Annotated in this window: 40 protein-coding genes and 1 pseudogene (1 of these 41 only partly in view); 34 read left to right on the top strand and 7 right to left on the bottom strand. The window is 52.1% G+C overall.

Going from position 1 to position 40,619, the window contains the following annotated elements:
* The first annotated feature begins 253 nt into the window (after positions 1–253).
* The 9 genes from KNP02_RS09290 (at position 254) to nhaC (ending at position 9,775) form a co-directional block, all read left to right on the top strand.
* Complete coding sequence (locus tag KNP02_RS09290; RefSeq protein WP_214708563.1) at positions 254–913, top strand: 50S ribosomal protein L25/general stress protein Ctc; 660 nt, start codon at positions 254–256, stop codon at positions 911–913.
* A gap of 210 nt (positions 914–1,123) precedes the next feature.
* Entirely contained in the window at positions 1,124–1,966 is an 843-nt protein-coding gene (locus KNP02_RS09285; protein WP_128122774.1) for a formate/nitrite transporter family protein, read from the top strand.
* 191 nt (positions 1,967–2,157) lie between these two features.
* On the top strand, positions 2,158–4,002 hold the full coding sequence (locus KNP02_RS09280) for an anaerobic ribonucleoside triphosphate reductase (protein ID WP_214708565.1): 1,845 nt from the start codon (positions 2,158–2,160) through the stop codon (positions 4,000–4,002).
* On the top strand, positions 3,980–4,435 hold the full coding sequence (gene nrdG, locus KNP02_RS09275) for an anaerobic ribonucleoside-triphosphate reductase activating protein (protein WP_214708567.1): 456 nt from the start codon (positions 3,980–3,982) through the stop codon (positions 4,433–4,435). Before KNP02_RS09280 ends, nrdG begins: the two co-directional genes overlap by 23 nt.
* A gap of 54 nt (positions 4,436–4,489) precedes the next feature.
* Positions 4,490–5,308, top strand: a complete 819-nt coding sequence (locus KNP02_RS09270) for a fumarylacetoacetate hydrolase family protein (RefSeq protein ID WP_214708569.1) — start codon at positions 4,490–4,492, stop codon at positions 5,306–5,308.
* A 121-nt stretch (positions 5,309–5,429) separates the two neighbouring features.
* Positions 5,430–6,692: a S1C family serine protease gene (locus tag KNP02_RS09265; protein ID WP_214708571.1), complete on the top strand. Its 1,263-nt coding sequence runs from the start codon at positions 5,430–5,432 to the stop codon at positions 6,690–6,692.
* A gap of 55 nt (positions 6,693–6,747) precedes the next feature.
* Positions 6,748–7,092 (top strand): DoxX family protein, encoded by a 345-nt coding sequence (locus KNP02_RS09260; RefSeq protein WP_214708573.1) that lies wholly within the window; start codon positions 6,748–6,750, stop codon positions 7,090–7,092.
* Between the two features lie 20 nt (positions 7,093–7,112).
* Entirely contained in the window at positions 7,113–8,210 is a 1,098-nt protein-coding gene (locus KNP02_RS09255; protein WP_214708575.1) for an amidohydrolase, read from the top strand.
* Positions 8,211–8,374: 164 nt separating this feature from the next.
* Positions 8,375–9,775, top strand: a complete 1,401-nt coding sequence (nhaC, locus tag KNP02_RS09250; RefSeq protein ID WP_214708577.1) for a Na+/H+ antiporter NhaC — start codon at positions 8,375–8,377, stop codon at positions 9,773–9,775.
* Positions 9,776–9,792: 17 nt separating this feature from the next.
* On the opposite strand, the gene KNP02_RS09245 is transcribed toward nhaC, so the two are convergent.
* A complete protein-coding gene (locus KNP02_RS09245) occupies positions 9,793–10,983 on the bottom strand; it encodes an HTH domain-containing protein (protein WP_214708579.1) in 1,191 nt (396 codons plus the stop codon).
* Positions 10,984–11,061: 78 nt separating this feature from the next.
* Here KNP02_RS09245 and KNP02_RS09240 point away from each other — a divergent pair, with 78 nt between their 5' ends.
* Both KNP02_RS09240 and KNP02_RS09235 read left to right on the top strand, forming a co-directional pair.
* Positions 11,062–12,192, top strand: coding sequence for a mandelate racemase/muconate lactonizing enzyme family protein (locus tag KNP02_RS09240; protein WP_214708581.1), 1,131 nt, complete (start codon positions 11,062–11,064; stop codon positions 12,190–12,192).
* A complete protein-coding gene (locus KNP02_RS09235) occupies positions 12,179–12,850 on the top strand; it encodes a hypothetical protein (protein ID WP_214708583.1) in 672 nt (223 codons plus the stop codon). Before KNP02_RS09240 ends, KNP02_RS09235 begins: the two co-directional genes overlap by 14 nt.
* A gap of 36 nt (positions 12,851–12,886) precedes the next feature.
* Here KNP02_RS09235 and KNP02_RS09230 read toward each other — a convergent pair whose 3' ends face one another.
* On the bottom strand, positions 12,887–13,636 hold the full coding sequence (locus KNP02_RS09230) for a GDSL-type esterase/lipase family protein (RefSeq protein ID WP_214708585.1): 750 nt from the start codon (positions 13,634–13,636) through the stop codon (positions 12,887–12,889).
* 117 nt (positions 13,637–13,753) lie between these two features.
* On the opposite strand from KNP02_RS09230, the gene KNP02_RS09225 reads away from it, so the two are divergent.
* From KNP02_RS09225 to hfq, 7 genes are all read left to right on the top strand, one after another.
* Positions 13,754–14,674: an ABC transporter ATP-binding protein gene (locus tag KNP02_RS09225; protein WP_034779847.1), complete on the top strand. Its 921-nt coding sequence runs from the start codon at positions 13,754–13,756 to the stop codon at positions 14,672–14,674.
* Positions 14,667–15,665: an ABC transporter permease gene (locus tag KNP02_RS09220; RefSeq protein WP_034777418.1), complete on the top strand. Its 999-nt coding sequence runs from the start codon at positions 14,667–14,669 to the stop codon at positions 15,663–15,665. Before KNP02_RS09225 ends, KNP02_RS09220 begins: the two co-directional genes overlap by 8 nt.
* Positions 15,666–15,844: 179 nt before the next feature.
* On the top strand, positions 15,845–17,374 hold the full coding sequence (locus tag KNP02_RS09215; RefSeq protein ID WP_214708587.1) for a M4 family metallopeptidase: 1,530 nt from the start codon (positions 15,845–15,847) through the stop codon (positions 17,372–17,374).
* Between the two features lie 113 nt (positions 17,375–17,487).
* On the top strand, positions 17,488–18,348 hold the full coding sequence (locus tag KNP02_RS09210) for a PPK2 family polyphosphate kinase (protein ID WP_034777421.1): 861 nt from the start codon (positions 17,488–17,490) through the stop codon (positions 18,346–18,348).
* A gap of 113 nt (positions 18,349–18,461) precedes the next feature.
* Positions 18,462–19,055 (top strand): AmiS/UreI family transporter, encoded by a 594-nt coding sequence (locus tag KNP02_RS09205; RefSeq protein ID WP_214708589.1) that lies wholly within the window; start codon positions 18,462–18,464, stop codon positions 19,053–19,055.
* Positions 19,056–19,291: 236 nt separating this feature from the next.
* Positions 19,292–20,242 carry a tRNA (adenosine(37)-N6)-dimethylallyltransferase MiaA gene (gene miaA, locus KNP02_RS09200; protein WP_214708591.1) on the top strand — a complete coding sequence of 317 codons (951 nt, stop codon included), beginning with the start codon at positions 19,292–19,294 and terminating at the stop codon, positions 20,240–20,242.
* 12 nt (positions 20,243–20,254) lie between these two features.
* Positions 20,255–20,503 (top strand): RNA chaperone Hfq, encoded by a 249-nt coding sequence (gene hfq / locus KNP02_RS09195; protein ID WP_021067304.1) that lies wholly within the window; start codon positions 20,255–20,257, stop codon positions 20,501–20,503.
* 41 nt (positions 20,504–20,544) lie between these two features.
* Here the strand turns inward: hfq and KNP02_RS09190 are convergent, their stop codons facing one another.
* Positions 20,545–21,057 carry a hypothetical protein gene (locus tag KNP02_RS09190; RefSeq protein ID WP_214708593.1) on the bottom strand — a complete coding sequence of 171 codons (513 nt, stop codon included), beginning with the start codon at positions 21,055–21,057 and terminating at the stop codon, positions 20,545–20,547.
* Positions 21,058–21,213: 156 nt separating this feature from the next.
* Between KNP02_RS09190 and KNP02_RS09185 the strand changes: the two genes are divergently transcribed.
* The 6 genes from KNP02_RS09185 (at position 21,214) to KNP02_RS09160 (ending at position 27,657) form a co-directional block, all read left to right on the top strand.
* Positions 21,214–22,392 carry a DNA-binding protein gene (locus tag KNP02_RS09185; RefSeq protein ID WP_214708595.1) on the top strand — a complete coding sequence of 393 codons (1,179 nt, stop codon included), beginning with the start codon at positions 21,214–21,216 and terminating at the stop codon, positions 22,390–22,392.
* Positions 22,393–22,407: 15 nt separating this feature from the next.
* Positions 22,408–23,337 carry a CobW family GTP-binding protein gene (locus tag KNP02_RS09180; RefSeq protein WP_214708692.1) on the top strand — a complete coding sequence of 310 codons (930 nt, stop codon included), beginning with the start codon at positions 22,408–22,410 and terminating at the stop codon, positions 23,335–23,337.
* Positions 23,337–24,119: a 5'-3' exonuclease gene (locus KNP02_RS09175; RefSeq protein ID WP_214708597.1), complete on the top strand. Its 783-nt coding sequence runs from the start codon at positions 23,337–23,339 to the stop codon at positions 24,117–24,119. The genes KNP02_RS09180 and KNP02_RS09175 overlap by 1 nt, the downstream gene beginning before the upstream one ends.
* Positions 24,100–24,489, top strand: coding sequence for a reverse transcriptase-like protein (locus KNP02_RS09170; protein WP_214708599.1), 390 nt, complete (start codon positions 24,100–24,102; stop codon positions 24,487–24,489). Before KNP02_RS09175 ends, KNP02_RS09170 begins: the two co-directional genes overlap by 20 nt.
* Positions 24,490–24,595: 106 nt before the next feature.
* Positions 24,596–25,996 (top strand): class II fumarate hydratase, encoded by a 1,401-nt coding sequence (gene fumC / locus KNP02_RS09165; RefSeq protein ID WP_034777433.1) that lies wholly within the window; start codon positions 24,596–24,598, stop codon positions 25,994–25,996.
* Between the two features lie 170 nt (positions 25,997–26,166).
* Positions 26,167–27,657 (top strand): GGDEF domain-containing protein, encoded by a 1,491-nt coding sequence (locus KNP02_RS09160; protein WP_214708600.1) that lies wholly within the window; start codon positions 26,167–26,169, stop codon positions 27,655–27,657.
* A 15-nt stretch (positions 27,658–27,672) separates the two neighbouring features.
* Here KNP02_RS09160 and KNP02_RS09155 read toward each other — a convergent pair whose 3' ends face one another.
* The 3 genes from KNP02_RS09155 to KNP02_RS09145 all read right to left on the bottom strand — a co-directional run bounded on the left by KNP02_RS09155 (position 27,673) and on the right by KNP02_RS09145 (position 29,769).
* Entirely contained in the window at positions 27,673–28,152 is a 480-nt protein-coding gene (locus tag KNP02_RS09155; protein WP_214708602.1) for a dihydrofolate reductase, read from the bottom strand.
* The gene (locus KNP02_RS09150) at positions 28,149–28,943 is read right to left on the bottom strand and encodes a thymidylate synthase (RefSeq protein ID WP_214708604.1); all 795 of its coding nucleotides are present in this window, start codon (positions 28,941–28,943) and stop codon (positions 28,149–28,151) included. The genes KNP02_RS09155 and KNP02_RS09150 overlap by 4 nt, the downstream gene beginning before the upstream one ends.
* A gap of 154 nt (positions 28,944–29,097) precedes the next feature.
* Entirely contained in the window at positions 29,098–29,769 is a 672-nt protein-coding gene (locus KNP02_RS09145; protein ID WP_214708606.1) for a Type 1 glutamine amidotransferase-like domain-containing protein, read from the bottom strand.
* A gap of 172 nt (positions 29,770–29,941) precedes the next feature.
* On the opposite strand from KNP02_RS09145, the gene KNP02_RS09140 reads away from it, so the two are divergent.
* The 5 genes and pseudogenes from KNP02_RS09140 to KNP02_RS09120 all read left to right on the top strand — a co-directional run bounded on the left by KNP02_RS09140 (position 29,942) and on the right by KNP02_RS09120 (position 33,820).
* A complete protein-coding gene (locus KNP02_RS09140; protein ID WP_214708608.1) occupies positions 29,942–30,223 on the top strand; it encodes a hypothetical protein in 282 nt (93 codons plus the stop codon).
* Positions 30,224–30,327: 104 nt separating this feature from the next.
* Positions 30,328–31,248: pseudogene (locus KNP02_RS09135) on the top strand (NAD(P)-dependent alcohol dehydrogenase).
* A gap of 96 nt (positions 31,249–31,344) precedes the next feature.
* Positions 31,345–31,869, top strand: a complete 525-nt coding sequence (locus KNP02_RS09130; RefSeq protein ID WP_214708610.1) for a type 1 glutamine amidotransferase domain-containing protein — start codon at positions 31,345–31,347, stop codon at positions 31,867–31,869.
* A 26-nt stretch (positions 31,870–31,895) separates the two neighbouring features.
* A complete protein-coding gene (locus KNP02_RS09125; protein WP_138859490.1) occupies positions 31,896–32,630 on the top strand; it encodes a Bax inhibitor-1/YccA family protein in 735 nt (244 codons plus the stop codon).
* A gap of 80 nt (positions 32,631–32,710) precedes the next feature.
* Positions 32,711–33,820, top strand: a complete 1,110-nt coding sequence (locus KNP02_RS09120) for an NAD(P)/FAD-dependent oxidoreductase (RefSeq protein WP_214708612.1) — start codon at positions 32,711–32,713, stop codon at positions 33,818–33,820.
* 42 nt (positions 33,821–33,862) lie between these two features.
* Here KNP02_RS09120 and KNP02_RS09115 read toward each other — a convergent pair whose 3' ends face one another.
* Positions 33,863–34,426, bottom strand: a complete 564-nt coding sequence (locus tag KNP02_RS09115) for a TetR/AcrR family transcriptional regulator (protein ID WP_214708614.1) — start codon at positions 34,424–34,426, stop codon at positions 33,863–33,865.
* A gap of 121 nt (positions 34,427–34,547) precedes the next feature.
* Between KNP02_RS09115 and KNP02_RS09110 the strand changes: the two genes are divergently transcribed.
* The 5 genes from KNP02_RS09110 to gltB form a co-directional block, all read left to right on the top strand.
* On the top strand, positions 34,548–35,420 hold the full coding sequence (locus KNP02_RS09110; protein WP_214708616.1) for an ABC transporter ATP-binding protein: 873 nt from the start codon (positions 34,548–34,550) through the stop codon (positions 35,418–35,420).
* Positions 35,421–36,218 (top strand): ABC transporter permease subunit, encoded by a 798-nt coding sequence (locus tag KNP02_RS09105; RefSeq protein WP_214708618.1) that lies wholly within the window; start codon positions 35,421–35,423, stop codon positions 36,216–36,218.
* 66 nt (positions 36,219–36,284) lie between these two features.
* The gene (locus tag KNP02_RS09100) at positions 36,285–37,097 is read left to right on the top strand and encodes an aldo/keto reductase (RefSeq protein ID WP_214708620.1); all 813 of its coding nucleotides are present in this window, start codon (positions 36,285–36,287) and stop codon (positions 37,095–37,097) included.
* Positions 37,098–37,314: 217 nt separating this feature from the next.
* The gene (locus KNP02_RS09095) at positions 37,315–38,064 is read left to right on the top strand and encodes a TspO/MBR family protein (RefSeq protein WP_034777451.1); all 750 of its coding nucleotides are present in this window, start codon (positions 37,315–37,317) and stop codon (positions 38,062–38,064) included.
* Between the two features lie 278 nt (positions 38,065–38,342).
* Positions 38,343–40,619, top strand: the 5' portion of a protein-coding gene (gltB, locus tag KNP02_RS09090) for a glutamate synthase large subunit (RefSeq protein ID WP_214708622.1). 2,163 nt of this gene lie beyond the right edge of the window; only the first 2,277 of its 4,440 coding nucleotides appear in the window; its start codon is at positions 38,343–38,345; its stop codon lies beyond the right edge, outside the window.

The raw sequence follows: 40,619 nt of genomic DNA, 5'->3' as shown, positions 1-40,619 counted from the left end.
AAAAAGATGACTCCCGTACAGTACAGGAATCATCTCCTTGAATCAGCATAAGTTTTTTTATTAATGTCCTTTACAAGGGGTACAGATTAACACGCCTGTAATCTTTTTTTAACCTCCTGTTACGTTTATGGATAGGTGGCTATGGGAACAATATACACATGTCACTCAACGCATCGAGGTTGAGAGGTGGCTTTTTCACTGCCTCACCCTCAAGATGTAGACATGATCGATAAACCAGTAGGGGGAAAAGATTATGGCAGACACGCTTAAAGTAACGAAACGAGAATTACGACCACGTTCGGTCCGCGCTAACTTGCGTAAAGAAGGAAAAGTGTTAGGTGTCGTTTACGGCTACAAAGTTGAAAGCACACCGGTCGCATTCGAAGAGATGGCACTTCGTAAGATTCTTCGTGAACACGGCGACAACGCTTTGATCGAACTCAATATCGATGGTAAGAAAGTGAATACACTCGTTCACGGGACAGAAGTCGACCCATTCACGAACGAATACAAGCACGTCGAATTTATGGCAGTGAAGATGGACGAAGCGACAGAAGTCGAAGCGGACGTCACACTTGTCGGCGACGCGAAAGGCGTCAAAGAAGGCAGCTACTTGGCACAGACGATCTATAAAGTAACGGTCTCGGCAACACCAGCCAACATTCCGGAGCGTATCGAGCTTGATGTTTCTGAACTCGGCATCGGTGACTCGCTCACTGTCGCTGATATTCCAGAGAACAAAGATTACGAAATCGTATCTGAGGGTGATCTTCAAATCGCATCGGTGAATGAACCGGTGGCGGTCGAAGACCTTGAAGCTGATACAGCGACAGAAGGCGAAGTTGAAGCGACTGAAGAGGCGTCAGAAACTTCAACGGAAGAGTCGGAAGAGACTTCTGAAAACAAAGAATAATCATTTCGAACGGCCCTTTGCGAAGGGTCGTTTTTTTCTAGTCACAAATCCGACAAATGTAAACGATTACGATGTGAAAAATGTGTCAACATGTGGAAGGGGCGATTGCAATTTATTCGTTTCGGGCTTATATTGTTAATGATTTCACATGTTCGTTCTTATTATAATGGTTTCATTCAAACAGAAAGAAGGGTTTGTGACATGGCATCAATGGAAATCCATGCACTCGAATCGTTGCGGAAGAAAGCACAGGCATCTTCGCAAATGATTCATTATCGGCCAATGGAGTACTTTTTACGAGCAATGCTCGCGGGGATCTTTATCGGATTCGCTTCAATTTTCACACTGAAAGTCGTCAATGGAATGTATTTGATCGATTCTCCGTTCACAACGCTCATCGGAGGATTCTCATTCGGAATCGCCCTCGTCATGATCATCTATGGCGGAGCCGAACTGTTCACCGGGAATACGATGTACTTCACAACCTCGACGATGCGGGGGTACACGACGCTCAGCGACACGATGCTCGTCTGGTTGCTCTGCTTTGTCGGGAATGCGCTCGGTGGCGTTTTGTTCGCCTTGCTGCTCGCGCCGACTGGGGTCATCCAAGAACTTGGGATGGACAACTGGCTGTTCGCGGTCGTCGAGAGTAAGATGCATCACACGACAGTCGAGATTTTCTTCCGTGCTATTTTCTGCAACTGGATGGTCTGTCTCGCGATCTTCCTACCAAAACAAATGAAAAATGAGTTCGCTCAAATCTTCTCGATGATTTTCCTCGTCGCCGTCTTCTTCGCGTCAGGGTTTGATCACGTCATTGCCAACTTCGTCTTGTTCGCGCTTACTCTTGTCGTCCCACATCCTGAGGCGATAAGCTTTGCCGGTGCCATCCACAATTTGATTCCGGCGACGTTCGGTAACATTATTGGTGGTGCCTTGTTCATGGGTGCGATTTATACATGGTTGAACGCGAAAGGCTTGCGTGAAGCCCAAGAGTCAGAAGAAAAAGAAGAAGTCGAATTTAAAATCGTAAAGCCTGCTAAAGAGTTGTGATATGGTTCACATTAAGGTATGGTCGAGTCCAGATGAGGGCTCGGCTATTTTTTTGCGAATACGTCACACTTAATGCTCACAATTTAGACTTCACTACTTCCCAGAAAAACATGACATAATCTATATATGGAACTTAAGCGAGTAATTAACTCGCTTGTAATCAATATATAGTGAGGTGATGCGGAGTGAATATGCTCCAGCTTTATGAAGATGTCTGTGTTCTCCCAGATCAGGACCTCGTACAAGAGAACGCCAACGTCGACGGGAAATCACCACTTGGAAAATTGGCACGATTATCCTCAGAAGTATCAAAACAATTGTCGACGACATATCTATTATCAGAACGGTCACGTCAAGCCGTCGAGGATAATTTTTTGTATATCCATGACGCCGACTACTACGTGACAGGATCGACGACGTGTTGTCAAATCCCGCTCGGCCACTTGCTCACGAACGGATTTCATACCGGGCACGGGACGATTCGACCGCCCCAGGATATCCGCTCGGCGATGGCGCTCGCTTCGATTATTCTTCAAGCGAACCAAAACATGCAACACGGCGGTCAAGCTTTCCCGATGTTTGATGTCGACCTCGCACCGTATGTCGAAAAGACGTATGAACGTCAGCTCGAGCGGCTCAAAAAGCTACCAGTCGAATGGACGACCGAGCAACTCTTTGAAACTGCCGAGTCTGAAACAATCGCGGCGACGTATCAAGCGTGTGAGGCGTTCATCCACAACGCCAACTCGATGCACTCACGTGGTGGCGGACAAGTACCGTTCGTTTCCATCAATTACGGCACCGACACGAGCCGGTGGGGACGCATATTCATTCGAGAGTTGCTGCGCGCGACCGAGCGAGGGCTCGGTAACGGGGAGACGCCGATTTTCCCGATTCAAATCTTTAAAGTGAAAGAAGGGGTCAACTTCCATGAGGACGATCCGAACGTCGACTTGTTCCGTCTCGCCTGTCGTGTGACGGGCAAGCGGTTATTCCCGAACTTCTCGTTCGTCGATGCTCCGTTCAACCTTCAATACTACGACGGGACGCACGGCTCGGAAGTCGCCTACATGGGTTGTCGGACAAGGGTGATGGGGAATCGGCATGGTGCCGAGACGTCGATTGGACGCGGCAACTTATCGTTCTCGACGTTAAATTTGGTCAAGATGGCGCTTGTCGCTTCGAACATCCATTCGTTTTATGAGACGCTCGACGCCTATGTCGACGTCGCCATCGATCAATTGCTCGAACGATTCGACTATCAAGCGAAGCGTCACGCCGACGAATTTCGGTTTCTCTATGCCCAACACGTCTGGCGGGGTGGAGAGAGACTCGGGCCAGAAGACGATCTTCGCGAGGTACTGAAGCAAGGGACGCTCTCGGTCGGATTTATCGGTCTCGCCGAAGCGCTTCGTGTGCTCACAGGTGGCACGCATGCCGAGTCGCGAGAGGCGGAACGGCTTGGGCTCGATATCGTCACTCATTTACGTGATCGAATGAAGCAGGCATCGGAACGATACGATTTGAACTTTTCTCTCTTGGCGACCCCGGCCGAAGGATTGTCGGGTAAATTTGTGACGAGAGATCAGCAATCGTTTGGGATGATCGAAGGTGTGACCGACCGCGCCTTTTATACGAACTCGTTTCATGTGCCCGTGTATCAATCGGTCTCGATTCGCGATAAAGTCCGTCTCGAAGCGCCTTACCACGCGCTCTGTGATGCGGGTCATATCACGTATGTCGAAGTCGACGGATCGCTCGCCCATAATGCGGAAGCGGTCGAAGCGATCGTCCGGCTCATGCGGACCGAGAACGTCGGCTACGGGTCGATCAACCATCCGGTCGACCGTTGTGGCAACTGCGGCCTTGAAGGAATTATCGACGAAGCGTGCCCGACATGTGGCGAGCATGAACGAATTGAACGGATCCGTCGCATCACCGGCTACTTGGTCGGGACGATGGACCGGTGGAATTCGGCAAAACGAGAAGAAGAACGAGCGAGGGTGAAGCATCATGCGCGTCCTATCCGTACTTGAAGAATCGGTCGTCGACGGTCCAGGCATTCGCACGGTCATCTTTACGGCGGGCTGCCCGCACCGTTGCCCTGGGTGTCATAATCCAGAATCTTGGAATCCACGTGGGGGACAAGACGTCTCGGTCGCGGACTTACTCGCTCAAATCGAACAATCAGGCTGGGACGGGGTGACGATTTCAGGCGGGGAACCATTTCTGCAACCGGAAGAATTGGCACGGCTCGTCGACGGATGTAAGGTCCTTCAGAAAAACGTTTGGGTGTATACGGGCTATACGCTCGAACAGTTACAAGCCATGCACGACGAATTCGTCACAAGCGTGCTCGACCGTGCCGATGTGCTCGTCGATGGGCGTTTTGAACAGCCGCTCATGGACCGGTCGCTCCGGTTTCGGGGATCGAGCAACCAGCGGATTATTTTCTTAAACAAAGCGTAATCGGGGCCGTCGCGTCCCGATTTTTTGTATACTAGCAAAAAAGGGGGAATTTTGATGAAATGGTGTAGTTTTCAAGTTGAAGGAGAGCAAAGGGTCGGCGTCGTGGCAGGAGAGTTCGTCTATGACGTCAGTGACCAATTACATACGACTTCGCTGTTAGAAGTCATCGCGCGTGAGTTTGAACCGGATGTCGATCTAGATGTCGCGCCAAGGCTGGCGCTTCAAGACGTCACGTTCGTCGCACCGTATCGTCCGCTCAAAAATGTCATCTGTATCGGGAAAAATTACGAAGAACATGTGAAAGAGATGGATACGGCGGGGGCCGGTAAGCTCGTCATCTTCACGAAAGCGCCAACCTCGGTCGTCGGCCCAGAGGCTGTCGTCGAACGTCACCCCGAATTGACCGATCAGCTCGACTATGAAGGCGAACTCGCCGTCATCATCGGAAAATCAGGCCGGGATATTGACGACGTCGATGCCCATATTTTTGGCTACACGATTCTGAACGACATCACGGCCAGGGATGTGCAAAAACAACACGTCCAGTTTTTCCGCGGCAAATCGTTCGATACGTTCTGTCCGATGGGGCCGTATATCGTCACACCGGATGAGCTCTCGTTCCCACTCATGATTCAAACGGTCGTCAATGGCGAGACACGTCAAGATGGGTCGACGGCGGATATGATTCGCCCGATCGAAGAGTTAATTCGGACTTTGTCAAAGGGCATGACACTTGAAGCAGGAGACATCATCGCGACCGGCACACCGGCCGGGGTCGGCCACGGCATGAAGCCGCCCGTCTATCTCCAATCAGGAGACACGGTCGAAGTGAGCATCACGGGACTCGGGACGCTCCGTAACGTCATCGTCTGACCCAATTGACGCAAATTGTGAAGAATCTTGTAATCGATGCTTCATTTCCGCAAAACGATGACTATGCCTCTTATACTAAGGGTAGAACAAAGAGGAAACATCATATAGGAGATGATTACACATGGAACGCAATGATCGTCCAACAGAATCAAATGAACAAAATCACCGCGAGGATTGGCTCGATACCGAGCTCGGCTCGTCAGAACAACGACAAGAACCGTCGCGCGCAGAGCAACCGGCCCGACCATCGTTCGTCGGCCGGATGTTCCCTGGGTTTGTCGGCGGCGTGATTGGTGCCGTCTTGACTGGCGCCATCGCTTTTCCGTTCATCGATCAAGTGCCGAAAAATGTGTCTGATACGAACGTGACGTCGGAAGGGTCGCCGGTCCAGACGACGTCTACGACAACGGACAGCTCGGTCACCGATGCGGTCGCGACCGCACAGCCTGCTGTCGTGACGGTGAACAATTTCGCGTCAAACGGTTTTTCAAGTGAAGCTGTCGAAGCCGGGGTCGGCTCGGGTGTCATCTATAAAAAAGACGGCGACTCGGCTTACATCGTCACGAACCATCACGTCGTCAACGGTGCTGACCGTTTGACCGTGACATTCAATGACGGATCGACAGCGGACGCCAAATTGATGGGTAGCGACGCCACGTATGACTTGGCCGTGCTCGAAGTCGATGCGGACAAAGTCTCGTCCGTCATCTCGATTGGAAAGTCGAGCGAGTTGAAACCGGGGCAAACTGTAATCGCGATCGGGAACCCGCTCGGGCAGTTTGAGAACTCGGTCACACGCGGCGTCGTCTCGTCGACGTCACGTCTCGTCCCGGTCGATACGGATGAGAACGGACAAGCCGACTTCAACGCCGAAGTCATTCAGACGGACGCGGCCATCAACCCGGGTAACTCCGGTGGCGCGTTAATCAACGAATCAGGACAATTGATTGGGATCAACTCGATGAAAATCGCGACCGACTCGGTCGAAGGGGTCGGCTTCTCCATCCCGGTCGATATCGCTTTGCCGCTCATCAATCAAATCGAGCAGACGGGCGAAGTGAATCATCCGTCGCTCGGCGTCTCGCTTCGGGACGTGTCTGAGTTCCCACCGGGGTACTTGACCGAGCAAATCAATTTGCCGGAGTCGGTGACGTCGGGCACGATCATCGTTGAAGTGCAAGCGAACAGTTCGGCCGCACGGGCAGGACTTGAGGCACGCGATGTCATCGTGAAAATCAACGACCAGGCTGTCTCATCGTTCATCGACCTGCGGAGTGAACTGATTCGAGACACGGACGGGACCGTCACAATCGAATACGTTCGTGACGGTAAGACCGAAACGGTCGATGTCGAGATTCAAAACGCAAATGGAGACGCACTGTAAAGATGGGCACGCAGCCCATCTTTTTTGTTATGCTTAGAAAAAAGGAGGGGTTCAGTTGATTCGTAAACTATACGGGATTTTATTTCTAGGGGCCGGCATCATGCACTTCATTCAGGAGCGGGCGTTCATGTCGATTATTCCGAAATCATGGCCGTTCAAACGATTCATGGTCCAGGCAAGCGGGGTCATCGAGGTCGTCTATGGTGTGTTGTTGCTCATGAACAAAGGGACGCGCTTCGTGAAAGGGACATTACCCGCTTTCTTAATCGCGGTGTTCCCAGCCAATATCAACATGGTGCTCAAACCGTCGAAACTAGGCAAGATACCGCTCCCAAAATGGGTCACGTGGGCCCGATTGCCACTGCAGTGGCTCTTAATCAAAGGGGTCAAAAAAATATAAGTACATTGGGGGAATTGATCATGACGACGAACGTATTGAACTGGTTTGAGCATTTTCATGCTCATCCGGAAGTGAGCTGGAAAGAGGTTGAGACGACGAAGACGATTGCCGACATCTTGACGTCATGGCAAGTCCGTCACGAGACGTTTGCGGACGTGACCGGGGTCATCGCAGAGATTGGGCAAGGTGATGACGTCATCGCTGTCCGGGCCGATATCGATGCCTTATGGCAACAAGTCGACGGGACGTTTCAAGCCAATCACTCATGCGGGCACGACGCCAACATCAGCATGGTGCTCGGCGCGCTCGACCTGTTGAGACATGAGATGCTATCGAAGCGGATTCGCTTCATTTTCCAACCGGCAGAAGAACAAGGGAACGGCTCGCTCGCGATGATTCAAAAAGGGGCACTCGAAGGAGTGAGTCAGCTGTATGGCATCCACTTGCGACCGCTCGAGGAATTGCAGCGCGGACAATATGCGGCTGCGATTCAACACGGAGCCGCATTCTTTCTAAGAGGAAGCGTTATCGGGGACGATGCCCATGGCGCGCGACCGCATCAAGGTCAAAACGCGTTAGATGTCATCTTTACGATTCAACAGATGCTCAAAAGCATCTACTTGTCGCCGTTCGAGCCCCATTCGATCAAGTTGACGGGCGTCCAGGCCGGTAGCGATAATTTGAATATCATCCCCGGGAACGCGACGTTCTCACTCGACGTCCGGGCTCAACAGAACAAGGAGCTGCTGGCGTTACGTGACCGCGTCGAGACGCTGTTGCAGCAAATCGCCGTCCTTCATGATGTCACCATCCACTGGGACTGGCAAGACTTCACACCGGGTGCGGAGATCGGCGAACGCTCGAGCCGACATGCGGCCGAAGCGATTGTCGACCGCTTCGGGGAAAGCGCGCTCGTCGACCGGATCATTACATCAGGTAGTGACGACTTTCATTTCTATACGGTCGAACAGCCGGGACTCGATGCGACGATGATTGGAATCGGCGCGAACTTGACACCGGGGCTCCATCATCCTCATATGTCGTTCGATCGGGACGTCTTACCAGAAGCGGCTGCCTTACTCGCCGATACGTTGCGCCGGGCCGCAAACGATAATTGAAGCGATTGACTAGATGGACGGGCCGGACGAGCTCGTTCATTTTTTTATTGCCAACTTTAAATGTAAGCGTTATCATCTGCTTATTAGCGACAATATAACGACAATTCTGAATTTTTCGCTATCGGGGAGGAAGACACATGGAACAACAGGGGAACAGGGTAGACATGAAGCTTCGCTGGGCGGTATTGCCGCTACTTGTCATGATCGGGGTCATGCTCGTAGCCATCGTCAAATTGGAACAAGGGCCGCACATCCCACTCATCGTCGGGACAGCGGTCGCGTCGCTCGTCGCATGGCGACACGGGTACAAGTGGAAAGAGATCGAGGAGATGATGTACAAAGGGATTCGGCTCGCACTACCGGCCGTCGTCATCATCATCTTGGTCGGTTTAACGATCGGTGCCTGGATCGGGGGAGGCGTCGTCGCTACGATGATTTATTACGGATTGACGATTATTTCACCGGCCTATTTCTTGGTGACGATTTGTATCACCTGCTCGGTCGTCGCGCTCTCGATTGGCAGCTCATGGTCGACGATGGGAACAATCGGCGTCGCCGGGATGGGCATCGGACTGAGTATGGGGATACCAGCACCGATGGTCGCCGGAGCTGTCATCTCAGGGGCATACTTCGGGGATAAGATGTCCCCGTTGTCGGATACGACAAACCTCGCGGCGGGTTTGACGCACACGAACTTGTTCGAACATATTCGGCATATGCTCTACACGACGATTCCAGGGCTCGTCATCGCGCTCGGCGCCTATTGGTGGCTTGGCAGACGGTTCAGTGAGACGACGACGGACTCTTCAGAAATCGTCCAAACACTCCGTATTTTACAGGACAGCTTCGTCATCTCGCCTTGGCTCCTATTGATTCCACTTGCTGTCATCGTCCTCGTCGCGAGAAAAGTACCGGCCATTCCGGCACTCGTCGTCGGGATCACGCTCGGTTTTCTCGCCCAAGTCATCGTCCAAGGCGGTTCGTTCGCCGACAGCGTCGGGGCGTTGCAGAGCGGGTATGTGATCGACACCGGTAATGAACTCGTCGACAACTTGTTCAGTCGGGGCGGTCTCGACGCGATGATGTACACCGTCTCGATGACGATCGTCGCGATGACGTTCGGAGGGATTTTAGAATACTCGGGGATGCTGCAATCGATCATGAATCAAATCGTCAAACTGGCGAAGACGGCAGGTTCGATGATTGCGTCGACGATTCTCGCCGGGGTAGCAATGAACGCCACGTGTTCCGAACAATACATCTCGATCGTCGTTCCATCTCGTATGTTTGCAGGTGCTTATGAGAAAATGGGGCTTCAGTCGAAAAACTTATCCCGGGCACTCGAGGACGGCGGGACACTGACGTCGGTCTTCATCCCATGGAACACGTGCGGTGTGTTCATTCTCGGGACGCTCGGCGTCGGGGCGTTCGAATATGCGCCATACGCGATCTTGAACTTCATCGTTCCGGTCATCTCGATTATCTATATGTTCACAGGCTTCACGATTGCACGGATTGCTGTGCAGAGTGTGGAACTACCACTCGAAAAACAAGCAGCACAATGAAAAATTTCCCGGCCTATTCAGGTCGGGAAATTGAATTTATAGACGGCACGAGGTCGTCCTTGGTTGTAACTCATCTCTTCACCAATCACTTCGATCAGTTGCGCGTCATGTAATTTTTTGATGAGTCGCTCCGTCGTTCGTCTTGAGACGGCGAGATGGTCAGTCAACTCTTTTGCCGTGAATTCGAGACGGTGCTTTGAGAACTGCATAATTTTACCGATGTTGACCGGACTGATTCCGGCTTGCTTGATGACGTTAAAGACCGCTACTTCGGTCACTCGATAGGGGATGCGGTCCTCACGGTTCGGGAAGGACAAGCGTTTTGAATCGTCGACGATTCGAATGCGCTCCTTGCTCGCGGCCGATAATGCGATCTCAGCATGTTCGTATGCTTGTTGATATTGTGTGCCATAGCCGATTCCGATTCGATAATCACCTGTTGGGCTGAGCGTACTTGTATCGAGGGCGTTGTTCGTCTCGCCTCGTGTCGTAAGTAGCGTGATACGACCATCGTCGGTCGATTCGATGTGTCCGCCAAGGTAGCGGACCACTTTCAAATGTTCGAGTAATGCCTTGTCGTCGGTCTCGAAACGAATGATGGCGAACTGGGCGTCGTCCGCGAACTGGCGTCGAATTCGTTGAATTAACATATCGAGATGGCGCTCGACCGTGGTCCGCGGCTCGATCATCAATAGACTATGATACCCATCACGGACGAGTTGACGATGAACTTGTTCGATGCTCGTCACGGCCAGTTTCGCCTGCTTGGCCCGGTGCTCCGTGTGAAAAGTAATCACGTCTTCGAAAGCGATATTCGGTTCGATTTTCATAACAACAGGAGTCGAGGCATGATTCGGGAACGACTCGAGGATTGACGTCAAGCGCTCCGGCTCGACCAAATCGATGGACAGTTGATCAAGAGGGACTGAGTGGGTGAGCGTCGCATAGAGAAGTGTCGTTAATAGGACAGTCTCGTCTTGGACGACGTGATGGGTCGCCACATTTTGAAGGTAGGGGGCCGCATAAGTGAACGGGAACGACCCGGAAAAAAAGACACCATCGAACGAGCCGAGCGTTTTGGCGATAACGGCTGCTTCATGGGGATGCTCATAAGGGTGATACGCGAACCGAACACCTTCTGGGGCACCGAGGGTACGGATGGTCGCCACGAATTCGTGCGACCCGACGATGGCGATATGGATGGACATCAAAACTCCTCCTTGCAATTTAACGACTATTTAACGACAATATAGCTAACGATATGTGAAAAGTAAAGGGGAATGGATATGAGAATAAAGAAAATCGAGCTGTTTGCGATACGTCTACCACTAAAAGTACCGTTCATCGTCAGTTATCACCGCTACGACGACATGCCGTCGGTGATTGTGAAACTGACGACCGAGTGCGGACATGTCGGTTACGGCGAGGCCGTTGCTGATGAGCACGTCACGGGTGAGTCGCTCGACAGTACGATTAGCGTCATCCGACATGTGCTAGGACCTCTTTTGATCGGGCAAAACCCGATGCATATGGAACGAATCCATGACGTGATGGACCGAGCCATCCGGGACGTGCCGGCAGCGAAGGCGGCGCTTGATATTGCCTGCCACGACGTTGTTGGGAAAAAACTTGGCTTGCCTGTGTATGAGTTGCTTGGCGGCCGTTATCACGATGCCTTCCCGGTCACGCACGTGTTAAGCATCGGAGATCCGGAAGCGATGGCGGCCGAGGCGCTCGAACAAATCGAACAAGGCTATACAGCCGTCAAGATGAAAGTCGGCGTCGATGTCGCCTCGGACGTACGACGTGTCGAGGCGGTTCGGCGAGCCGTCGGACCGGACGTTCCGATTCGGGTCGATGTCAATCAAGGTTGGGTCAATGCTGCCAAGACGCTCCAAGCGATGAAGTTGCTCGAACCATTCCATATCGATTGGGTCGAACAGCCGGTCAAAGCCGACGATTTTGAAGGCATGGTCGAAGTGAAAGGGAAAATCTCGGTCCCGCTCATGATTGATGAAGGCGTGCGGGGTGTAACCGAAATGCGGCGTCTGACGATGATGCAGGCCGCCCACAAAGTGAACATTAAGCTGATGAAGTGCGGCGGCATCTACCCGGCGAAAAAACTTGTCCATATGGCCGAGATGTCAGGTATTGAGTGCCAAATCGGGTCGATGGTCGAGTCGTCGGTCGCCTCGAGTGCAGGTTTCCACGTCGCGTTCTCGAGCAAAATCGTCCAATCGGTCGAATTGACAGGGCCGCTCCGTTTCGCAGAAGACATCGGCAATTTGACGTACGACCTTCCGTTCATTCGATTGTCTGAACGACCAGGACTCGGTGTCGACGTCGATGAATCTGTCTTATTACGTCTGACGACCGCGACGTACGTCGTCGGAGGGACCGATCATGTGGCGCGGTGATTGTAACGGCCTCGACATCGAGGTCACCTATTTGGCGATGACCGACCTGGGACAAATCGAGGCGGTGCAACAGGATGTCATGGATACACTGACGGAAGGGAGCCAGTATCAGTCCCTGTCGACAGAGGAGTTCGTCAAGTTGTTGACGGACCGGACGCTCATCGGGGCATATCACAAGGGAACGTTGATCGCGTTCCGCGCGCTCCTCATCCCACCGCTCGATGACGAGCATCTCGGCTATGATATCGGATATCCATCAGAGGGACTGGAACGCATCATTTATCAAGAAGTGACGAACGTCCATCCGGACTACCGCGGCTACGGCCTGCAACAGCATCTCGGCAGGCTTCTGATGAAAGAGCTGGAACATGGTAGCCGATTCGACCTCGTCTGTGCGACCGTGGCACCATTCAACATCCCGAGCTTGAAAGACAAGTTTGCCCTCGGGCTTCGCATCGGTGCCCTTAAACCGAAGTATGGCGGGAAGTTGCGCTACATCTTTATGAAGGAACTGCACAGCGACTGGCGACCGGCCGGAGAAGCGACATGGCTCGAGATGGGCGAGACGGAGCAACAGGGCGCCTTGTTGAAGGCGGGTTGGTACGGAACGTCCATGACGCGCGACGGGGAGAGCTGGCTCGTCAAATATGAACGATGAAAAAATGGCCTGATCGCGATGATCAGGCCATCTTACTTATTCGAGGATGAACAGGACGTCCTCGGCTAACTTTTCGTACGTCCGATCGCTCGGATGGAACTGGTCGGTCGCGAGGTCACGCGAGACGTCAGAGACGTATGCGAACGGGTCGATCACGTCGATGCGTTGCGCGTTTCCGAACGTGGCCGCCGAGGCGTTCCAATCGAGAATCAGTTGATTGAACGCCTCACCGTTTTCGTTCTCTTGGAATGGATTATAGAGCGCGATATAAACGATTTGTGCCGTATCGTTCAATCCGCGAACTTGTTCAAAGATGTCATTCAAATTCGTCTTGGCATCGGTCACGACTTGTTCGATATCGACCGATTCAAAGTTATCGACGTTCTCGCCGCGATTGAACAGGTCGTTGCCGCCAATCGTGAGTGTGATGTAGCGGGCGTTCTCAATCGTTCGCCGTACTTCCGGTTGTTCGAGTTGGGCCAACAAATCCTCAGTCCGGGCACCAGAGACGGCCAAGTTCTGCGTACGAATGCCGTCTTCGTCGAGCGTTTCACCGACCGGCTGAACGTAGCCAGCACCTGACGTCGACCCGACGCCGCGTGTCAGGGAGTCACCTAAAGCGACGTAAACGTCACCGACCGGTTCGGGTCTCGAATCTTCACTAATCGAGAGTGTGCGTTCCGGTGGGTTGACGATATCTTGATAGCCGATCCATAAACCGTATAAGGCGATGCCCGTCAAGAAGACCGAACCGATTAAAAACGAATACCATTTCCCATTTTTCATGTGATTCCCTCACTTTCTATGAGACTATCATATCAAATAAGTTTGAACCTGCCCTATGTGAATGTTCGAATAGGACAGATGCGGTTGAGTCCGATAGAATGTAGGAGAGGTGAGATGATGCAACCAACATTGAAAATAGACCATTTGACAAAAGTAATCGGTAAGAAAACAATCATCGATGACATCTCGTTCGATGTATTCCCAGGTGAGGTGTTCGGATTTTTAGGTCCGAACGGGGCCGGCAAAACGACGACAATCCGGATGATTGTCGGGTTGATTAAGCCGACGAAAGGGACCGTCTCGATTTGTGGATTCAGCGTCGAACGACAATTCGTTCAGGCGATGAACCAAATCGGGGCCATCGTCGAGAATCCGGAGCTGTATAAATTCATGAGCGGGCGTGAGAACTTGAACGCCTTTGCCCGGATGTTGCCCGGTGTCGATGAGGCCCGGATTCAAGAAGTGATCGACCTCGTCGACTTGACGGCGCGGATCGATGATAAAGTGAAGACCTACTCGCTCGGAATGCGGCAACGGCTCGGTATCGCCCAGGCGATGTTGAACAATCCCCGCGTCTTGATTCTTGATGAACCGACGAACGGGCTCGACCCGATGGGGATTCGCGATCTTCGACTCTTCATCCGCCGTCTCGTCGAAGAGACTGGACTGAGCGTCCTCGTCTCGAGCCACATTTTGGCTGAGATTGAACTGCTCGCGGACCGCGTCGCCATCATGTCGCGCGGGAAAATCGTCAAAGTCGGAACGGTAGACGAATTGATTCATGAGTTGGCGTCGACGGTCGATGTTCATGTGGCCGACAGTTTTGAAGTCTTGCCGATTGTGCGCGGTTTCGAATCGATTGAGCACGCCGACGTCGTCGACGAACGCACGATTCGCGTGTCGATGAATCTTGAAGAGACGGCCCGCTTGAACCGCTATTTGCTTGACCGGGGAGTCGACGTATTCGGGCTTGAACGACGCGTCCAGACACTCGAAGAATTATTCATCTCATTGACCGGGGGTGACCATATTGTCTAATCCGTCAATACTTGGCCTTATTCGGAACGAAGTCTTAAAAATCCATAAGAAGCGACGACTCCTCGTCGTCTCGATCATCTTGATTGTGCTCGTTTCGATGTTCACGTATGCGAACTATCGGCAAATCGAGAAACAGCGCGAAGAACAAGGGACGATCGATTGGCGCGTCGATTTGCAACAAGAGATTGTCGATACGCAAAACCGGCTCGCCTCGGCGAACGTTCAGGACGAGTTCCGTCAAATCTTGGAGTTCCAGGTCCAACAGAATCAATACTACTTAGATAATGATATCAACCCGAACTATCCCGGGGCTCCGACGTTCATGCGAGTCTTCTTCTCGCAAGGGACGACGCTCGTGCTGCCGCTCTTCATCATCGTCTTGATGGCGGATATCGTCAGCGGTGAACACAATGACGGGACGATCAAGACATTGTTGTCACGGCCCGTAAGACGATTCAAAATCTTGCTCGCCAAATGGATGACGACGCTGCTATATACGTCGATTCTCATCTTCATCACGGCGTTCGTTAGTTACGCCATCTCCGGCATCGTGCTCGGTTGGGACGGATGGACCGCCCCGATTTTGACCGGCTTCCAGGCCTCGTCGACGGGGACGTTCTCGACCGACTTCGTTCATACGCTGCCGATGTGGCAATACTTGCTCATGTCGGTCGGACTATCTTGGTTTGTCGTCGCAGCCGTCGGGACGATTGCGCTCATGATCTCGGTCATCGTCAAAAACACGGCGACAGGGATTGGGATCATGATGGCCGTCCTGATTTCAGGACCGCTCCTCACGTCGCTCGGGTCGAATTGGGACAGCTCGAAATATTTGGTCAACGTCAACTTCGGTCTTCATACCTATCTCGAGGGGCAAGCCCCACCAATCGAGGGGATGACGTTGCCGTTCTCGCTCATCGTCATATTCGTCTGGTCGCTAGCGGCTCTCGCGTATGCGTTCTACCATTTCACACAAAAAGATGTCTATTGATGACTGGCGTCACCTTCCATGGTGACGCTTTTTTTGTTACGGCTGATACGACTAGAGAAGAGGACGGGTTAGTCCAAATGTCTTAATAATTTGAATTGTCAAAATAATTAAAAAGTTGGATACATTAGATGTGGGAAACTATGTAAAGTAGGAGACACCACATAAGGAGGGAAACACACATGAAAAAAGTTTTATCTACATCACTCATCGCAGGAGTCTTGCTCGTGCCACAACTCGTCGGCGCGGCGGAGCTCAAGTCGGGCACGTTGACGAAACCATCGAACGAAGCCCCGACGACGATCGTCAAAGAGTATGCGAAAGCGAAAGGCGAATTCAAAACGCTCGAATCGAAGCGTGACAAAGTCGGACAAGTTGTCAAATTACAACAGACGGTCGACGGAGTGCCAGTCTTCGGTGGAATTGTCGTCGGTGTCGTCGATAATGATGGTCAATTGAAAACGGTCGTCGACGATACGAAACAACTTAAAGGATTACATAAATCAATCAAGCTGAATGAGCAAAAAGCGGTCGCTCGTTATAAAGAGCTTGTCGGCCACAAAGGCGCATACGAGCTTGAGCCGGCAGCGGAACTCGTCGTTTATCCGAATGGTGAAGAGGCGGTCTATGCGTATGAAGTGACCGGGACGATCCTTGATGCGGATGAGCCGTCACGCTGGACATACTTCATCGATGCGGCAAGCGGGAAAGTATTGAACAAATACAACCAATTGGCGCACGCCAAACCGACGAACGGCGTCACGGGTACGACATTTACGGGAACGGGAATCGACGTCCTTGGTCAGAGCCAAACGTTCAAGACGACGAAGAGCGGTTCATATTACTATCTCCAAGACTCGACGCGCGGTAAAGGCATCTATACGTATGACGCCGGAAACCGGACGCGCCTTCCTGGATCTCTCTGGGCCGACGCTGACAACGTCTTGAACACGACGTACGACCGGGCCGCGGTCAGTGCCCATGTCAACGCGACGAAGACGTATGACTTCTTCAAAAACACTTATGGACGCAACAGTTACGATAATAACGGTGCGGCCCTCAACTCGACGGTCCACTATAGCCGTAGCTACAACAATGCGTTCTGGGATGGCAGCAAGATGGTGTACGGTGACGGGGACGGCCAAACGTTCACGTACCTCTCTGGTGCACTCGACGTTGTCGCTCACGAATTGTCACACGCCGTTACAGAATACACGGCCGGTTTGATCTATCAAAATGAATCGGGTGCGATCAACGAGGCGGTATCGGATATCTTCGGTACGGTCGCGGAGTATAGCGTCGGCTCGAACTTCGACTGGTTGGTCGGGGAAGACATCTATACGCCTGGCGTGGCTGGGGACGGACTCCGTTCGATGTCGAATCCGGCAGCATATGGTGACCCGGACCACTACTCGGTCCGTTACACGGGGACGCAGGACAACGGTGGCGTCCACATCAACTCAGGTATCGTCAACAAAGCGGCTTATCTCTTAGCGAGCGGCGGTTCGCACTACGGCGTCTCGGTCCAAGGCATCGGCGTCATGGAGATGGGGGACATCTACTACCGTGCCCTCACGGTCTACTTGACACCGACTTCGAACTTCTCAAGCCTACGTCAAGCCGTCGTTCAATCGGCCAAAGACTTGCACGGTGCGACGAGCACGCAAGCAGTCGCAGCGGCGAAATCGTTCGATGCGGTCGGCATCAACTAAACTTGATTCAGTCCTTTTCGCTTCGGCGTAAAGGATTTTTTTGTCGCTATTTTTTTGAAAGAATAGGGTAAATAGATGTTGTACTTAGAATTCAATCGAGTCAAGGAGGACACATGGATATTCAAACTTTTCGCATTGACCATAAAAATGGGATTCGTCTCAGCGATTTCCCGACCACGATACAAGATCGCCCATCTGACGAGACGTTACAAAACGAGTTGATTCCAAAGAGCGTGGAGCGATTGAAAGAGTTGCATTGGAAGCTGTACGCCGAATCGAAGAAAGGGATCGTTGTCGTCTTGCAGGCGCTCGATGCCGGCGGCAAAGATGAGGCGATCAGTTATATCTTTTCGAACTTGAACGCGCAAGGGTTGAAGACGAACGCGTTCCAAAAACCGTCGGACACGGAAAAGAAACACGATTACTTGTGGCGAATGCATGACCTCATGCCAGAGCGGGGGCAGGTAGGCATCTTGAACCGGTCGCATTATGAAGAAGTGATCGCTCCGCGCGTCCATGACCTGCTCGGGGAAGAGGTCATCCCTGATGAAGAGGACAAAGAGTCGGTATGGAAGGTCCGTTATCGCCAAATCAATGACTTTGAACAATATCTAGATGAGAACGGATTCAAAGTCATCAAATTTTTCTTTAACGTGTCAAAAGAAGTCCAGCGTGACCGCTTGCTTGAACGACTGAAAGATCCAAGTAAGAACTGGGAGTTTTCATTCAATGACGTCGAAGAGCGAAAGCATTGGGATGATTACCAGGATATCTTTGAGGATATGTTATCGAACACGGCGTCGAAACATGCACCCTGGTTTGTGCTCCCGGCAGATGATGACTGGTACGCCAGATATATCGTCTCCACGATTATGATTGACGTCCTTGAAGACATCGATCCTAAATTCCCGACATTTACGGAGGACGAACAGGACCGGATTGATGAAGCGATTGAAACGCTCGAGAATGAGTGACCTTTGTCGACTCCGTGAACATCCATTTCCTCACTTGCACTGAAAGCGAATTCACGTTACAGTGGACGTAGATAAAATTAGACGTCAGACATCTGTATGAAGGAGCAATGAGTGTGGGAAATATTAGTTTGTTATTTGGAGGCGTGGCCCTATTCATCAACAGCCTCGTTTTGTTTGGAAAAGTGGACGTCAAGAGCGCGGGTGTGTTTAGTCTGTTTACTGGTCTGTTACAGACGTTCATCGCGACGTGGCTCGTCGTCGGGGCGAGTTCGGCCGAGATGTTCGGGTATGCCAGCATCTACTTGTTCGCGTTCACGTACTTGTACGTCGGCGTGACGTTCTTGTTCGATTTGGACGGCCGTGGCGTCGGCTGGTTCTCCCTCTTCGTCTCGGTGTCAGCCGTCTTCTATGCGGTGATCGCATTCACGTCGGGCGATATGATGGGAGCGGTCACGTGGTTGTTCTGGTCGTTCTTGTGGGGGCTGTTCTTTATGGGCATGGGCCTCGGTCGCCAAATTGACGAGTTGACGGCCCGGGTCGCATTCGTGCTCGCCTGGTTGACGTTGATCATTCCGGCACTGTTCGGTCTCGCGAATTTGATGACGCCGCTCTATGGCGTTATGTGGTGGGCCGCGAGCGGCACCGCGATCCTTTATTTTGGATTGACGATGTGGCGCCAGCGCCGTTTAGTAGAAGTGACACAATGAATGACGCTCTTCGTGAGCGTCTTTTTTTACGTATTCAATTGTGTCTAAAGTGTGAAAAGTGGAAATGAGGTACGTAAAGGAGGCACCCACGGATGAGTGATGGCTTAATTTTATTGATGGGACTATTATTGTGCGGATGGATGCTGTTTGCGGTCGTGTTTGATGATACAATTAAAAGAAGAATTTAACGGACCGTTTCCTTTTTGGAACGGTCTTTCGTTTGAGGAGTGACAAGGATGGAACAAACACCAGTCATCGTCCTCGTCGGACCGACCGCTGTCGGGAAGACGAAGACAGGAATCGAGCTCGCGAAAGCGTTCAACGGTGAAATCGTATCGGGCGACTCGGTCCAAGTGTACCGCGGGATGGATATCGGTTCGGCAAAAGTGACGGTCGAGGAGGCGGAAGGGGTTCCGCATCATTTAATCGATATCTGTGACCCGGACGAGGCGATGAGCGTCGCCAAATTCCAGACGTTGGCCCGAGCGGCGATCGATGACATCTACGCGCGCGGGAAATTGCCGATTTTAGTCGGTGGGACCGGTCTCTACATCAGAGCAATCTTATATGACTATGAGTTTACGGAGCGACCGGTCGACCATGAATTGCGCGAATCGCTCGAGTTAGAGGCGGAGACAAATGGTCCTGAAGCGCTGCACGCCCGCCTGCAGTCGCTCGACCCAAAACGGGGCGAGAGCATTCATCCAAATAACGTCCGCCGCGTCATCCGTGCTCTTGAAGTCGCGCTCCAAGGCGACGCCCAGGCGATGGATAGCCTCCCCTCCCAGCATTACGCCTATAAATTGTTCGTCTTGCATGCGGACCGGGACGTACTCTATGAGCGTATCAACCTTCGTGTCGATTTGATGCTCGAAGCAGGTCTCATCGAAGAAGTCGAACGTTTGCTCGCAGCTGGTTATCGGGATACGCAGGCAATGCGGGCCATCGGTTATAAAGAAGTCGTTCCGTACCTTGATGGATTGATGACCCGAGAGCAGATGACCGAGACGCTCAAACAGCACACGCGAAAATTCGCGAAGCGTCAATTAACATGGTTCCGTCATCAATTTGATGGGATTTGGGTTGATATGGGACGAAAATCATTTGAACTATCGTATCAAAATATTTATGATGAAGTTGAGGAGTTTTTTCGAAAATTCCGATTATTTAAAAGAGACATAGACTAGGGGGAATGCAACATGAAGGCTAGCTATAACATCCAAGACCATTTTTTGAATCAATTACGTAAAGAAATGGTGCCGACGACCGTCTTTTTAGTCAGCGGATTTCAAATTCGGGGAGTCATCAAATCGTTTGACAACTTCACGGTCATCGTCGAATCAGAAGGGCGCCAACAGTTGATCTATAAACATGCGATTTCAACGTTCTCACCAGCGCGGAACGTCACGTTGTTCGAACCGGAAGCGGTCGAAGTGACAGAAGGATAATTTAAGGCATAAAAAAGAGCGGCCCGGGGACCGCTCTTTTTTTATGCCGTTTTGACGTTCGGGTCGAGATCGAGTGCTTCAATCACACGATGGATGGCGCAACCGCCGAGCAGTGAGTCGAGCTGGTCACAGAGCTGTGTCGGTGCCGACCGATACAAGTGGGTATATGTCCGCTTCCAAGATCGTTCTGCCGATTGAATCCGCACGAGCAAGTCAGCATGACCGAGTTCTTTCAGTTTCTCGATGTTCATCCGGTTCGTGCGTGCGAATGCCGATAAGACGACGGCTTTGGCGAGCGGTGTTTGGATCGGATAACCGGCGACGAGCAGGACGGCCATCGCCCCTTTCATTTCATGCTCGATGACCGAGTCGACGAGTTGGTCTGGCGTATATGGGTTACCTCCATGCCCCGAGACCGCTGTGACGAGCTCTTGATGCGAGACCGGGCAAGTCGATGCCTGTAAAATGCTTGCGATTGTCGAATGCGTAGTAGCGTAACGTGTCGCTTCCCCTGTTGCGATCAACCGTTCATACGTATCTACCAATGAAATCATGTGAGTTCCCCCTTTATCTAACTGCCTTTATCGTAACAATTCTAGTAAGCGCTTTCAATATAATTCAGGAAACTTCTGGCCCTATAACGAAAGTATGTTCGCCTCGAAGCGGAAAACACGATACAATGGGCAAAGAGAAGAAGGAGGGCATTGCACATGAACTATTACCAACAGATTGATCCAATTGCAGGGGGCGGATTCGACCGAACACGGTTCCAACTTCCGACCGTAGAGAAGTCGGCGACACGGCTATCGGACCTGACAGACGGAACACCGGTTCAGACGAAAGCGCTCGTCAGTATGGTCGAAGTTCGAGAAGGCAAATCCGGGGCGAAATGGTTACAGCTCAATTTGACGACCTCGAGTGGACTCATCCGTGCCAAGCAGTGGTTGCGCGGCAATGAAGATCAATTGTTGCCGATTTACGAGTCAGGCGTCATCGAGCTCGAAGGGAAAATCGACGTCTACCCAAAACCGGACGGCGCCAAATCGATCACGATCGACCGGGCCAAACCGATTGCCCGGGACGAGGCGGTATCGTTGTTGCCAGGTCTTCCTGGAGACGAGACGATGGAACAATACGCCGACGAGCTGTTCGCGATTCTCTCGACGCTCTCGCCAGACTATCAAGCGATCGCGATGTCACTGCTCGACCGCTATTGGGACGATTTCGTTCTCGCACCGGCCGCACTGTATCATCATCATAACTATGTCGGCGGCCTCTTGAAGCACACGGTCTGTATGCTTCGACTCGGTTATCGGTTCCAAGAACAAGACGACCATTTGGCGATGGCGTTCCGGGTCATCAAAGAAGCCGAGCAGTTGCACAAAGTAGACGTATGGAATACGATGAACGGTGTAAAAGTTGAACAGGCGTTCCGCGGCACGTTCGAGTCGCTTTACGCGGCCTGTGAGGCCATCGCCGAGTTGAAAGAGCCACTCCGTTGGGACGAGCTCGCGCTCGGGATTTTGTTCCATGATATCGGTAAGTTGTTCGAGTACAGTCACTTGCTGTCGTCCCCGAACCGGTTCGAGCAACTGTTCTCGGTCAGCGGCACGAGTGAGACGACCGGGATCTCCATCAACCCGATGGGAAGCTTAATCGGACACATGCCGTACGGCGGACTTTTGTTCGAGAGAAGTCAACAAGCTGCCGGCGTCACACTTCCGCTCGACGTCCATCATCGGATTTGGCATATGATTTTGTCCCACCACGGCAAGCGCGAGTGGGGCTCGAGCGTGTTACCGGTCACGACGGAAGGATGGATGCTCCATCTGATTGACTTGTTGGATGCCCGTTATGAGAAGTGGGCGCGGGTCCACGAAAATTTATAAGGTGAGGTGCAGTACATGATTCCCGTGCAATTGGTGACCGGTTTTTTAGGCGCCGGAAAAACGACCTATATGAATCGCTTGCTAGAAGCGACAGACGAGCGATTGCTCGTCATCGTCAACGAGCTTGGCTCAGTCAATATCGACGAACAGTTGATCGTCAAGATGGACCAAGAACAGATCGAGTTATCGAACGGTTGCATCTGTTGCTCGATTCAAAGCGATTTGAGTAAGACGTTCTATCAGCTTGCGTCCAAAGATACATTTGACCGCATCGTCATCGAGACAACTGGTGTCGCCGATCCGGCACCGATCATCCAGACGATCTATTACGATGATTACTTACGGACACGGTTCAAGCTGACGGCGATTTTAACGGTCGTCGACGCTAGTCAAATGGACCGCGAATTGTTCATAGAAGGAATCCATCAAATCGCCTATGCAGATGTGATTCTGATGAATAAAGTCGACCTCGTCGATGACGTCACGCTCGAACAAGCGCATGAACGGATTAAAGCACTAAATCCGACCGTTCGGGTCATCGAGACGGTCCAGACGGTAGGGGACTATGACTTGACGGAAAATACGTTCCAGCTTTCACGAGTCGACGAGCAACTCCTCGGTCGACTGACAGCAGGGCACACGTCCGTCTCTTCACTACGGGCCGTGACGCTCACGACCGACGTCCCACTACGTCGGGAACGTGCCACGCAATACGTACGCGAAGTGCTCATGCACTATGAGGACGATGTCTATCGCTTGAAGGCGATTGTCCGTTTAGACGGAGAAACATCAAAATTCGTCGTCCAAGCGACAAATCAACTGATGGGGGCGACGTTCGCCAACGAACCGAGCGACGACTCGCGTTCCGTCTTCGTCTGGATCGGGAAGAATCTCGATCGAGACGCGCTAGCGCGCGGATTACAAGCTTGTGAGGTGGATGCATGATGAAATTGATGTTGGTCGATGGGTTTAATCTCCTGTCGCGATATTATTTTGCCACAGAGCGTCGTCGGGCGCTCGACCCCGATGTGACGTTGAAAGGACTGCTCCGTAAAGTTGACGGGTGGACGAACGACTTCACGCATATCGCCTTCTTTTGGGACGGACCACGCGAGACGACGCATCGTTACGCCCTGTTTTCGGACTATAAAGCGACTCGTACCGGCTTACCGGAACCGTTGTTCCACGATTACGTCAAGTTGCGGGCAGCGTTGAGCGAGCGCGGCATTTTTCAGTCCGAGCTCGCCGGATATGAGGCCGACGATTTGATCGGGGCCGTCGCGACCGCGTTCCCGGGTGAATCGTATATGTATTCGTCAGACCGTGATTTGCATCAGCTGCTTTCCCCGAACGTGTTTCAAATCGTCCCGAAAAAAGGGGAAGAGATGATGATGAACCAGGACATATTCGAGACGACTTATGGAATACGGCCCGGACAGTTCGTCGATGTGAAAGCGCTCCAAGGTGATGCCTCAGACAATATTCCAGGTGTCCGCGGCATCGGACCAAAGACGGCGACGATTCTTGTCCAGTCATACGACACGGTCGAAGCGCTGTATGACATCTTGAGACAAGAAGCACTCCAAGAGACGCATCGGAAGTTTGCGAAGAAACTCGAGGGGCAAGAAGAAGTGGCGCTCTTGTCGAAACGTCTCTCGCTCATTGATATCCATGCACCGATCGAAACGGATTGGGAGGCGTATCGCTTTGGTTCACATTTATTTTGATGCGGCGACGAACCAAGAGGCGGGTGAGAACGGTCTTGGTGTCTGGATTAAGACAACGGACGGCACCGTATCCACGTACATCGCCAAACGTGTCGGGCTGACGAGCGTTCAGGCCGAACTCGCCGCGCTCGCGTTCGCCCTCGAAAAAGCGCATACGCTCACGGACGAATCGACGTTCATGTTCTATTCGGACGCCGAGACGGTCGTGCGGGCGCTCGAGCAGAGGTTCTTAAAAGACCAAGCGGTGCGTCCTTTGTTCGTCAAGGCGCTGACGCTGTATGACGAATTGCCAAACAAGTTCATCAAATGGATCCCGCGGGCAGAGAACCGGGCCCATGACGTGGCGAAACAGGCATTGTTGATCGGATGAGAGTCGGGCTTTGGCCCGACTTTTTGTCAATTGCAGGGGAATGATTTCTTTTTTGCAAAAGTTTCGCTAAAATGAAAGCGTAGTCAAAAAAAGAGGGGGAATTTTCATGGAATATCGGATCGAACGGGACACGATGGGGGAAATCAACGTTCCGGCTTCAGCCAAATGGGGAGCCCAAACACAGCGCAGTCTAGAGAACTTTAAAATCGGCACGGAAAAGATGCCGCTCGAGGTCGTGCATGCCTTCGCGATTTTGAAAAAAGGTGCCGCACTCGCCAACGCCGAGCTCGGTGTGTTGGAGCAAGCGAAAGCCGACGTCATCGCCGAAGTCGCCGATGAAATCGTCGCCGGGAAACATGACGCCGAGTTTCCACTCGTCGTCTGGCAAACGGGTTCAGGTACACAGTCGAACATGAACGTCAACGAAGTCATCGCCCATTTGGCGAATGATAAGTTGAAAGAGCGTGGTCAAACGCTCACGATTCATCCGAACGACGACGTCAACAAGTCGCAGAGCTCGAACGACACATATCCGACGGCGATGCACATCGCCGCCATCCTCGCGGTTGAGGACCATGTGTTGCCGTCAATCGAGGCGCTCCACGCGACGCTCGCGAAGAAGGCCGAGTCATTCATGGACATCGTCAAGATCGGTCGAACGCACTTGCAAGACGCGACGCCAGTCACGCTCGGTCAAGAGATCAGTGGTTGGGTCCGGATGCTCGAGCTGTCGAAACAGATGATTGAGCGTACGCTCGAACCGTTGACAGAGCTCGCCCTCGGCGGGACGGCAGTCGGGACGGGGATCAATGCTCATCCACGGTTCGGAGAAGTCGTGGCCGAGAAGATCTCGCAAGAGACCGGAAAACGCTTTATCACGGCCGTCAACAAGTTCCATGCGCTCACGAGCCACGATCAGCTCGTGTTCACACACGGTGCCTTGAAAGCGCTCGCCATGGATGCGATGAAGATTGCCAACGACGTCCGTTGGCTCGCTTCTGGCCCGCGTGCCGGTATCGGTGAAATCTTGATTCCGGAGAACGAACCGGGCAGCTCGATCATGCCTGGTAAAGTCAACCCGACTCAGAGTGAGGCGTTGACGATGGTCGCGGCTCAAGTGCTCGGCAATGATGCGACGATTGGATTCGGGGCGAGCCAAGGAAACTTCGAGTTGAACGTGTTCAAACCGGTCATCATGTACAACTTCCTCCAGACGTGCCGCCTGTTGACGGACAGTCTTCATTCGTTCGACGTGCATTGCGCCGTCGGCATCGAACCAGACTTGGACGTCATCGCGCACAACGTCGATCGTTCGCTCATGCTCGTGACAGCGCTCAACCCGCATATCGGCTACGAGAATGCGGCTAAAATCGCAAAACTAGCACATAAGAATGGGACTTCTTTAAAAGAAGCGGCGCTAGAGACAGGACTATTGACAGAAGAGCAGTTTGACGAATGGATTCGTCCAGAAGAGATGACATCTCCTAACCTAAAAGTTGGAAAATAAGAAAAGAGCGGTCGATGACCGCTCTTTTTCATAATGTAATGGGTCATAAGCACTATCTTACTGTCAAACAATGGGCAGAAAATAAGTAAATAGTTGTATTTTCGTGGATAAAGTCGCATAATCATAGACAGAAGAACATATCGGGGAGAACGAAACTGGGGGGGTCGGGAATGAAGCAGCAGCAACTCACAGATCGTATACATACTATTTTGACGCAAATCACGAGCGCGAGACAGATCCAAACAACAGAGATCGAGTTTTTATTAGATTGGATGAAGCAAGAAGTGAAGCGTCGCCGCTTGATGCACTTGCTTGAGATTTTCAGTCGTGTCGAGTCTGATGTTCGTGAATTGCCACCGGTCTTGACGCAAGCGGAGGCGATGGCTTTGATTGCCCCAGTGAAACGTTATATCCATACCGTCTTAGGCATCGAGCAGGAAGACGAGGATCTCGTACTTATTTTAGCCAACAGTTTTTCGACGTATAGCCGGTATAAACCGCGCGTCGAAAAGCTCGGGGCGCGTCCTGTCTTCTTGCAGACGTTAGAAGAGGCCGTCGAATATGACTATGAAGATGTCCCGAAAGCCATCATCATGGACGTCGAGTTGTGGGCCCGCTTCCCGGAGCGGTCGATTCAATCGTTCGTCAGCAAGATGAAGAAGCTGTATGTCCCGCTCATCGTGATCGGCACGAATGAACATTATCGCCTCGCCGCCTATTCTTACGGCTTCGATGACTATTGGGAGGAATGGGTACCGATGGAAGAACGACTCGTTCGTCTCGGACATCATATCGAGAAGGCTCGTCTCGTCTCGAACGCGCTCCTCGTCGATGAATTGACAGGCGCGTTCAACCGAAAATATTTGAAAGCGACGTTTAGTCGTTTCATGTCCCGACTTGAGCGCTCCGGTGAGAGCTTCACGCTCGCCCTGCTCGACATCGATCATTTCAAACAGTTGAACGATACGTTCGGTCATGCTTACGGGGACGAGGTGTTGCATCGCGTCGCCGAGGAAGTCCGTCTCGCCATCCGCTCGAGTGACGAATTGATTCGTTATGGCGGGGAAGAATTTCTCATCATCCTAAACGTGTCCGAGCGTCACGTCGTCGATGCGGTGCTTGAACGGGTCCGTAGGCGCATCGAGGAGATGACATTTACATATGAACATCACGTCACCGTATCGATCGGCTATACACGGGTCTGTCAGACCGGTATGACGCTCGGCGAGTGGTGTGCTTATGCCGATGAGGCGCTCTACAAGGCGAAGCGCGATGGACGCAATCGAATCATCCGCTACTCGTCAGCCGTCCGCGAGGAGAAACGGCTCGCTTACGTGACGATGAGTCCTGAGAAGTACGCTTTGCTCGCTGAGCGCTTGCCGAAGCAGCATCGTCGCTACGAGGTCATCTATCGCCCATACGACCGTTACGCCTGTAACGATCATATGGAAATGTTTATTCTCGATGACTCGGGCACGAACGAGACGAGAGGGACCTTGTCAGCTGTCAAAGAGCAACGTGGCAAGTACAGCCACATCTTGGCTGTATCGAAACGAACCGCGCTCGAGCTCGGGGCGCTGTATGACGACTTGGCCGAGCAGGACCATCAGGATACCATCACTGAAAAAATCGAGCAATGGCTCGAAAAATTACCCGATTAAAAAAAGGACGTCGACTCAGTCGATGTCCCTTTTGTCATATTGACGGAATGTGAAGCTATAGGCATGCCGTTCGTCGGCCGGATGAAACTGTTCGTTCGTCACGATAAGACCGTCCGGAAGGGACGGATAAAACGTGTCCGCCTCGAACGTGCCATCGACCTCGGTGACGAAGAACCGGTCCGTTATCGAAAGCGTCTGCTCATAGAGCGTCGCGCCACCGATGATATAAAGGTCTGTCGTCTCGTCTTTAAGCGACTCGAGGTCGTGCCACACATCGACACCTTCAGCCGAGAAGGTGCGGTCCGACGTGACGACGATATTGCGTCGGTTCGGCAGCGGCCGACCAATCGATTCAAACGTCTTTCGTCCCATGACGACCGTTTGACCCGTCGTGACAGCTTTGAACTGTTTCAAGTCATCGGGCAGGCGCCACAACAAGGCGTTATCTTTCCCGATTTCCCGATTGCTCCCGATGGCGACGACATGGGTGATCATACGCTCACTTCTCCTTTAATGTGTGGATGAGGGTCATAGCCGACAATCTCGAAGTCTTCAAACCGGAAGTCCTCGATGGATGACACGTCACGCAGGATGTTCAATGTCGGGAGCGGTCGGGTCTCACGCGTCAATTGCAGCTTCACTTGTTCGAGGTGGTTATGGTAAATGTGGGCGTCGCCGAGCGTATGGACGAAGTCTCCGACTTCAAGCCCGGTCACATGGGCGACCATATGCGTGAGCAAAGCGTAAGACGCGATATTGAACGGGACACCGAGGAACGTGTCAGCGCTTCGTTGATAGAGCTGGCACGACAATTTGCCGTCCGCGACGTAAAACTGGAACATGAGATGGCACGGCGGCAACGCCATGTCTTCAAGTTGCCCTGGATTCCAGGCCGAGACGATGAGTCGGCGCGAGTCAGGGTTCGTTTTGATTTGCTCGATTACTTGCGTGAGCTGGTCGACAGTCGTGCCGTCTGGTTTCGGAAACGAGCGCCACTGCGCCCCGTAGACAGGACCGAGATTACCGTCCTCATCGGCCCACTCGTTCCAAATACGAACCCCGTTGTCTTGAAGGTATTTGACGTTCGTGTCACCGGTGATGAACCAGAGTAGTTCATGGATGATGGAGCGCGTATGTAATTTCTTCGTCGTGATCAGGGGGAACCCGTCCTGAAGGTTGAAACGCATCTGGTAGCCGAACACGCTCGTCGTCCCGGTCCCGGTGCGGTCTTCTTTGACGACCCCGTTCTCGAGGATATGGGTGCATAAATCATGGTATTGTTTCATGTGGGAAGTCCCCTTTCTCGTTCAAAAATTTACAAAAAGACGCACTCATTATAACACAATATATTGACGACATAACGTTTCGATTTCTACATACAGATTTTGCAAGCGATAATTATCTCGGTTTTAACATGAAACCATATCGTAATGGGAGGGACTAATCTGTATGGAAAGATGTGGTCTCAGGTAGCTTCGTTATGTTTCGATTCGCGTACAAATAAACGTCTCCGAAGATATCGACTTGATCACCTTGAACACGAAGTGCACAATCTTTGTTCGACAAATAGAATGGTAATTCTTCGGATAAGAGGGCGAGCTCTTGCTTGACGATGTGCATGTGATGTTCGAGATCGAAGTGGGAGAGCACCGAAAAATCGTTGAGGGCCACGCCCTGGAAAATCGTTGGGGTTGAAACCTCATAACCCATGAATGGCGAGCATAACCAAGACAAAGACATATTGATTGCGCCTGCACTAGCGCCTATGACGATGGCCTCGCTTTGTTGAATCGATTGGATTAGGTCATATTCATGTATGAACTGATTTTGCTTGACGGTGTCCCCACCTAACAAGAAGATCATCGAAGCTACTTTAAGAAAATGTTTTGCATTAGTTCGGTCCGTTTCATAATTGATTACGTGATAGTCGTTGAACAAGATGCCGGCTTCCTGTAACCACGATAGCTCGATAACACCATTTTCCGCAGTTGAGGCAGGGTCCGAGCTGATCATTACGAGGGACTGCCGATTTGTCACGTCTCGTGATAAGGCATCTGCCAAATGAGTTGGGAAAAAATCGTTGAACCATCCAAGATAGTAGCACGTCTTCATAGTGAGCCTCCTTCGTATGGAAGTTCTTTCAATAAATTGATTAGAATCAATCTCATTGTAACCGAATTGGTTGAAATTTTTTCCATAAATAATATGTGATTGTTTATAATGAAGAAGACAAACGAGTCTACCTTGTCATGTTGATTGATGTACGTTCAAAAGGAGGATTATCGTGAAGAAGCAATCATTAATTTTCTTATTATCCGTATGCTTACTGAGCCTTGGCCTAATCGGAAATCTTGTTTTTGAAACGATGGGCTTTTTCTTAAATCCAACCATTCATGTGATCAGCATCCCAATCGCATCCACTGAAGGGTACTTCATCCATGGACTTATCGCCCTTGCCATTACTTTTCTTGGGTTATTTCTGCTTCCTTTCGCATTGAATCGTAACAAAGTAAAAATCACTTCCGTTTTTCTGTTGGCGGTCATTCTTATTCCTCAGCTTGTTTGATGAAAAACTCATTCCAGGAACCAGATGACTTTTCCATCTAGTTTTATTTTATTGAGACGGTGAATTCATTAGTAACTACTGCACGTCTTAAGAGGAGGGTTACGATGAAAGCAGTGTTTTGTACCGCATATGGGCCACCTGATGTGTTACAGCTCCGAGAGGTCGACAAGCCTGTGCCAAAATCGGATGAGTTGTTGATCAAAGTTCACACCTCTTCCGTCCATTCCGGCGACCGACGATTACGGGCTCTTGATGTACCGGCTCTAGGTAAGCTACCGATGCGAATCGTCGTCGGTTTCAAGGCACCGCGCCAACCGATTCTCGGTGTCGTCTTGGTAGGGGAGATCGTCGAGACGGGGGTAGCCGCGTTGAAGACTTCAAGGTCGGCGACCGCGTCTATGCGCTGACCGGGATGCGTTTCGGCGGCTACGCTGAATATGCGTGTGTCAAAGCGAGTAAATGTATTGAACGCATGCCGAACAACGCTAGTTTTATCGAAGCAGCCAGCTTTCCGTTCGGAGGGACGACGACTCTTCACTTTTTGCGTAAAGTGAACATCGAACAAGCGAAGACCGTATTGATTTACGGGGCTGCCGGAGCAGTCGGTTCGATGGCCGTTTAAATCTCGAACTATTACGGGCTCACGTAACGGCAGTCTGTCGAGAGCGGAACTTCGAACTCGTCAGAAGTCTTGGCGCAGACGTCGTGGTCGATTACACGAAAGCAGGCTATGATAAGAAACTGACCACATACGACGCCGTGTTCGATGCGGCCGGGAAAATCGATAAGCGGTGGCCCGGAAGCATGTCGCCGAACACGGGAAATTCAGTTCTGTCGCCGGACAAGGACCTGCGAGTGAACGGAAAGAGGATTTGACTTTCCTGAACGATCTGTTTGAAGCCGGCCGAGTAAAGGCCGTCATCGATTCGGTTTATCCGCTCGAGGACATCGTCGCGGCGCACCGTTACGTTGATGCCGGAGGAAAGGCTGGAAATGTGATTGTGACCGTGACACAAGCAAATTGATTCAAGTTAAGCGACGTGCGTTTCATTAATCGTCCCTGTTTTCGCCACGTGGCTTATGGGGTATACTTGTGAAAGACAAATAAAGGGAGGGATTCGATGCAATTACAAGGTAAAAATATTTTGCAAATCCTCAGTGACGACTTTGAAGACTTAGAATTATGGTATCCGGTCCATCGGTTACGCGAGGAAGGCGCAAACGTCATCCTCGCCGGCGAGAAGGCGGATCACGCCTATATCGGTAAGTACGGCGTTCCAGCCAAATCGGACATCGCGTTCGATGACGTCGACATCTCATCATACGACGCTATCCTCGTCCCAGGTGGCTGGTCACCCGACTTGTTGCGCCGCTTCGATTCAGTGAAAGGGTTCGTCCGCTATATGCATGACGAGAAACGGCCAATCGGTCAAATCTGTCACGCTGGCTGGGTATTGATTTCAGCGAAGATTCTTGATGGTGTCAACGTCACGAGCACACCGGGTATTAAAGATGATATGGAAAACGCGGGTGCGATTTGGCACGATGAGCCGGTCGTCGTCGACGGTCATATCGTCTCGAGCCGCCGTCCGCCTGACCTGCCTGACTATATGCGGGAATTCATTAAAGTCATGGCCAAGAACTGAAAATAGAATAAAGGGGTTAACGACAGTTGAGACTTAAATCGAATCCAGTTCTCCGTAAATCAATGGAGACAACAGCTTATAGCACCACGCCGATGACGAAAGCCGGTACGTGGTCGAAAGTGTTCACGCTGCTCTTGCTCGTCACGGCAGCCGCCGGGACGACGTGGATGCTCGTGCCGACAATCGGGGAGGCGTTATTGTTCCCGCTCATGATCGGCTCGCTCATCCTCGGCTTGGTCTTAGCACTCGTCATCACGTTCAAACCGAGAACGGCACCTGTCGTCGCGCCATTGTATGGTATTGTCGAAGGGGTGTTCGTCGGGTTGATCTCGTACTTCTTCGAAGCGATGCTTCCGGGCATCGTCGGCCGTGCCGTCTTGACGACGTTCATCGTCGCGTTCGCCATGTGGTTCGTCTACTCGACGGGTCTCGTCAAAGTGACGCAAAAGTTCCGCGCCGGTGTCACGGCCGCGATCTTTACGGTCATGTTGCTTTATCTCGTTCAAATTGGGATGAGCTTCTTTGGTTCAGGACTCCCGTTCATGACGGGCTCGTCACCGCTTGCCATCGGCGTGCAATTTGTAATTGTCATCATCGCCTCACTCGCGCTCGTGCTTGATTTCGACTATATCGCTCGTCAAGTCGAGAGCCGGGCTCCGAAAGAGCTCGAATGGGTCGCGGCGTTCGGGTTGATTGTGACGCTCATCTGGCTCTATATTGAAATTCTTGATTTACTGTATCGCCTCGCCATGCGCGACTGATCATCGGCCTTTGGGCCGGTGATTTTTTATGAAAGGAAAGGATGTGAAGCCGTCATCAAACCGATGATGGCGCTACTGTTATGAAAAAAGTGATTGTGATTGGATCAGGAATCGTCGGCATCTCGACCGCGTACCATCTGGCCGGGAAGGCCGACGTCACCGTCATCGACCGGAAAGAGAAGGGCCGTGCGACCGACGCGGCAGCAGGCATCGTCTGCCCGTGGATCGCCCAGCGCCGGAACAAGGCGTGGTACGCGCTCGCCAAAGGGGGCGCTCACTACTACGCGACCGTCGTGGACGATTTGAAGCGAGAAGGAGAGACGGAGACCGGCTATAAACGCGTCGGGACGCTCGCCTTGCACGAAGACAAAAAATTGAACGAGATGCAAGAGCGGACGGCGCTACGCCGTGAAGAAGCCCCGGAAATCGGCGATTTGACCCGGATGACGGCAGAAGAAGCGAGAGCGCTGTTCCCGCCGCTCTCGGACGAATATGACGCCCTTCTCGTCGAAGGAGGGGCACGCGTCGATGGGGAGAAGTTAAGAGCGGCGCTCGAACGGATCGCCGTAAAACGCGGCGTGACCTTGGTTGACGGTTCGGCCGTGCTCGTTGAAGCGGACGGCTATCATGTCGAATGTGATGGTATCCGCTTTGAGGCGGATGAAATCGTACTCGCCTGCGGGGCGTGGTTGCCCGAGTTGATGGAACCGATCGGGTATACGGCCCGTGTCGCTGGGGAGAAGGCACAAATCGTTCACGTACAGCTGCCTGATACGGACGCGTCCGACTGGCCGGTCGTCATGCCGCCGCGGCGTCGCTATTTGCTCGGATTTGAAGAAGGACGAATCGTCATCGGCTCGACGCACGAACGGGACAAGGCGTTCGACGCACGACCGACGGCGATCGGGATTCATGAAGTGCTTTCGAAAGGGCTAGAATCGGCCCCAGGACTAGCTGAGGCCGAACTGATTGAGACGCGTGTCGGCTTCCGTCCGGTCACGCCGAACTCGATTCCAATTCTAGGTCGCGTACCGGGAGCGGAGCAGTTGCTCGTCGCGAACGGTCTCGGCTCGTCCGGTTTGACGGTCGGCCCGTTCATCGGGAAAGTGCTCGCCGATCTCGTTCTGACAGGGGACTGCGAGCTCGATATGTCGCTTTATCCGATTGAAGATTTCATCTATCTGACATGAGAAAACAAGCGACCATCCTCTTCGGTGGTCGCTTGTTTGTCGTCAACGGCTCATGATTCCGTTCAAGAAGAAATGAAAATAGTCTTGCATCAACGAGCTCATGTCACCTGACGGGAAGGACGGGTCGGACAAAATCGCCTGTTGCACAAGTTGGACGTAGCGTAAGTACGAATCGGTCGACAGCTCCGGGTCGATGGCCCCGCTCGTCTTCCCGTACTCAATCAATTGCCGGAATGCGGCGTAGCCTCGTCCTGCCAACTGTTGCCACGAGGCGTCCGCTTGAATCATCGAAGTGATCGTCTCGTCGAACAGCCCGGCCGTCTCGATTTTACGAGACAAAATCTCGATCAGCAATTGATCGAACGGGACGGTGTCAGCGATTTGTGACTCGATCCATCCCATCTGTTCCTCCGTCATTTCGGTCAAGACGGCGACAATCACTTGTTCTTTGGAGCCGAAGTAATTATAAATCGATACCGGTGAGACCGAGGCGGCGCGAGCAAGCTCACTCACCGTGAAACGGGACTGCTTCTCGTTCATTAGCCGAAAGGCGGCGTCTAAGATTGCTCGTCGTTTCGTTTCAGTTCGTTTTGTGAATCCATCCATGATGACCCTCGCTTCTCTAATGTTTTGTAATCAATATACCATTTCCATTTCAAAAAATAACGTGATATACTAGTTTTGTAATCATATATATAATAAATTTCAAAACTAAGGAGTGAGTGCGGTGATTCAAATTAAAGGACTGACGAAGCGTTTCGATGCGTCACACGGCATCTTCGACGTGTCGTTCACGGTCGAGCCGGGAACCGTGTTCGGATTTATCGGACCGAACGGGGCGGGGAAATCGACGACGATTCGTCACTTGATGGGGTTGCTCCACGCTGAATCTGGTGTCGCCACCGTCATGGGACATGATTGCTGGAACGAGAGTGAGACGGTGAAGGCGCTTGTCGGCTATTTGCCTGGCGAAATCAATTATCCACAGGACATGACTGGGGAGGATGTCATCCGACTGACTCGGAAACTTCATGTGACGAGCGCGGAGCGCGAACGGACGTTGCGTGACGTGTTCGCTTTCGATACGTCACTCAAAGTGCGCAAGATGTCGAAAGGAATGAAACAAAAACTTGCCATCGTCACCTGCTTAATGAAAGATGTGCCGGTTTATATTCTCGATGAACCGACGAGCGGGCTCGACCCGCTCATGCAGGAACGGCTCGTCGATTGGGTTATCGCTGAGAAAACAGCGGGTAAGGCGGTCTTGATGAGTTCCCACCACTTCCCGGAGATGGAGAAGACGTGTGACCGGGCCGCACTCATCCGTGATGGTCGGATGATCATCGAAGCGGAGATGACCGAGTTAAAACGGCATAGTCAGAAGACGTATCGGATCGAATTGAAGGACGAGGCGGCAGCAATGCGGTTGAGCGAAGAAGTCGGTTCGCGTGACGGTGTGGTCGTCACCGTCACTTTATCGACGGTCGAAGAGTTGAACGACTTGATTCATCGACTCGCCCGTCACGAAGTCCAATCGTTGTCGAGCGGCACGGACGAACTCGAGCATCTGTTCATGCAATATTATGGGGAGGCGAAATAAATGGTTCTCATCTCGGCACTGTTTAAACAAAATCGTAGCTGGATTCTTGGGTACTCGCTCGGGACGAGCCTCTACTTGTTCTTTTTGGCGGCGGTGTTCCCATCCATCCAAGAGACGGGGCTGATTGAAGGAAAGTTGGATTCGTTGCCACCCGAGTTGCTAGAAGTGTTTAAAATCGACCCGAACTTGGCGATGGACAACGTCATCAATCTGCTCGCGGGCAATTACTATGGGCTCATCTTTTACGTATTGGCCATCCTGTTCGCGCTCACGTTCGCCTCACGGCTCATGGCTAAACCGGTCGATTCGGGTGAGGTCATGCTTTATTTGGCCGCACCGATTTCACGTGGCGGTTACGTGACGGCTAGTATGGTGTTGCTTGTGATTGCGAGTGGTATGCTCGTCGGGTTGAACGGGCTCAGTCTGATGCTCGCCAACGTGTTGTTTGATTTACAGATCGACATCGGCTTACTGTGGACGCTTCAGTTGAACGCAGGACTGATTCTAGTCGTCCTCGGTGCGCTCGCCTATGTTCTCGCAAGCCTGTTCGACGACTGCACACGGTCATATATGGTCACAGGTGGGATTTTCGCGCTCTTCTTGATGGCGAACGTCTTCTCGGGATTTAGTGACCAGCTCGACTGGTTGAATACGTTATCGATTTTCTCGTTGTTTGACGCCAACGCTCAAATCCAAGGGGAATCAGCGTTTCGTTCTTTCATCTGGTTGGGGGGACTTCTCATCGTCGCAATACTGTTGTCTTATGGACGTTTTACCCGAAAAGATTTGACGATTTAGTTTTTCGAAATAGAATGACGGGTATGATACAATCACCTCGAACAGTTTTGAAAGGGGAATGATTGTATGCAACTCGCAACGTTACGCAACGGTGTCAAAATTCCAATGATCGGCTTTGGGGTATGGCAAGTCGACAACGAGACGGAGGCGCCACAGGCTGTCGCCGAGGCACTGAAAGTCGGATATCGCCATATCGATACGGCAGCCGTTTATAAGAATGAAGAAGGCGTCGCCAAAGGGATTCAAACATCTGGCGTCGCTCGTGAAGATATCTTTTTGACGTCGAAGATTTGGAACGAAGATATCCGCCAGCGCCTGACGAAAGAAGCGTTTGACGAATCACTCGTTCGACTCGATACGGACTATTTGGACCTCTGCCTCCTCCACTGGCCAGTCGACGGGTTCGTCGAGGCATGGAAAGATTTGATTGACCTCTATGAGGCCGGTAAAATCAAGGCGATCGGGGTGTCGAACTTCAAAGAACATCATCTCGAAACGTTGAAAGAAGCGGGTCTCATGACGCCCCTCATCAATCAAATCGAGTTGCACCCGCAACTGCCGCAACCGGACCTCGTCGAGTATTGCCAAGACGAGGGCATTCAAGTCGAGGCATGGAGTCCGCTCATGCAAGGCAAGTTCCTCGACATCCCGACTTTCGCTGAGATCGCGGAGAAACACGGTAAGACGCCGGCGCAAGTCGTGCTTCGCTGGCATTTGGACACGGGGAATGTCGCGCTTCCGAAATCCGTCACACCGCACCGCATTCAAGAGAACTTCGAAGTGTTCGACTTTGCGCTCGATGCGGACGACTTGGCGAAAATCGATGCCGTGGCGACACATGACCGTCTCGGTCCCGACCCGGACGAGATTGACTTCTAAACAATTGATGTTGTCGCCCACCTACTTAGGTGGACGATCCCGAATGCGGTGACACTGCCGCTTCTTTGACACGACTCCGGTTTAGGCCGGGGTCGTTTTATTATGTAATTAGCGATTCTTCCAAGAGCTAGTCCAGATGTGTATGAGCGTTGGCACATGGGTATAGAAAACTATGCTAATAAAGGAGGTGTCAGGTCTTCTTCGGAGGATCGTACTCATGGACTTATCAAAATGGCCTTTAATCAACTGGCTGGCGTTTTTGGCGACGGTCGTCATCAACTACTTCGCGAGCGGTGAAAATGCGGCCGTGTCGGACCGAATCGATATTTACTTCAAACCGGCCGGCTACGCGTTCTCGATTTGGGGCGTGATTTATATCGCGCTCGCCGTCTGGCTCGTCTTGCAACTGAAGAAAGGGTCGGTTGCGAACCGGCAGGCGAATCGGATGAAAGCGGGCTTTCTTGTCTCGTGTATCTTGAACGGCCTCTGGTTGCTCACGTTTACGAACGAGTGGTTCATCGCTTCGCTCGTCGTCATGATCGCATTTCTCGCGACGCTCGCCTGGCTCTATTACATCGCCTTCCGGACGTCGACAAGTTGGCTCGACCGGTTCCCGTTCTCGATTTATATCGGCTGGGTGTCCGTCGCGACGATCGTCAACGTGTTCGTCGTCATGAACCGAGAAAATGTCACCACGTTGCTCGGGCTCGACGAACTGGCTTGGACGTCGCTCATGCTCATGGTCGGTGTTGTCCTCGCACTCGTCTTCATGTGGTGGCATCGTGACTTCATCTATCCGCTCGTCTTCGTCTGGGCCTACGTCGCCATCTTCGCAAGAATCGACAATGCGACGCTTTATGTCGTCCTCGTCAGTGCCTTGATTTTGCTTACCCTCGGCTATGTCGGCTTGATCATTTGGAAAAAGCCACGGGCATTCTTGCATCACTCACGAAAAACGGTTGAATAAGGTCGAAAGCAGAAGCGGTAGCTCAATAGACTACCGCTTTTTTTGCGAGAATATTTGAGTTCTTATGAACCTATATATCAATATATTTTATGGATAATTATTCTTTATGCATTATAACATGTTTTCAAAAATTGCTTGATAACGCTAATGAATCCGCTTACATCGATATGGTGATGGACGTGAATTATGCAGAATGATATACAAGCCCCTTGATTTATCAGAATATTTAGAACAAAATAAAATTTACGAAACAAGATCGAGAGAGAGGGGTTGATTCGATGAAGCGAACAGGCTTGTACGATTCACGATTCGAAAAAGACGCATGTGGCATTGGGCTATATGTCAACCTAAACGGAGAGAAGAAACACGACATTGTCAGTAAATCATTATCGATGCTCTGTAAGCTGGAACACCGGGGCGGGCAAGGCGTCATCGATGCCGGAGACGGCGCGGGGATCATGACCGAGTTACCGCACGAACTGTTCCTCGAGACGATGAATTTGCCGACACCAGGTCGCTACGCGGTCGGGATGGTCTTTTTCCAACCTGACGAATCACGGCTGCAAGAAAAGCAACGGCAGATGGAAGCGATTGCCGATGAGTTTGACTATGCGACCATCGCCTGGCGTGAGGTCCCGGTCGATAGTTTGGCCATTGGGGAACACGCCCGGGTGACACAGCCGACGATTTATCAATGGTTCGTTTCTTGCCCATTCGCAGACTACGACTCGAACGAGCGGACACTCTACCAACTCAGACGAACGATTGAGAAGACCGAAGACTTGAATCTATACATGCCGAGTTTATCGACGAAGACGATCGTCTATAAAGGGATGCTGACGCCTGAACAGATTGAGCGATTTTATCTCGATTTGCAGGCGCCGGCCTATAAGAGCACGTTCGGTATCGTCCATTCTCGCTTCTCGACGAACACGTTCCCATCATGGGAGCGGGCCCATCCGAACCGCATGATTGTGCACAACGGAGAAATTAACACACTCCGCGGCAATATCGACGCGATGCGAGCGCGCGAAGGCGTGACATCGACCGATTTGTTCGAGGACGTGAATCAGCTGTTCCCAGTCCTTCAAGAGACGGGCAGCGATTCGTCGATGCTCGATAACGCCTTCGAGTTCTTCACACGGACCGGTCGTTCCATCGCTCATACGGCGATGATGCTCATCCCTGAGCCGTTCGCAGAAGTGAAAATAGATCCGTTCAAAAAAGACTTCTACCAATATCATTCATCGATCATGGAGCCTTGGGATGGACCGACTGGTGTCGTCTTCACGGACGGCCGTCAAATCGGCGCCATCTTAGATCGGAACGGACTGCGGCCGATGCGTTACATCGAGACGCTTGATGGCGAACTCATCTTGTCGTCTGAGAGCGGCGTCATTCCCGTACAAGCCGAGAACGTGAAGTCGAAACAGCGACTTCGTCCAGGCCAGCTCCTATTGATCGACTTAGAATCGAAACGCCTCATCCCTGACGCGGAAATCAAACAGACGATCGCGCGCGCCGAGCCGTACGGTAAATGGTTGAAGCAGATGACTAAGCTTGAAGAGTCTCCGGTCGAAGAACCGTTCGTCGCCGACCTGCACCGGAAACAGCGGGCGTTCGGTTACACGAAAGAAGATATCGAACAATATCTCGTCCCACTCATCCTTGAGAAGAAAGACCCGATTGGTTCGATGGGTCATGACCAACCGGTCGCGGTCTTGTCTGAACGGCCACGCTCATTGTTCCATTACTTCAAACAGCACTTCGCCCAAGTCACGAACCCGCCAATCGATGCATTGCGTGAGAAGATCGTCACGGCCACGTTCACGTGGCTCGGACCACTCGCAAACCCGGTCCACACCGGCCGCGGTCATGCGCGTCGCGTCTGGCTCAAACATCCGTTCCTTGATGCGGCCGCGGTCGAACAAGTGAACGAGACGCTTCGCGTCGAACGGGTCGAGACGACATACGAACACGACCTCGAGGCTGCTCTTGAGACGTTGTTCGAACGTGTCGAAGGGCTCGTCCGCGACGGTGCTGAAGTCATCATCTTGTCAGACCGAAGCATGAACGAAAACCTGTTGGCGATGCCGTCGCTCCTCGTCTTGAGCGCCGTCCACCAACATTTGATTCGCGTCAACCTTCGCGCGTCGTGCAGTCTCGTCGCTGAGAGTGGCGAAGTGCGTGAAGTGCACCAAGCGGCCGCCTTGATTGGGTACGGCGCTGACGCCGTCTATCCGTATCTCGCCTATGCGACGATTGCCGAGGCGGTCGAGGCCGGTCAACTGCCATACTCGTTCACAGAAGCCGTTCGCCGCTATCAGACGGCATCGGTCGATGGCATCGTCAAGATCATGTCGAAGATGGGGATCTCGACCGTACAAAGTTACCGTGGGGCCCAAATCTTTGAGGCGGTCGGGATTGACCGTGCCTTGATCGAACGCCATTTCCGCGGGACGACATCACAGTTGTCCGGTGTCGGTTTCACCGAACTCGAAGAAGAGTCGCGCCGGCAGCATGAATCTGCCTATAAGCGCGAACGACCGCTCGAG

Origin of the sequence: Exiguobacterium sp. s40 (assembly GCF_018617905.1) — a bacterium.
Taxonomy (GTDB): Bacteria; Bacillota; Bacilli; order Exiguobacteriales; family Exiguobacteriaceae; genus Exiguobacterium; species Exiguobacterium mexicanum_A.
This window is presented reverse-complemented; position numbering and strand designations above follow the sequence as displayed.

Coding starts and splice junctions, on each gene's coding strand:
- KNP02_RS09130 (WP_214708610.1), top strand. CDS start 31,345: ATGCAATTACAAGGTAAAAATATTTTGCAAATCCTCAGTGACGACTTT.
- KNP02_RS09155 (WP_214708602.1), bottom strand. CDS start 28,152: ATGATCACCCATGTCGTCGCCATCGGGAGCAATCGGGAAATCGGGAAA.
- KNP02_RS09210 (WP_034777421.1), top strand. CDS start 17,488: ATGGATATTCAAACTTTTCGCATTGACCATAAAAATGGGATTCGTCTC.
- KNP02_RS09230 (WP_214708585.1), bottom strand. CDS start 13,636: ATGAAAAATGGGAAATGGTATTCGTTTTTAATCGGTTCGGTCTTCTTG.
- KNP02_RS09225 (WP_034779847.1), top strand. CDS start 13,754: ATGCAACCAACATTGAAAATAGACCATTTGACAAAAGTAATCGGTAAG.
- KNP02_RS09100 (WP_214708620.1), top strand. CDS start 36,285: ATGCAACTCGCAACGTTACGCAACGGTGTCAAAATTCCAATGATCGGC.
- nhaC (WP_214708577.1), top strand. CDS start 8,375: ATGAAGCTTCGCTGGGCGGTATTGCCGCTACTTGTCATGATCGGGGTC.
- miaA (WP_214708591.1), top strand. CDS start 19,292: ATGGAACAAACACCAGTCATCGTCCTCGTCGGACCGACCGCTGTCGGG.
- KNP02_RS09150 (WP_214708604.1), bottom strand. CDS start 28,943: ATGAAACAATACCATGATTTATGCACCCATATCCTCGAGAACGGGGTC.
- KNP02_RS09185 (WP_214708595.1), top strand. CDS start 21,214: ATGAACTATTACCAACAGATTGATCCAATTGCAGGGGGCGGATTCGAC.
- KNP02_RS09290 (WP_214708563.1), top strand. CDS start 254: ATGGCAGACACGCTTAAAGTAACGAAACGAGAATTACGACCACGTTCG.
- fumC (WP_034777433.1), top strand. CDS start 24,596: ATGGAATATCGGATCGAACGGGACACGATGGGGGAAATCAACGTTCCG.
- KNP02_RS09270 (WP_214708569.1), top strand. CDS start 4,490: ATGAAATGGTGTAGTTTTCAAGTTGAAGGAGAGCAAAGGGTCGGCGTC.
- KNP02_RS09145 (WP_214708606.1), bottom strand. CDS start 29,769: ATGAAGACGTGCTACTATCTTGGATGGTTCAACGATTTTTTCCCAACT.
- KNP02_RS09190 (WP_214708593.1), bottom strand. CDS start 21,057: ATGATTTCATTGGTAGATACGTATGAACGGTTGATCGCAACAGGGGAA.
- KNP02_RS09180 (WP_214708692.1), top strand. CDS start 22,408: ATGATTCCCGTGCAATTGGTGACCGGTTTTTTAGGCGCCGGAAAAACG.
- KNP02_RS09115 (WP_214708614.1), bottom strand. CDS start 34,426: ATGGATGGATTCACAAAACGAACTGAAACGAAACGACGAGCAATCTTA.
- KNP02_RS09105 (WP_214708618.1), top strand. CDS start 35,421: ATGGTTCTCATCTCGGCACTGTTTAAACAAAATCGTAGCTGGATTCTT.
- KNP02_RS09175 (WP_214708597.1), top strand. CDS start 23,337: ATGAAATTGATGTTGGTCGATGGGTTTAATCTCCTGTCGCGATATTAT.
- KNP02_RS09160 (WP_214708600.1), top strand. CDS start 26,167: ATGAAGCAGCAGCAACTCACAGATCGTATACATACTATTTTGACGCAA.
- KNP02_RS09285 (WP_128122774.1), top strand. CDS start 1,124: ATGGAAATCCATGCACTCGAATCGTTGCGGAAGAAAGCACAGGCATCT.
- KNP02_RS09120 (WP_214708612.1), top strand. CDS start 32,711: ATGAAAAAAGTGATTGTGATTGGATCAGGAATCGTCGGCATCTCGACC.
- KNP02_RS09240 (WP_214708581.1), top strand. CDS start 11,062: ATGAGAATAAAGAAAATCGAGCTGTTTGCGATACGTCTACCACTAAAA.
- hfq (WP_021067304.1), top strand. CDS start 20,255: ATGAAGGCTAGCTATAACATCCAAGACCATTTTTTGAATCAATTACGT.
- KNP02_RS09255 (WP_214708575.1), top strand. CDS start 7,113: ATGACGACGAACGTATTGAACTGGTTTGAGCATTTTCATGCTCATCCG.
- KNP02_RS09280 (WP_214708565.1), top strand. CDS start 2,158: ATGCTCCAGCTTTATGAAGATGTCTGTGTTCTCCCAGATCAGGACCTC.
- KNP02_RS09215 (WP_214708587.1), top strand. CDS start 15,845: ATGAAAAAAGTTTTATCTACATCACTCATCGCAGGAGTCTTGCTCGTG.
- KNP02_RS09235 (WP_214708583.1), top strand. CDS start 12,179: ATGTGGCGCGGTGATTGTAACGGCCTCGACATCGAGGTCACCTATTTG.
- KNP02_RS09265 (WP_214708571.1), top strand. CDS start 5,430: ATGGAACGCAATGATCGTCCAACAGAATCAAATGAACAAAATCACCGC.
- KNP02_RS09245 (WP_214708579.1), bottom strand. CDS start 10,983: ATGTCCATCCATATCGCCATCGTCGGGTCGCACGAATTCGTGGCGACC.
- nrdG (WP_214708567.1), top strand. CDS start 3,980: ATGCGCGTCCTATCCGTACTTGAAGAATCGGTCGTCGACGGTCCAGGC.
- KNP02_RS09095 (WP_034777451.1), top strand. CDS start 37,315: ATGGACTTATCAAAATGGCCTTTAATCAACTGGCTGGCGTTTTTGGCG.